We start from the raw sequence: 57671 nt of genomic DNA, 5'->3' as shown, positions 1-57671 counted from the left end.
AAAGCTGTAACAGAAAAACTTATTAAAAGTAAAATAAAGGTAAATAAGCGCATAGGGTAAATAGCCACACTGATAATGATATCGATAAATTAAATCAAACAGCTTATCTGAATGATAAATTCCGATAGTTAAAATAAGGCATAAATTAAATATCTACTACTGCTATTTTTCCATAGCGGGCGATCTATTATTCATTAACGGATCACAACACAGCAAAATAATTATCTGATAGACTGGCGGAAATATATTTTTAACTCTGAGTAAATAAATCTGTATGTCGTTGACTCACCGTTTGTGGTTGGCTTTTGTTCTTATGGCTATCTTATCGTTGACCAGTGCATTGATCGGCTGGGCCGGGTTTCGCCATATTAAACAGATTGAACAACAGAGTACGCTTAATCTGTTGCCAACCATGAAGACCGCACTTCAGTTAAATGAAGCCGGGGCCTATATTCTTTTCTCCGGTCAGGCACTGAATGAAGTGACTTCTGAGGATGAGCGACAGGCTCAGGGAAAAATTCTGACAACCCAGAGTATCCGCATTCGTAGTTTATTATCTCAGCTTCAGGATTCCGGTTTTGATACCTCAAAGATTCAACAGCAGGAGCAATTGCTGTCTCAGCATTTGAGTGAGCAAGGCCAGTTGGTTGAACAGCGCCTAACGGTGAGCCGTGAGTTTAGCCAGATTCACGACCGTATCGCGTCTGCGGCTAATCAGATGACCGTATTAACCAAAAGTCAGGTAAATAACGCCAGTACCGCGGTGAGTGCCAATATCGCCACCATGTATGATGATATTGAAAAGAATAACCGCCAGGCAGTTGAGACGTCTTTGGACCGTTTAGTCGAAGTTGATTTAGACCATCAGAGCCGAATGACCGAACTGCATGAACAGTCGTTGAATGTGGCAAATTTACTGGCGCAGATTGTGAGTACCTCATCTGACGATATGCTGGCTGACATCGAAAAACAGTTCGGTCAGTTGGTTATTATTGTTAAACGGCGGGTTGAGTTTGTTGAAGATCCTCACCGTCGTTCACTACTCTTACCGCTGGTTAGCGAGTTAGAGGCTTATCGTGCACTGTTCCAGCATAAAAGGGACAGTATTGAACTTCAGCAGCGTTTGAGCTTTTCCGGCCAGTATAGTTTGCTGCTGTTTTCTCAGTTTAACAGCGAACTGGATGCGCTGGTCCGGCAGGTTAATGCCCGTAGCCAACAGGATCTGGAAAAAATCAGTATTGCCCGTAATACCAGTCAGAATTTACTGATTATCATGAGCATTATCTCACTGGTTGCTCTGCTGTTTATTCTTTGGCGGATTGTATGGCGCTCCGTTGCCAGACCGCTGACAATGCAGATTGAAGCACTACAGCGGATACTCGACGGCGATCTGCAAACCCCGCTGCCCCAGACCATTTCAGCCAGCGAATTAAAAACCATTGGTTATCTGGTTGAGCGTTTTCGGACCAATACGCTTTCACTTCACCATCAGCAGCGTTATTTAGAAATGCTGGTGGCTCAGCGGACAGAAGAGCTGAACGATCTGGTGCGGCAACATACATTGGCCCGACAGGATGCCGAGCTGGCCAATAAAGCCAAGTCGACCTTTTTAGCCACTATGAGCCATGAAATTCGCACTCCCCTTAACGGTATTTTAGGAACGGCGGAACTGCTGTTACTGAAGCCGTTGCCGGATGAAGATCGTATGGCGATTGAGGTTATTAATGACAGCGGTGAAAGCCTGCTGTCGATTCTGAACGATATTTTAGATTACTCCTCAATTGAAGCCGGTAGGATTGCGATTTTGCCTACCTCGGTAGCTCCGGATGAGCTTATTCAGCAGGCTTATCAACTGATGAGCAGCGCCGCCCATAAAAAAGGCTTAACGCTGAACGTTGAACAGGATGCGGCACTGCCGGAATATCTGCAGGTTGACCGGCAGAGGGTGTGGCAGATTGTTTGTAATCTGGTTGGCAATGCGATCAAATTTACTGACACAGGCAGCGTGACGTTGAGCAGCCTTAAGGTGGCGGAGAGCTGGCAAATTTCAGTGTCTGATACCGGTATTGGTATACCGACCGATCGGCAAAAAACGCTGTTTCAGCCGTTTACTCAACTCACTCATCGTCGCGGCGGAACCGGCCTGGGACTGACCATTTGCCAACGTCTGTCTCAGGCAATGAATGCCCGTTTATCTTTTGAAAGCCAGGCCGGTAAGGGGAGCCGTTTTACGGTGAGCATTCCTCTCAAATCGGCAGGGCTGGCCTGTCTTCCTGACGCTGCTCCTCAGCCGGTTGAGCAGTTTAGCGGTTATCATCTGCTGTTGATTGAAGATAATTTGATTAATCAAAAGGTAACTACTGCACTATTAAATCAGCTTAAGGTGCAGGTGACGGTAGTCAGTACCGGCCGCGAGGCGTTAGAGCGGCTATCAGCCTCTGACCATGGTTTTGATATGGCTTTGGTTGATCTGGACTTACCGGACATTGATGGTTGTGAACTGGCTAACCGGCTGAAAATCCAGGTGCCTGATTTACCTTTGACCGCCTTTAGCGCTCATATCTTGGGGAATATTCCGGAGCATTGTTATCAGTCCGGGTTTGTCGGATTCCTGAGTAAGCCTTTGCGCCTTAAAGCGTTAACGGAATATTTATCAACCCACCTGGGCAGGTCTCGGGTTATTCAACCGGTAGATTTATTAGATCGAAAACAGATCAATGATGATATTCGGCTATTTGGCCAATCTCAGATTAGCCAATGGCTCGTACTGTTTCGTGAGAATAATCTTCCGCTAATTGAGCGTTTAAAATCGGCGTATCAGGCCGGTGAGGTAGAAACAATACGCTCTGTGTCCCATCAGCTTAAAAGCAGTAGCGGAAGCTTATCGATGAGTACGTTATCGCATTATTTCGGTGATATTGAAAAAACATATCAGCTTGATGTTTTGAAGCTGGATGCGCTGGTATCTGACAGCTTATATTCGCTCGAGCAGGCGTTAAACCCAGAATAATGGCTTAATAACAAGGCGTTTAGACACACGTTGTCTTGTCTACCCCGCTTTTGGCGCGTTGTTTTTAACCAAAGCGTGAGCGTCATCATATCTACCACTTCTTTATTCCTTCCGCGATTTAACCAATATAAAACCAATAAATTACAACTAATTACCATGAATTAATGTTTTTACTGTTCAATGGATAATCACTCCTTTGTGCGTATGCACAATATTCATCAATTTCTTTCTGTTATTTTTGTATTTTACACCAAGACATTATCGGGTCTATCCGATAATAAACAGGGGTATTTCGGCCTGAGTGTATCACTGCTTCCTCGCCGAATTTAGCCCCATTCTGAGATATTAAAATGAACATTATCCGATCCAACTACCTTAAAGACACTACCGCGCGTCAGATTGTTCAACGCACGATGAGTATTATCCAATACTCAGTCAATGTGATGGATGAACACGGGATAATCATTGCATCCGGGGAACCTTCCCGTATCCATCAACGTCATGAGGGCGCTGTACTGGCGCTAACTGAAAATCGTATTGTCGAAATTGATAGTGCCACTGCCAGCCAGCTAAAAGGGGTAAAGCCGGGCATCAATTTACCTATCAGCTTTCAGGAGCAGCTTATTGGTGTTTTAGGTATATCCGGTGAACCTTCAGAGGTTCGTGCCTATGCCGAACTGGTCAAAATGGCCGCTGAATTGATTATTGAGCAGATGTCCTTATTGGAACAAAAGCAGTGGGATAAACGCTATCGCGAAGAGTTAGTTAATCAGCTTATTTTGCAGGATATCCATTCAACCTCGCTAAATTCAATGGCTTCCTATTTGGGCGTTAATTTACAGCAGCCCAGAGTGGTCATGATCATCGAACTGCATCAGCCGGATAGTGAAGTTTTACGCAGTCTGATTGATTATTTTGAATATAGCGTCAGAGATCATTTAGTGACCTTTACCCACTTTAATGAACTGGTGGTGCTTAAACCTATTACGCTTAAACAGGCCAGCTGGGATCCGCAACAAGAGCTGGCAGAATTACAACGTTTTAAAGGACAGATTGAGTCGGCCGGTTTTTTACGCATGATCGTTGGTGGTTATTTTGCTGACGAAGGCGGAATTCATCGCTCTTACCAGACCGCAAAGGCAACGCAGGCAATGGCGCATCGACTAAAGCTTAAAAATAAATATGTGTTTTATACTGACTACCAGTTGCCTGCGCTGCTGGGAGGGCTGGCTGATAGCTGGCAGGCTCAGGAATTATCAAAGGTATGGCTTAAGCTGCTGGCTGAAGATAACAAAGGTATTTTGCAAACCACGCTGCGCCAATATTTTGAACAGAACTGTGATCTTTCTCAAACCGCCGCCAGTCTGTATATCCATATCAATACGTTACGCTACCGCCTGCAACGCATTGAAGAGATAACCTCTTTAAAAATTAGTGACTTACAGCAAGCTGTTTGGCTGTATATTGGTATGCAATTACAACGTTAGTTTGTAGGATTCTACAGTTTTTCTCCTTAAATCGTCCGGCGATTTGGCCGGATGTCTCAAGATTAAATCAGCGCCTTAAGACAATACTGACCGCGAATATCATTCACGGAGAAATAATAATGACAACGGTCTCTGCATTAGGTGCGATAGTCGCCTTGGTGGTTGCTATCGTATTGATTTTAAGAAAAATATCACCAGCCTACGGTATGATGATTGGTGCGTTGGTTGGCGGCTTGGTCGGCGGAGCCGATCTGATTCAGACGGTTACTCTTATGGTTACTGGCGCACAGGGTATCACCAATGCCGTGCTGCGTATTCTTGCTGCCGGTGTGTTAGCCGGCGTATTGATTGAGTCCGGGGCGGCAAATACCATTGCTGAAACGGTCGTTCGCAAAGTGGGTGAAACCCGAGCTTTATTGGCTTTGGCGATTGCGACGATGTTGCTGACCGCCGTTGGCGTATTTATTGATGTCGCAGTCATTACCGTTGCGCCGATAGCTCTGTCGATAGCTCAGCGTGCCGATCTGTCTAAGATGGCGATTTTGCTGGCGATGATTGGTGGTGGTAAAGCGGGTAATGTAATGTCACCCAACCCTAACTCAATTGCTGCCGCGGACGCATTTAACGTGCCGCTGACCTCAGTCATGATGGCCGGTGTTGTACCGGGGATTTTTGGCTTAATAGTGGCTTACTTTTTGGCTAAGCGCTTAGTTAACAAAGACAGCAAAGTTGATCCTGCCGAAGTTATTTCCCATCAGTCAGGTACTCAGCCAGGTTTTTTAGCTGCGATAAGTGCACCGCTCGTTGCCATCGCACTGTTATCACTACGCCCGATTGCAGGTATTTCCGTTGATCCTTTAATCGCTCTGCCGGTAGGTGGTTTAGTCGGCGCTATCTGTATGGGACGGGTCAAACAAAGTAATGCCTTTATGACTGCGGGTTTAGCTCGTATGGCTCCGGTCGCCATTATGTTATTGGGTACCGGAACGCTGGCGGGCATTATTGCCAATTCAGGCCTTAAAGAAGTGCTGATTGATGGCCTGGCCGCATCAGGTCTGCCTCCTTATCTGTTGGCCCCGATTTCCGGTGCCATTATGTCAATGGCAACTGCGTCGACGACGGCCGGTACGGCAATTGCTTCCAGCGTATTTAGTCACACCTTGCTTGAACTTGGTGTTACTGCCTTAGCCGGTGCGGCAATGATTCATGCCGGTGCAACCGTTATGGACCACCTGCCACACGGTAGCTTCTTCCACGCCACCGGCGGCAGTGTGAACATGCAAATTAAAGAACGCCTTAAGTTATTACCTTACGAAACCATTATTGGTTTAACCATTGCAACTGTTTCGACGTTGATGTTTGGTGTATTCGGGCTAGCAGGGTAGGTTTGATATGAGAATTGTAATTGCGCCCGACTCTTTTAAAGAAAGCCTTTCTGCTATGCAGGTTGCTACGGCTATCCAGCAGGGGTTTAGTGAAATTTATCCCGATGCTGAATATGTCAAATTACCGATGGCTGACGGTGGTGAAGGGACGGTGATCTCTATGATTGAAGCGACCAACGGTCACTATTTCAACGAGATTATCACCGGTCCGTTAGGTTTACCGGTAGAAGGGTTTTGGGGACTGATGGGCGACGGAAAAACCGCGGTGATCGAAATGGCCGCCGCATCCGGACTTCATCATGTTCCACCCGCTCAGCGTAATCCGTTATACACCACTAGCCACGGAACCGGGGAACTGCTTCTGGCCGCTCTGGATCATGGGGTAGAACGTATCATTCTGGGTATTGGCGGCAGTGCCACCAACGATGGCGGTGCCGGTATGATGCAGGCGCTGGGGGCTTCATTACGAGATGCTCAGGGGCAAGAGCTTGAAGTCGGTGGCGAGGCCATTGGAGGCCTTGCAACGATTGATTTAAGCGGACTGGATCCCCGGCTGGCTAACGTTAGCGTTACCGTTGCGTGCGATGTGAATAATCCACTGTGCGGCCCGACCGGCGCATCAGCGATTTTCGGACCGCAGAAAGGGGCTACGCCGGAGATGGTTAAAACTCTGGATAGTGCACTGTTCTGCTATGGTTCATTGATTGAACAGGTCACGGGCAACGCAGTATTACACGCTGCCGGAGCCGGTGCAGCCGGCGGTATGGGCGCAGCCCTGCTGGGTATGTTGAACGCTGAGCTTAGGCCGGGAATTGATATCGTGATTAAGGCGTTACAGCTGGATAGCCTGATAGAAAATGCCGATCTAGTGATTACCGGAGAAGGGCGGATTGATAGTCAAAGTATCCATGGTAAAACGCCGATTGGCGTTGCTCGTTCTGCTAAACGTTTTAATAAGCCCGTGATTGCTCTGGCAGGAGGATTAACGCCTGACCATCCGGTTGTTCATGACCATGGGTTAGATGCGGTATTCTCAGTGCTGACCCAAGTGGCTACACTTCCGGAGGCTTTGCAGAATGCAGAACGCAATCTGAGAATTACGGCGAGAAATATTGCCAGCGTTTGGAAGATGGCTCGCGAAGCATAATCTTATATAGCCATGCTGCCGGATAGTCACCACCCCCGTTGAGAGCAGGTTTCAACGGGGGTTTTATTATCTAAATCCGTATTGGTTTTTTTAGGTTTATCCTCTATTCCGGTGGACTATTTTTCACGTTGTTTAGCGTTACAGCAATCTGATTATTTGTAGTGAATTATTTTGATGATTGGTCTTTGTTGGTCATTTATTGAACCATTGGCAGAACAATCTGCTAAAAAATTGATAAAGGTGAATTGCGTGTAAAACGTGATTTATAAAGACGTATCTATAAGCAGTGAGCCCCTGTAACAACTTATTATAATTCGGTTAGATACCTGTCTAGTTTATTGCTTCAAAACCCCGCCAGCTCTAGTGTTAATGCTTCACCGTCTATCCGTTTACAACCACATAAATTTGCTGCTATAACGTCTGAATGTCACGACACACTACTCGCTAAGCACTGCTAACCACGTATCAATGGACTGAATGTTTTCGACGACAGATTACATCTGAACGAGTTTCCATTTCTAGCCTTAGTATCTCGTTGGCCTCTGAGCGATCGCCCAAGGGTTAGACTTTGCGATCCTTAGATTTAGTTTTTGAGCTACATTTTGTTGTGCAGCAGTTAATAACAGCAGTTAATAACAATAGTTAAAAGCAGGATTCACACATGACATCGTCTTCATCCATGACAACCGGTCAGCCAAAGGCCCGACCGTTAAATAAGAATGATTACAAAACCCTGGGGCTGTCGTCACTGGGCGGAACTTTAGAGTTCTATGATTTTGTAATCTTTGTGTTCTTTACCGGAACGCTGACTCACCTGTTTTTCCCGGGTGATAACGAATTTATTGCCCAGATGAAAACGCTGGGTATTTTTGCTGCTGGCTATTTAGCGCGTCCGCTCGGCGGAATTATTATGGCGCACTACGGCGATAAAATTGGCCGTAAGCGCATGTTCACCCTCAGCATCTTCTTAATGGCTGTGCCGACGTTGGTTATTGGCCTGCTGCCAACCTATGCCTCTATCGGCGTGATGGCTCCGATTCTGCTGCTGCTGATGCGTATTATGCAGGGTGCTGCGATCGGTGGTGAAATGCCGGGTGCATGGGTATTTATCGCAGAACATACGCCAGAACAACGTTACGGTCTGGGCGTGGGTACGCTAACTTCAGGTATTACCGGCGGTATTTTATTAGGCTCTATCGTGGCAATCATTATTCAACGCGTTTACAGCGGTGATGAAATCAATGATTTCGCCTGGCGTATCCCGTTTATTTTAGGTGGCGTGTTTGGTCTGATTTCGGTTTATCTGCGTAAATTCTTACAGGAAACCCCAATCTTTAAAGAGATGGCGGCTAAGAAAGCGCTGGCCAATGAAATGCCGGTGATTACCGTGGTGAAGAACCATAAAGTAGCCTGTTTTATTACCGCTGTACTGACGTGGTCTCTGTCTACTGCCATCGTGGTAACCATTCTGATGACTCCGGCTATTGTGGTTGAGAAGATGTATCAGATTGACCGTACGATTTCGCTGGAAGCGAACTGTGTGGCAACGCTGATGCTGACTATCGGCTGTATCTTCTGGGGTTGGATGTGCGACAAAGTGGGCACTCGCATTACCATGACGCTGGCATGGGGTGGTTTAGCTATTACGGCCTTCTACTTCTATAGCTCTCTGCATACGGGTATTGCGGCCGGTGAACTGATGTTTAACTATGGTCTGATGGGGCTGTTTGTTGGCGCTATCGCGACCACGCCGATTGTGGCAACCCGCGCATTCCCGGCTCATATTCGTTTCTCCGGTCTGTCATTTGCCTATAACCTGTCGTATGCCGTGTTCGGTGGCTTAACGCCGATGATTACCGGCGCATGGCTGAAAGAGAGCCATATGGCTCCGGCATACTATGTTGGTTTTGTTTCGCTGTTAGCGGTAGCAGTGGCCTTTATGCCGCTGGCATATCGCGGCTGGACCGCCAGAGCTAAAGCTGGGGATGTGAATGCTGAAGCTGTGCCTGTGAAATAAGTTATTAGTGTTAGATAAAAAATCCGGCAATTGCCGGATTTTTTTATGGTTGAAAACGCGGGTGAAATTAAGAATCAGTGATTTCACTACTAATCGGTTTAGTCATCAAAATTGCCATCGCGCCGATAATTGCCACAATGCCGGCAATAATAAAGGTCAATGGAAATGAGTGACTCTTATCCAGAATTATTCCGGTTAAGGTTGGTCCGATAATGCCTGCAAGGTTGGCGATAAAGTGGATAAATCCGCCTACGCTGCCAATGCTTTTAGCCGGGATAGTATCTAACACCGTTGACCAAATACAGGTGCCTGCGTTGTACAGCGCATATACGGTTAACGTCATTAAGATCACTGCGGGATAGAGCGTTGAGATAGTGCTGGCATAAATAATACTGCATGCGGAAATCACCATGCCGGTTACCACCACGGTTTTGCTGGAGGTAAGTGCTTTTCCGCTACGGCGGTATAGCCAGTCGCAAATTAATCCGCCGGTAATGAGCCCTATGGCACCGAAAAGCCAGGGAATGGCATTAACAAATCCCATGGTTTTAATATTCAGTCCATGGCTCTGAACTAAATAGGTAGGAAACCAAGTCAGAAAGAATGACAGGACGTAGCTATAGGCGAAATAGCCTGCAGCAATAGCCCATACGGTACGTTGTTTTAGGTAGTAGCTCAGTTTGGGACCCGATGATTTAAGCTCTTCAGCCACTGCTTGAGTATCCTGACGGATATGAGCGAGTTCCTGCGGAGTCATCTTAGGGTGCTGCTCTGGCATGTCACGGGCAGTTCGCAGCCAAAATATGATCCACACTAGCCCCATCATCATGATAATAACGAATGCTGTTCTCCAGCCTAATGCCAGCGCGAACATGCCGACAATCGGGCCACACAAAGCACCGCCAAGCGGTTGGCCTGAGTTGATAAAACCGGTCGCAAAAGCGGCTTCTTTACGCGGAAACCAGCTTTTAATGGTTTTATTGTTGGTGGTACCCATCGGGCCTTCGCCCATACCGAACAGCACGCGTACTGCAACCATGGAGAAAAAACCGGTCACTAAGGAGGTTAGTCCGCAGAAGACAGACCACAGTCCCATCGCGCTGGCCATGGTTTTTCGTGGGCCAAATTTATCGGCGCAGATCCCGCCGATAAAGCAGAACAATGCATATCCCAGAAAGAAGCTGCTGAATACAATTCCCATCTGAGTGGCACTCAGCTCAAGATCTTTTTCTATAAACGGCGCCATAACAGACAGGGATGCCCGATCCATATAGTTAATTATTCCGCCAAAGAACATCACTATAGCTAATGACCACCTTATATTATTTTTAAACATAGCAAGCCATCCCATGAATTAAAATGAGTATAAAATTTAATTGGTTAGTTGTGTTTTTTATGGCCCAATAATATGAATTGGGCCCCATATTTACTCTATGGTGTATTTTACTAATGTTTCTTTATGAATAACGTCCCAGTCCCAGTTAATGCCCAACCCGGGTTTTTGTGACGGATAGGCAAAGCCATTCTCTATTTTCACTTTATCCAGCGTAACGGTATCTAACTGCGGGATGTACTCCAACCAGCGGCTATTCTGAATGGCGCAGCAGAGTGAAACATGAAGTTCCATCAGGAAGTGCGGGCAGACAATTTTATTAAAGCATTCAGCCATATGAGCGACTTTAAGCCATGGGGTGATACCGCCGATGCGTGCGACATCAACCTGAATAATATCTGCGGCATTACCTTGTAAATATTCCTTAAAGTGTTGCATTGAATATATTGATTCACCGACGGCAACCGGAATGGTGGTGGACTCACACAGTTTCTTATGGGCTTCAACGTCGTGAGCTAAGAAGGGTTCTTCAATCCACGACAGCACAATGTGCTCCAGAAGTGCCGCTCTCTGCTTGGCATCAGACAGTTTAAGGGCCTGATTGCAGTCAGTCATAATGACATAGTCATCACCAACCGCCTGTCGTACTGCTTCAAGCCGTTGAATATCTCGATTAGGGTTAGGGGAGCCAATCTTAATTTTTGAACCACAAAATCCATTTTCTTTCACAGCCAGTGCGTCTTTAACCAAATCTTCGGTGCTGAGATGTAGCCATCCGCCTTCGGTAGTATAAAGCTGTAGTTTTGATTTTGCTCCGCCAGCCACTTTATACAACGGTTGGTTCATTCGTTTGCACTTAAGATCCCATAGGGCAGTATCAATGGCTGCAAGTGATAGTGAAGTAATAGCGCCGACTGATGTTGCATGAGTTGAAAAGAGTAATTTATTCCAGATTTCCTCAATCATCGAAGAATCATGGCCGATAAGCTTAGGTAAAAGGTGATCTTTTAGCAGGGCAACAATCGATGAGCCTCCGGTACCAATAGTGTAAGTATATCCTTCTCCAACCTCACCGCTTTCTGTTGTCAGACGGACAATCGGCGTTTCTTGTGACTCAAATGATTGAATAGCATCGGTACGCTTTACCTTTGGTTTTAGATCAACCATGAACAGTTCTGCTTTGACGATCTTCATCTTTGTTTCCTCATCTTATTGGTGAATATTTATGAATACATATTGTATACAATATAAATACAATAATATTGAATGATGAAAAAACAATCGATTTAGCGTCAGGATGCTATTGAGGTCACATTTTATCGTTATCAGGCCTGTGCCAGAATTTACTTATATTGCGATGGAAAGCCCGGACAAGATGGGGAGAATACTTTGAATTTACGGTGAAAATTTTATTAAGCAGTGAGTCTGATATAACGTAATATGCTGTCTGGTGTTGAGATAATGAGTACACTACAGGTATTGGATGATCACTTACTCGTTGACTGATTTTACTATTTTGAAGATAACAATATGAATGCAAGCGAAAAAACATATCAGCAGCTAAAAGCAAAAATAATTTCTAACGAGCTGGTTGGGGCTGTCTCTGAAAGTGAACTCTGTGCAACGTTTAACGTTAGCCGAACGCCACTTCGTGAGGCCATATTTCGGCTTATTACTGAAGGTTGGATCGACTATTCGAAGAACAAAACTAAAACTATCCGGCCAATTACGTTAAAAGAGCTAAAAAATATCTTTCAAATCCGAGTTGATATTGAAATCATGCTGCTTAATTTATCTTGGAAGTATCATGATACCTCTATTTATCAGTCAATTAAGAAAAATATCGAAAAGGGTATTGCCCAGCAAGATATTGATTTATTACTGGCATCAGATAATCAGCTTCATCAGCAACTGTTGGATGATTGCAACAATGAGCTGGTGTATAAAATGCTGTCGTTTATCTATGACCGGCTACGAATGCTGCGCTCAGATAAAGTAAAAACGGATTCGATTTTTGAGTCATCGACAGAACATCTTAATATCTGTGATGCAATCATCATCCGCGATCAGGATGCGGCTAGAAAAGCAATTTCCACCCATGTATCAAACTCACGGCTAAGAATATTGACAACATTTGATGAGTGTTAGGGCGCGGGAGTCCTGATACAACCGGGCGTAGCGGCCTTTCTGTTGCTAAATAGCAACGCTTTGGTGTTATAACTGTGATCAACCTTTCTGTTTATTGAGACCCCATTCACATTAGTGACTTTACCGCAGTCAGTTGTCCCATTTGTTTAAATCAATTTGTCCTTAGCCTAGGGTTAACGGTTATAATGTAGCCCGATACAGTTACTCCTCAGGTACCTCCATGAAATTTGATACCGTGTCTGATAGCGAAATAATCTCTGAGCTTTGTCGGCGGATTAAAGAGACTCGCATTACTATGCGCCTGTCTCAGATCGAACTGGCTGAGCGGGCGCAGGTCGGTATAGCGACCATTAAGCGGGTTGAGATGGGCGAGTCAGTGACCTTAAGTACGCTGATTGGCATTTTGCGTGGTTTGGGGCGCTTGCACCAGTTGGAATCAGTGCTGTTTGATTCTGAAATGAGAACCTTTAATGCTCAGATCACGCCTGACGCTGAGAAGGCGCCGGTGCGGATTCGTAAAAAGGCCGATGGCAGTGATTCTGATAATAATCCGGTGGTGCCGACTAAACGCAGCCATTTGTTAGACAGCGATAGCTGGTATACCTCTGCGGCACGCAGCAATGTGGTGTGGTCGAGTTTTGAATCAGATAAGAAATAACTAACCGGTTTTTTTAGGATGGGCGTTCCGTTTGGCCGCCAGTGCAGCGGCCAAACGGAACTGGTCTATCAGGATTCACACAGCGCAACTTTAATCGCTAATCCCCCCTGTGACGTTTCACGATATTTTGCGTTCATGTCTTTGCCGGTTTCATACATGGTGTCGATGACTTTATCCAGCGACACTCGAGGCTCACTGGTGCGCAACATCGCCATACTGGCCGAGTTGATCGCTTTAACTGCCGCAATAGCATTACGTTCGATGCAAGGAACCTGTACCTGACCGGCGACCGGATCGCAGGTTAAGCCCAGATTATGTTCCATACCAATTTCTGCGGCGTTACAGACTTTCTCCGGGCTACCGCCCAGCAATTCGGCCAATCCGGCGGAGGCCATTGAGCAGGCTACGCCAATTTCACCCTGACAACCGACTTCCGCGCCCGAAATCGAAGCATTCATCTTATACAGCAGGCCTACAGCACCGGCAGCAAGAAAGTAGCGGGTATAAGATTCGGGCGTAACAGGTTGAATAAAGTGGTTATAGTAAGCCAGAACTGCCGGAATAATGCCGCATGCACCGTTGGTTGGCGCCGTGACCACTCGGCCACCGGAGGCATTCTCTTCACTCACGGCCATAGCAAACATATTGACCCAGTCCATGGCCGCCATTGGGTTAGTCGACATACGGTCATGGGTAAACAGCACCCGGTGCAAAGCCGAAGCCCGGCGCGGTACCTTTAATGGTCCCGGCAGAACACCTTCGGTATTCATGCCACGATGAATAGCTCCGTTCATGGTTTCCCACACCAGCGCCATATAGCGCTCAACTTCTTCTCTGCCGTGCAGTGCGATTTCGTTCTTCATCATGACTGCGGAAAGCGACAGGCAGTTATCTTTGCAGTGACGTAGCAGGTTCTTAGCCGAATAAAAAGGATAAGGCACTTCAACTTCTGACGTTTGCTCTTTACCAAAGTTTTCTTCATCAACCACGAAACCACCGCCTACTGAATAGTAGGTTTTAGAGTGGATGAGCAGATGACCATCATAGGCTTCGAAGGTCAGCCCGTTTTCATGCAGTGGCAATGCGTTATCACAGAAGTTAAGCGTCAGGCCAACCTGCCGTTCAACGTTATCTGAACACTGAACCGGCAGGGTGCCATTCTGGTGAACGTGTTGAATAAAGGTCGGTATTGTCTCGACGTTAACCGTGTCGGGCTTATTACCGGCCAGTCCCATGATTATCGCAATGTCCGTATGGTGGCCTTTGCCCGTCAGTGAGAGCGAACCGTAAATATTGGTCACAATACTTTTGGTCAGGGTGTCCAGCTGTTTACTTTTTAGATCTTCAATAAACATTGTGCCGGCTAACATCGGACCAACGGTATGGGAGCTTGAAGGACCTATACCGATTTTAAAAATCTCAAATACGCTAATCATGGGATTTCCTTACACGCTATGTTGAGTAACAGTTAACCCAGAAGGCTATAGATAATGGCTGACATTGAGATTAAGCCCATAATCACTACAAATACGTTACTGATATGTCCGCTGTATTTGCGCATCGCCGGGACTTTTTGAATGGCATACATCGGCATCAGGAACAGCAGCATAGCGATGATCGGGCCACCAAGGGTTTCAATCATACCGAGAATGCTTGGGTTCAATGTTGCAACAATCCAGGTCGTTATCAGCATAAACAGGGCAGTGATGCGGTTTAGCTTATTAATCTCGATGCTCTTACCTTTACCGCGTAAAGATTTAATCACCATGCCGTTAAAACCTTCACGAGCGCCCAGATAGTGGCCTAAGAAAGATTTAGTGATGGCAATGAAAGCAATAATTGGTGCGATATAAGCAATAACCGGAGTATTAAAGTGGTTAGCCAGATAGGACAGAATTGAAATATTCTGCGCTTTTGCCGCTGCCAAATCTGCAGGAGACAGGCTAAGTACACAGCTGAAAACGAAGAACATCACGGTGAGAACCATCATGATATGGCTACGTGCCAGAATCTTAGAGCATTTAGCTTCGGCTTTATCGCCGTACTCTTCTCTCTTCGCTACTGCAAAAGCCGAGATAATCGGAGAGTGGTTAAATGAGAACACCATTACCGGAATAGCCAGCCATAAGGTCATCCACAGGCCTTTTCCAGTCTCAGTCGCCGCCGATGAGAAACTGGCAGTTTCAAAAATTGCCGAGCTCCAGTTAGGAATTAAATACAGGGCTAACAGCATCAGTACCGCGACAAATGGGAATACTAAGATACTCATTGCCTTAACAATGATTTTTTCACCAAAGCGTACGATGGTCATTAAGCCAAGGATCAGTATCAGGGACAATATAGCCCGCGGCGGAGAAGGTAAGTGCATCTGGTGAGTGATAAAGCTATCAACGGTATTGGTAATCGCGACGCTATAAACCAAGAGTATCGGGTAGATAGCGAAGAAGTAGAGCAGGGTAATGAGTTTACCTGCGCCAACGCCAAAGTGCTCTTCTACCACTTCGGTGATATCTTCGCCGGGATTCTTACCGGACAGAACAAAACGGCAAAGTCCACGGTGTGAATAATAGGTCATTGGGAAGGCGATAATTGCCATAATAATCAGCGGGATTAGCCCGCCGATGCCGGCGTTAATCGGTAAGAATAAAACGCCTGCACCAATAGCTGTACCGTAAAGGCCCAGCATCCACATAGTGTCGGTTTTGCGCCAATCGCTGGCTGCCACCGGTATTGTTGTGTCTGATTGTATTGTGCTCATAGGGGATCCCCGGGATATATAATTTATAATAATAATCGGCGGCATTTATAAAAATGCCGGGACGAATTCAACTGTTTTAGCTATTTAATTAACGACAGAATAAAAAATAAAATATATTTCGGTCTGTGCGCATTTTAAAGGCTTTGATTAAATTAATAGCCAATGAGGATCACAGAAAGCGTGATTGATAAAATATTTTAAAGCATCAGTCCTGATTCTTTATATATCATCTTGCCTAAAGGCTCGTTACTGATACTTTATCTGGATTTTTGCGAGGGAGGTAAAATGCGGACTTATTAAATAAAGAATCAAAAATGAGCCGTTATCTTTATTTGTTTACTAAGGTATCAAAATTAATCTGTTGAAGTAAATATATTTACTCGGCCTGTTAATTATAGATTCAAATAAGAAAAAATTACAAATTGTTCATATATTAAATATCGAGAATTTAATCTGACAGGAAGCGAAAGATGAATGTTATGCGGCAGGGCTGGAAAGATTGCCGGGCTTTGTACTGACAATGACTACCGGTTGTCGGTGAAAAAAGCGAGTGTCGCGATGTTCTGTTGGCGCATAAAGATCATGCTGGACCTTAATTAAACCATTTTAATCAGTAGTAAAACGGCCGTTCTATCAAACAGCCGCTTCATGAGATCGATAGAAATTAGTGCGCTGGCGCCGTTACCGGTTGGTCAGCGGGTTGTGGCAGCAGGCTTTGTGCAATACTTTCATCAATACGTTCCTGAACATAAGGGAAGAAAGGGTTTGATGAAGCTCTTAATAAGGCATCTAAATCAACCACCAAGACTAAACGTTCACCGCGAACCGCTAAGCGGCCAAGGTTGATACCATATTGCTCCGGATCATCCGGCTTACTGCCATACAGCGGGTCGCTGTCAGGGAACGGAATCGAAACGTGGGACATGGAGAATCGGTCCTGAGAATATTCCATATTCAACGGTGTTATCGTCTCGGTTGTCTCTCCGGCGTTTGTGATTTTTACCACGGCTTTATTGGTGGCCGGTGATTCATTGGTAATAAAGTTAACCTGATAGTTGCGCGGTGTTTGAGGCAACAGGTTGTCAATAGTAGAAACCACAGACGGCCTGACCAGCACTTGGAAGTTAGTTAAACGGTTAATATCAAATAGCACTAACTTACTGCCGTTCATCGGCAGGTAGTTATACAGATCGTTAATCACGGCGCGGGTACTGACGGTAAAATCAACCACCGACTGGAAGGTGAGTATCCGCGGCAGGTTGTCCAGTTTACCCTCTCTGGATAAGCGAACGATTTTAGTTTGTAACTCGTCAGTGAGCAGATAGGACTGACGGGCTCCATTCACTGGAAATGAATTATATTTAAACGGATTAAACTCAGGAACAACGCTGAGCCAGGCTGCTTTGGAGAATGGCGGGAAAACCGCGGGCAGTCCGGCTAACCCGGCAAATCGGGCAAAGCTGGTAATACCAATCATAGGTGAAACAAGCGTTAACTGCTGGGGTTTGGCAAGGGTAGGATCCTCTTTTGAATCCAACGCATAGTTTAGAGCCAGCGTGCCCCCGGTCGAAAACCCAACCATGTGCAATGGTAAGTCCGGTCCGCTAAGCTGTTTAGCTTCACGTACCGCTAAACGGGTTGCCGCAACCCAATCCTGCCAGCGAACGCTGGTTAAGCCTGCCGGTACCGTACCGTGTCCCGGCAGGCGAATACCGACAGCAACAAAACCTTCTTTTGTATACTCTTCGGCAATATGCCGCAGGCTGTATGGCGTGTCAGTTAAACCGTGCAGCAAGACAACGGCGCCCTTCGGTTTGCCCTCCGGCATCATAATATAGCTACGGTTCCAGTTTTGGTTAAAGTGTTCCGGATAAACGACGCTGCCTTCATAGTAGCGATTGAGCTGTACTTGCTGATCGCGGTCAATACGTTGGACGACGTTTTTATATACGCCTTCCATAGTAATGTTTTCTGACAGCAGATAACCATTCCAATCAACATGATCAATTTCATCTGCATCTAACTCATCCGGCACATAGGTATGCCAGAGCTGAAGCGGTGCTCCGCGTTGAGTATCATATATACGCACCCCGGCTAGCGTCAGGGCAATAATGAAAAGCATGATTAAAATGCGTTTAATCCAGCGCTTAATAAAATTTATAGGCATATATGAGTATCTGCTGTCTGTAAAAAGGTGACTCGGAACGATACGTTGACCTGTACCGAATAGCGGGTAGCCTTTCACCAGAGTGTTGGTAATCGGCTACCTACCCGCGGACATTACATATTGGTTGGAGAAACCGTTACTGTTGAACCGCTGTTAGCAATCATGACGCGCTGCCCGGTAAAGAACTGGGTAGAACCGACAGCTTGAACAACGGCGATAACATTGCCGTCATCACGACGAATTTCCAGCTGTACGCCGTTAGCTCTGTTCATTGAACTTTGAACGCCTTGTCCGGCCATTCCGCCTGCGATAGCACCGCCGGCTGTGGCGATATTACGACCACTTCCTCCGCCTACGGCATTACCAACGAAGCCGCCGAGAACAGCGCCACCAATTGCACCAAGAGCATTATTATCATCTCCGCCTTGAATAGTGACCGGCTGGGTGGAGAGTATGGTTCCATAAGTGACAGTTTGCATTCTCTGGGCTTGTGATGCACTGACGGTATTCCCGGACAATGCACTGTTATTAGTACAACCCACTAAAGCCGTTACGATAAATAAAGATAGAATGATATTTTGTTTCATAGAATTACTCTCAATAGAAATAGATAAAAGATACGATAATTGAGTAGGGTGGAAAACACTTTATAGTAAAAACATCTGTTGGTAATTAGAGCATGAAAATTTAAGAATAAATATCGATTATCATTTGAAACACATTATAAATTAATTATAAATTTATTAACTACTTATTAAAGCATTATTAATCAAGAATTTATTATTACTTTGAACATTTTTGTTTATACTTTAATTAGAGTATAAATCATCTTTTTTGAGTTGCATGATTTTTTCAGTGGAGATTGTTAACGTAATGATTTTTAACAAAAACAAATTTTCAAAATCTATCGAAAATCGCGTTTTAAAAGGGTGTGCTCCTTACGCTACCCATGCGTCGCAACAATTTATCCATACTTTCTGTGGTGATTATTAGGAAACTATTGTTTATTCACCATATTCATCGGTAGAATTTATATCGCGGGTTTATACAGTCTATTCATCGCCAATACCTATTATTTCACTTATTTCATGGTGGCAGGTTTGTCTGGTTTTTTATTTTTTAACGTGTTTATCAGGCTGTAAAAGAGAGTTGGCAACAGGTTATGTTTTAAAATAAGGGAGTGGCAGTGGCGTTGTGAGTTATTTTTAAATATTTCAATACGTTCAGGGATGGATGCGTTTGTTTCTGGCATTTTTGTTAAAACAGACTGAGTTATCACTTTGGCTATTATGTCTTAATATATAAAGACACGCTTATGTAAACGATAGCTATTTAAATTTTTTGTGTCGTTCTCGCTGAATGCACAGAAGTATCAGCATATCATTCTAAGGGCAAAATTTACCTTATGCTTAATCGAAACTCTGTGATTCTATCCTGCTATTTGTTGGTTTTGGGTTTATTCGGGCTATCTGTGATTGGCCTGTCTGCGGCACCCGCTGCACCGCTGGTCTCTGTGAATGTGGCACTGACCCGATTAGCAACGCCAGAAAATGCACGACAATACTTAGGTCGCATCGAAGCGATGCAGATGATTGATGTTACCACCCGAACTGAAGGGTTTATTACCGAACGGCTATTTACCGATGGTCAGATGGTAAAGGAAGGGGATGTACTGTTCGAAATCGATCCTGCATTGCATCAAACGGCGGTAGCGCTGGCAGAGGCTCAGCTAGAAAGCGCTAAAGCTAATGCTCAGCATGCCCAGGTGAATCTAAATCGTTTACAGCAACTGGGTGCCAGCCGGTCGGCAAGTCAGGCCGCGGTAGATGAGGCCAGAGCACAGCGGGATATGACCCGAGCTGCCGTCGCTCAAAGTGAAGCAAACCTGCGATTGCAGCAAATTCAACTGAGCTATACTCGGATTACCTCTCCGATAACCGGGCAGGTTGGCCAAAGTCGTTTCCACGTCGGGAGTTTGATTAACCCCGCCAGCGGTTCATTAGTTAATATTGTTCAGCTTGATCCCATTCGTATCGCCATTGCCATTAATGAAAAAGACTATATTTCAGCCAGATATAAAGGCACTAAGGGTAATGACTCTTTGTCTTATATTCCACAGATCAGACTTTCAAACGGCAAACTCTATTCTGAAAGCGGCACCTTTGACTCTATCGATAACCAAATCGACACTCAGACCGGCTCCGTGGTGATCCGTACCCGGTTTAATAATCCACAGCATCTGTTATTGCCGGGCGGAGTCGTCAGCGTTTCATTATTACCTGAAGAGCCGGAAACCGTGACCATGGTGCCTATTGCTGCACTACAGCAAAATAAACAGGGCCACTTTGTTTTAGTTGTTGATAAAGAAAATAAAGTTGAAGTTCGACCAGTACAGCTAGGCAGACAGTTCCAGCAAGAATATGAAGTCGTTGAAGGACTCAAGGCTGATGAGCAAGTGATTGTTTCGGGGATTCAACATGTCAGAGCCGGCATGACGGTGAATGCGCACCCGGTTGCATCACAAACAGTTAATTAAGGGAAAGCAGATGCTGCATTTTTTTATTCATCGTCCTAAATTCGCCATTGTTATTTCCTTGGTTATCGCACTGATTGGCGCCGTGTCGGTCTATATTCTTCCGGTTGAACAATATCCTGATATTGCACCTCCGGTGGTTTCTGTTAGCGCTGTATATCCCGGTGCCAGCGCCCGGGACGTTGTTCAGGCCGTTGCCTCGCCGCTTGAGGCGCAGGTCAATGGCGTAAGTAACATGATGTATATGGAGTCAAGCAGTGCGAATAACGGCGGTTATCAGCTAAACATTACCTTTGCCAGCGGTACTGACCCGGACATGGCGGCGGTAGAAGTACAAAACCGGATATCACAAGTTAGCGCTCGCTTACCGGCAGAGGTAAATAACCAAGGTATTTCAGTACGCAAACGCGCATCGAATCTGTTGCTCGGTATCAGTGTCTATTCGCCAAATAAGACTCACGATAATCTGTTCGTTAGTAACTACACCACCATCCAACTTAGAGATGCCTTAGCCAGGGTAAACGGAGTGGGTGACGTGCAGGTGTTCGGTGCCCGTGATTACAGCATGCGCGTCTGGCTTGACCCGCAGAAAATGGAATCACTGAACGTCAGCGTTCAGGACATCGTTACGGCATTACAACAGCAAAACGTACAGGCGGCGGCAGGGCAAATTGGCGTAACGCCAATATCCGATCGGCAGCAGCAATCACTGACCATCAGCGGACAAGGGGGAATGACCACGCCGGCGGAATTCAGCAATGTGATTATCCGCACTAACTCCAGCGGTGGCTCAGTCAGAGTTCGCGACGTTGCGCGGGTTGAATTAGGGGCTGAAAACTATCAGATTAATGCGTCATTAAACCAGATGGATTCCGCCTTCTTGGGAGTCTACCCGGCACCGGGTGCTAATGCGCTTAACGTTGCTCATGATATTCAGCAGGAAATGAAGCGCCTTTCTGCCCGTTTTCCTGACGATCTGGCGTATGGCATCAAATATGACTCAACGGTTCCGGTAACGGCGACGCTGAATGAAATTATTATTTCTCTAACGCTGACGCTGATTATTGTGCTGGCGGTGGTTTATCTGTTCTTACAGAGCCTGCGGGCAACCTTTATTGTGGCTTTGACCATGCCGGTGGCATTGTTGGGTACGTTTGCCGCACTGTATGTTTTTGGCTATTCGGCCAATACGCTAAGCCTGTTTGCCATTATATTGGCTCTGACTATTGTGGTAGATGATGCCATTGTGGTGGTGGAAAACGTTGAGCGCATATTATTGTTAGACGACTCACTGACGCCAACTGATGCCACTCGCAAAGCCATCAGTCAGATCGCCGGCCCTATTATTGCCACAACCTTAGTGCTGATGGCGGTATTTGTACCTATCGCGGTTCTTCCCGGCATTGTGGGAGAGCTTTATCGCCAGTTTGCCGTAACGCTGTCTGCGGCGGTGATTTTCTCCAGTATTAACGCACTAACCCTGACTCCGGCTCTGTGCAGTATTTTATTAAAACGCCGTACTTTGTCGGAAAGCGGATTTTTTGGCCACTTCAACCGCAACTTTGATCGCCTGCGGGATGGCTATGTCACTCTGACCGGGCATATCAGCTATAAAGCCTATATCAGTGTGATTGCGGTGATCCTGGTCTGTTTCGCCTCTTGGTGGGGATACAGCAAACTGCCAGCGTCCTTTTTGCCGGAAGAGGATCAGGGCTACTTTTTTGTTAACGTTCAGCTACCCGATGGCGCGTCGCTTAATCGTACCCAAGCCGTGATGGATCAAATGCACGAGGTGATCAACAACGATGCTGCTATAGAGGACGTGATTAAAATTACCGGTTTTAGCCTGTTGACCGGGACTAACTCATCCAACGTTGGTTTTGCCATTGTGATGCTAAAACCGTGGGAAGATCGTCGGCATATCGATGGGATTGTTGCTGACCTTCAGGCCCAGCTGTCAGCCGTTCCTTCGGCGATGATTATGGTGATTCAGCCTCCGTCGATTGCCGGGTTAGGCAATGCTTCCGGTTTTGACCTACGGATTCAGGCATTAGATGGCCAGTCGCCTCAAGAGCTGGCGCAGGTTAGTCAGGGGATTATTTTTGCCGCCAACCAACATCCGCAGCTTAACCGGGTATTTACGACTTTCAGTGCTTCGGTACCTGAAATTGAGCTGAGTATCGATCGCGAACGGGCGGCACTGCTACAGGTACCGGTTAGCCGGATATTTAATACGTTACAGACGTCATTTGGCGGGATGTCGATTGGTGATTTTGCTCATAGTAACCGCATGTTCCGGGTTCAGGTGCAAAAAGATATGGATTTCCGCCAGCAGATGGAACAAATCAACCACGTTACCGTGCGCAGCGACACCGGTGCGTTGGTGAACTTAGCTAATATCATTACGCTCAGGCCTTCTTTAGGGGCGCCGTTTATCAGTAACTTTAACCAGTTCCCGGCCATTTCTGTCAGTGGCTTAGCCGCGGACGGTTTTAGCTCAGGTCAGGCCATGACAGCAATGGAGAGCGTACTGGACGCGAACTTACCTGCCGGATATAGCTATGCGTGGAGCGGAATGTCATTTCAGGAACAGCAAAGTCAGGGGCAGGCGGTGTATATCTATGCGGCAGCATTGATATTCGCTTACCTGTTCTTAGTGGCTCAATATGAAAGCTGGACTATTCCTCTGGTGGTAAAACTGTCGGTTATTTTTGCCATTGCGGGGGCGATATTCGGGCTATCCATTGCCGGCTTTGCCAATGATGTTTATGTACAAATCGGCCTGATACTGTTGATCGGTCTGGCGGCGAAGAATGCGATTTTAATCGTAGAGTTTTCTAAAGCCAGAAGAGAGGAGGGGGCCAGCATTGTCGAAGCCGCACAGGATGGTGCTAAACAGCGTTTTCGGGCGGTAATGATGACGGCGATTTCCTTTATTCTCGGGGTGTTACCATTAGTCTTTGCCAGCGGTGCAGGTGCCATGAGCCGACAAATTATTGGTATTACCGTGTTCTGGGGAATGTTAATGGCAACCGCGGTGGGAATTCTGTTTATTCCGGCGTTCTATCTGCATCTACAGCGTTTACGTGAGTGGGTTAAATCACGGGGTAAGCCAAGCTAATCAGATGATGTTGCCGATCGCTAAATTTCACCCTTAAGGATAAGCGGCTTAGCGAAATCAAAAATAACGGGGCCGGATAATTCATTCCGGCCCGTCAGATATTAAAAATAAACTATCGGCTGCAAGTGAGACTAATCGACTAAAATCCGTTGATTAGTGGCCCCCCAAAGTATCGACATCTCGGTAAATAGCGCGCCGCTAATGTCTTCAACTTCTGTCGCCGTTACTTCGGCATTACCCTGTTTGCCAAAGAAAACAACCTCATCGCCGGGGCTGACATTTTTCAGGTCGGTTACATCGACCATCACGGTGTTCATCGACGTTTTACCCACCACCGGAACGCGCTGTCCTTGGATCAAAACATGGCCCGCATTACTGAATACACGACGGTAACCGTCGGCATATCCGACCGGAATATTAGCCAGTAACGAGTCACGCTTTAGGGTATAAGTGCGATCGTAGCCAACGGTGTTGCCTTTTGGATAGTGGTTCAGAGCAGCGATAGACGACTTGAACGTCATAACGCGTAAGTATTCAGTACTGGCAATGGTATCACCATAGAAAATCCCACCGACGCGCACCATATCCAGCCAAGATTCCGGTACGGTCAGGGTTGCGAAGGTATTGGCAACGTGTAATGTCACGTCATCACGCTTAATGCCGGTAACCTCAAGCACCTGCTGTGATTGCTTTTTAAATCGGGCAAGATCCTTGCGAACGGCATTTGCGTCTTCTTCCGGATAGTGGGACATAATGCCGACAATTTTCAGGTGACCCAGCTCAGAAATAGCCTTAGCTTGATCCAGACCCGCACGGTTATTCACTTCCAGACCATTACGTGACATGCCGCCGGAGTTCAGTGCTAAGTGGACGCGCAGCGTTTTGCCCTGCTGTGCAGCAATGTTATTCAGGCGCTTTGCCATATCCAGATTACCGATCAGCTCTTCTACATCATAATCCGCAGCCTGACGCATCTCTTCTTCTGTGGCATTTCGAACGCGCATCAACCGGCCGGTGAAGCCCTGATCCCGAACGGTTTTCAATTCCTGGTTACTGGCGACCCCGATGCACTGAACGTTGTTTTTTACCATCACCGGTGCTACCAGTGACAGATCGTGGCCGTAGGCATCACCCTTTAAAATTGCGCACAGAGAGGATTTATCTCCCAGTAACGTTTGAACTTTTTTAATGTTGTATTCCAGAGCGCTTTTAGAAATCTCGATTTTGGCATTATTCACTACGGCCGATCGGCTGTGAGAAGTTCCAGACAGAGAGTTTGTTGACGTGTCATTGGCGGGCTGCTGACAGGCTGTCAATGCAAGCAGAGGGATAAAAACTAAATGGCGTAACTGCAGCGGCATGCTAACTCCTAGCAAAAATAAAAAATGGTTTTGTTGACCCTATATCAGCTGTTTTTTTTAGGTCTCACTGACGGTAGGTTTTTACTCTGACAGAGGACTATAAGGGGTTTTTCTGTCGGCCACATTAATAAATAGCAGAAGCGTTGGCCTGTCAATATGTTAGTGAGAATAGTGGACGCCAATATGAAATTTAACGGCGTTATTATCAGCGCCTTTTTTATTAGATTGAACCCGCCTGGACTCACCATAAATAGTGATATTGAAAACCATCGATCAGAACATATATCGAAGATCGACCTTTTATAGCCGTTATTATAGGAGGTATGAAGATGAAAGGTTATGTGTTTGCCTGTCCTCATTGCCATGAGTGGCGCAGTGTACGCAAGCATGGTAAAACCCGATCAGGATTACAGCGATATTATTGCTCTGAGTGTCGAAGAACTTTTCAGATAAAATATATTTATCAGATTGATAAAGGCAAAAGCGAAACAATAAAACCATCGGCGGAGATGGCCGAAACCTGTTAGCAACGAAATAATCTTGCCCATTCATTAATTGGCTAAATCGCTGCCATATTAGCGACTGGGCAAGCAACGGCTATTTTGTTAATTGACCATTTCGCTTAGGGTGACGGTCTTTCTTGGCATCCGTTCTTTGCGCTTTCCCGTATGCGGGTCGTAATACCTGCTCGGCCATATTTCGCTCGGATGAACGTCTATTGCATCAGCAATTAACCATTCGCCTTTTGGCCACGGACGTAATAGTGCATTTGCCAACGTGGATGAGCTCAACCCTGCGGAGCGTGATACGGCGGCTAGCGTGGTGCCTTTTTTACGCAGTGCGGCAATGATATCTGCGGTATGACTGTCTGTTCTTATTTGCATTAGAGCGTTCTCCCGACCAAGTGATGGATTGATTCATGCCAGAACCTGAATGAACATAAACTACAGTATATATATACAGTAAAATATTCAATCGGAGGAACGGGCATCTAACGGAAGAATATTAAAGTTTCGGTAAAGATCGCAAAAAAATGCAACTGAAGATCATTGTTAATTAAAAGATTATATTTTATTTATATCAATATGTTGTATTAAAAATGGTTGTGTTAAAGAGAAAAACAGCGTGAGTAAAGTCATCATAGATATCAAATTAAATGTCATAAGTTCAGCGCTTGTTACCGTCAGAGATCGGTCATGCTCTCAGGGGAAACATAATAATTTAATCCTTTATATTGTTCGGTAAATAACTGACCGGGCGTGAGTCCCGTATAGAACCGGCAGGTTTTAATGAAGTGGGATTGGTCGCTGTATCCATTGGCTAGCGCACTGTCCAGCATGCCCTGGCCGGCTAATATTTGACGAATGGTATGCTGAAAACGCGCAGTGCGGCAAAAATAGCGGGCGTCGACGCCAATAAAGTGTCGAATGTGTCTTTCCATGGTGCGTGGAGTCAGGGCAAGTTGCTCGCGAACTGTGAGCAAATCTTCACCATAATAGAGCTGATTTGCTGCCCGGGCCATATAAGAAACCGCGGTAAGGTGCTTATCAAGCAGATGAATTAACCAGCGTTCTAATTGGCTTACCTGTATGTTAAAAGGAACTTCTGACAGATCGGGAAAGGGGTATTTTAATGCCATATCGTTCAGCGATACCGGCCTGTCACCCAATTCTTCAAGAGAGAGATTAAATAGGGGGAAGCTCGTTCCGCACCGTAAGCGAGCGGATATAAAGCGCACATCAGACTTAGGCGTTAGTGGCGAAAGTCGAATCCTTGCCCTGCGGGGAGTGAATAGGAAGGCATCTCCGGTTCTGATGGTTTGAGTATCGGTTATGATGCTACCGTTGAGAGGAATCAGCTCGACTAATAGGTCACCTCCCTGATTAAACATCAGCTCTCCGCCGGTACCCGGCAGCAGCTCCGGCAAGACAACACCGGCTGGCAAATGCCAACGCCAGTAATGTGCTATCCATGGGGACAGCACATTCGATGGCGCCGCGATATGTCGCAACATCATTTTGGATTACACTTAATCAGCATGAGCAGCGTTGATGCTGTCGCCGCTGCGAAAGCCGAGTAAAGGATGATTATCAAAGCGCACTACGCCAACCTGTATCCGGCCATTAGCCGCTTCAACCATCCGTGCTACGCCTTGATGACCAAAGCCTGCACATAGTTCAATGCCAGTAATACCCTCTTGATATAGCGCATCAATGAGATCACATCCTTGCTGATAGTGGCTAACCGCTAAGGTTTTAAGATGGATATGTTTGGTTTTTACCCATGAATTATGGATGGTCGGATCCGCTTCAGGAGCAATAAAAATAAAGGCCACTTTTAAAATATCTGTCATTGGTTTATCTCCGGTTTGTGATAATCCGTAAACCATATCGCTTATCTGACTCAATGAATTGTACCACGCCGACAGGCACCGATATTTCAACCTTTCTGTATGTTTCTCTATCTTAGGTTTTTTCGCCAGCATAACGGCTTTTCATATGCCCATCTCGAAAACCACAAAGTAGTACACAAGGAAAATAGTTTCATAATAAATGAAACTTTTGATCACTAATTGGCCTCTAATGCACCTATACCTTAAGCGGTGGTTTTTTCTATTTATATTATGACTGTATCGGTTGGGATTAATTTTAGATGGTGACGTTTTTTGAGTTTTTTATATTTTGTTATTCATTCAATTTTAGTTTTGACTTCATTTTTGCATAAAAAGCTAAACTGTGTTTTAACAATTCGATTATTCTTGGCCCTATTCTTTGGCTAATTTTGGATTTTGTGGGTAGCGGGCTTTGGTGCTATTGCATCTTTCTGAGCGTAGGCATGATACAACAACAAACTGTTAACGTTATCCTTCAATGGATCGAAGAGAACTTAGAGAAAGATATATATCTTGAAGATATTACAGTTCTCTCTGGATATAGCCGGCGTCATATTCAATCATTATTTAAGAATTATGTTGATATGACGATTGGTGCCTACATTCGGCAGAGAAAACTGTGTCGTGCCGCATTATTGTTACATCTTACTAACTTATCCATTATTGATATTGCTATTCGGTTAAATTTTGATTCTCAGCAGTCTTTTAGCCGCGAATTTAAAAAATTGTTTGGACGCTCACCTGGCCAATACCGTAATAGTCCTGAGTGGGATTTAACTTATTTACGTGCACCTCATCTGGTCAATAAGAGGGATATCCCTAAGTTCGAACTATGTCATCTGCAAGACCAGTTTTATCGGGGATATCAATTTGCCTATGAGGTTGGGTTGTTGAATGATATCTACCCAGATATGAGTACTTTTCGGTTAGATGGAATCAAAGAGAATTTAAATAAGCATCAGAATGATATCTATTTAGTCTCTGATTTTGTTGCTTCTCAAAGTAAGAGTGGTGCTATTTGTGTCACCACGAATATAGGTATAAAAACGGATAGCGAACAACTGATGCCCGATGCCAAATCATTTCATTCTGAAGCCGGTCTGTATGCCCATTTTCATTTTGAAGGTGAGTGGAACACTTACGCTGAGTTATCTAATCATATTTATCTTGAAGAGTTACCGGCGCGCGGTTTGAAAAGAAGAGCCGGAGGGGATATTGAACATATTCATTATGATGGAACGATAATTACCGATACAAAACATTGGATTACGTGTGATTATTTTATTCCTATCGAATAATAGCGCCCGTTTAATGGTATCTATTTAGCTAAGGTTGGTTGACTCTGATTATATTTCAGCACCTGTTTTAGCTGCTTCTCACCGTCTGTTTATATGATGTTATCTCGTCAGGTTTTGTATGGATAAATATTATTATTTTGATACTGGTCAAGCATAAATAATATACCGAAAATTAACTAAAATAATTATTAGAGGAGTTTATATGAAAGGATATATTTCTTCCTGTCCTTATTGTGGCGATAAGCATGGCGTTCGTAAACATGGTAAGGGTCGTACAGGCTGTCAGCGCTACTACTGTCGTGCATGTCAGAAAACCTTTCAGGGCAAATATATATACAATGTGAAGTTAAATTCGCTGCCGGTTGCAGGATAAAGCCAGCCTGGTGAACCTGCTATTTAGCTTTATATGTAAAACAATAAGTTAGCGGGTATTAATTTGAGATGTTCTGAAGCCTTAGCTCTGGGATTGAAAAGAGAGGCTTTAGACGCGATGTCGTTATAGATGGCAAATAAATATAAAAGGCCACCGCGATGATCGCCGGTGGCCTATAACTTATGGTGTGGTAATAATGTGTGTTTCTAGCCCATAACGGACTGTTGCGTGCTGATTGCCAACTTTCTTTCGATCATTTCCTGTTCTAGGTCCTGTTGCTGAAAACGTTCGGCTGCCGGAACAGAAATCTTAATGGCAATCAGTACAGCCAAGAAGCCACCGGCTAATTTACCCAATAAAATAGGCAGGACTAGCGTTGGTTGGAAGTTGGCGGTGAAAGCCAGATGATCACCAATGGTCGCCTGAGCACATACGCCAAAAGCGACGCACAGCACTTTGTCACGGGCTTTCATATTAATAAATAGGTGATAAGTGGCGATGATATTGGCTAATACCATAATAAACGCCAGTGCACCGGTATCGGTTAACTTTAACGCTTTACTCAGGGCACCTACCAGACGCTTACAGTATTTCTGGAACAGGTAACAGATAGGGAAGGTACCTGCCAGCATAATCCCGATATATCCGGCGATCTCAATCGCTCTGAATAGCTCTTTTTGATCGGCAAACAGAGGATCAAATCCCCACGAACCAAAGACTTTAGCAAACACGCCGGTAAAGTGTTCGATGATCGAACAGGCCAAAACCAGTTTGATAAAGGCATCCATGATTTTACCGAACACCAAAAACCCGGCCACCATCAGTTGGGGACGGTACTTCAAGCCAGCCGCCAGCAGAAAACAGAAGGCAAACAGCGGGGCCAGATACTGCAGCATAGTGATGAAATCGAGCGACAGGTGATATGTCGCCGGTGAGGTAGTTGAAATAATGTCGCGAACGGGGATGTTATTAAACGTAATCAGCAGTAATGAGGCTAATACGCCAAACGGAATACTGATTAACCCGGCCATTGCGCCTAATGCCAGATATTTATGGTCTTGACGATTTAGCATCGTCAGGCCAACCGGAATCAGATACACAATGGTGGCACCAGAAGTGTAGCCAATCAGCATGGCGGTAATCCACATATCGCGGTTAGTGGTCAGGGCATCAGCCAGCTGATAGCCACCCATATCTACCGCGATAATGGATAACGCCGCAATCGAGACATCAGAACCTACGGCGCTGAATACCGGCCCAAGTAAGTGTGAAATCGCTTTAGACAGCAGCGGGACTGCGGCCATAATGCCGGCCTGTGCCAGAAATACCGGGCCAATAGAGTGTATGCCGTTGACAAACTCTTTGCCCAGTCCGCTGTCTGGTTTAATGATAGAGGCCAGTGCACCCACCAGCGTCCCCACCATAATAAGATAAATAACGTAGTTACCGAACTCTGCCATGGGATATCCTTTTTTATTTTATCCCCTTGATACTTCAAGCTGCCTCTTTGTTGGCTGGGTTCTCTTGCCGCCTCAATGCAACTCGAATTATTTTGGGGGTATTATTTTATTAACTGCGCAAGCCTCGTGAACGGGCAATGATTTCTTGATATCTTTCCATTACGCCGGACATTGAGCTGTTATTTGGTTTTGTAATTTGGGCATTTTGTTTAAAGGTGATAGGACGTTCTATTCCCAGCCCTTTTCGGGCCAGCATGGCAGCACCGAGCGCCGTAACTTCACGGTTCTCAGGCGCAACAATGTTTTTTTGAATTAGATTGGCAAGAAACTGTTTGAAGTACTGATTAGAAGAAAGGCCGCCATCAACCGAGATACTGTCGCCCAGTGGAGATAGCTTATCCATGGCGATAATCACCTCAGCAGAACGTGCCGCGATGCCTTCCAGTACTGACTGTAGAAGATCTTTTCTCTCGGTATCTAATGACAGACCCGCCCATATGCCGGCGGCAGAACGATCCCAGTAGGGGCAACCCAAACCAGATAACGCAGGGACGAAAGCCAGCCCTCGGGATATAGCTGATTCTCTGTCGAAATCACTCAGTTCATCGAAATTTTCAAGCAGGCCGATTTTTTTCACCCAGTTAAGGGCCGATGCGGCGTTGTATACGCCGCCGTCCAGACCGAAGACCGGTTTTTGGCCGGGGAATTTCCAACATAATGTGGGTAACAGGCCGGAGTCCTTGGTATCGGCAATGGTCGTTCCGGTTAGCGATTGCAGGAAAGCACCGGTGCCGAATGTCACTTTAGCATCTCCCTGATTGCGACAGCCGTGGCCGTAGGTTCCGGCAAATTGGTCAACGATCACGGCGGTGACCTGCGTGATATGCCCGTCCAGATTAATACTGCCGAAATCACCAACCGTATCGTGAATTTCTGGCAGGCAGTGAATTGGAACGCCGAATATTTCACACAGTTCAGGGTCCCATGTCAGGGTGTGGATATTAAACAGCGACGTGCGCGATGCGGCATTATAGTCAGTGCAATAAACCCCGCATAAACGGTCGAGGAAAAAGGCATCCATGGTTCCGATGCGTAATTTTCCTTTGTCAGCCAGCTGCTTAACGCCAACAATATTCTCAATAATCCAGTTCATCTTACTGGCTGAAAAGTAGGGATCGAGCGGCAGACCGGATTTTTGCTGAACGATCGGTTCCATACCCCGATCTTTCATCTGCTGAATACGCTTTTCGGTTCGCATATCCTGCCAAATAATGGCGTTATATAACGGCTTCTTACTGTCGGCATGCCACGCAACAATACTTTCCCCCTGATGACAGATGCCAAGAGCATCCACCACTTCACAGGCTGATAAGCATTTCATCATGTTGGCCAGAATCTCTTCCGGATCGTGTTCAACCCAGCCGCTGTTTAGCGTGATTTGCTTATGGGGAATGCTCATTGGTGAGTGAGAGCGGCCACTTTCGTCGAAAACCACGATTCTGGTTCCGGTCGTTCCTTGATCGATTGCCGCATAGCGTTGGTTAAGCATTGTTCACTTCCTTCAATATTATTGTTGTTAATTGGAGTGTTTTTTTGATTATCTCGATCAAACGGAAATAAAATCCACATAAATATCACATTTTGTTTCTTATGTGTGACAAGTGTCACAAGAAATTAACATTGTGGCGTTGTTTTCGTTATGTGTGATTATTGATGTTGTTTTTAATGTTGATATTGTGGATTTGGTGTGGTTTTATGTGTTCAGGAAACAAAATTCATCGGGATTACCTGAATATGAAAAATCAAAATGACCAGATCTGGGACGTAATTGTAATCGGCGGTGGTGTGGTGGGCTGCGCCGTTGTGCGCAAGTTTGCCCTACTCGGGGCAAAAACGTTATTGCTGGAAAGGGGAGGGGATATTCTCTCTGGCGCCAGTAAAGCAAACAGTGCGTTGTTGCACACCGGTTTTGATGCACCGGCGCAAAGCCTTGAGTTGAGCTGTATTCAAAACGGCTACCGAGAATTCATGGAGATCAAAGATAAAATGAATTTGCCGTTGCTACAGACCGGGGCACTGGTTGTGGCGTGGAGTGAGGAGCAACTGGCTAAGCTCCCGGGTATTATCGAACAGGCGCACGCTAACGCGGTGTTAGACGTTGAGCTTATTGATAAAGACGAGCTTTATCGACGTGAGCCCAAGCTGGCTCCGGGCGCACTGGCGGCAGTGAGCGTGCCGGGGGAGGCCGTTATGGATCCTTGGAGTTCACCATTAGCTTACTTAACTCAGGCGGTTAAACATGGTGCAAGCTATCAGTTTCACTGTGAGGTAGAGGGCGGGGCACTAAATCAAGGCATCTGGACATTACAAACTAAGAAAGGTGAGTTTAATGCCCGTTTAGTCATCAACTGTGCGGGAATTAACGGTGATATTGTAGAAAGTATCTGTCATCCATCTCCGTTTCAGATTAAACCCAGAAAAGGGCAGTTCCTTATTTATGACAAGGTCGCGGCCGAAGATATTAACGCGATTATTTTGCCGGTGCCCACCGCCATTACAAAAGGCGTGTTGCTGACTAAAACCATTTTTGGCAATTTATTGCTGGGACCAACGGCAGAAGAACAAGACGACCGCTGGAAGGCGGAAGTGAAACAAGAGGTGCTGGAAGATCTTATCCGCCAAGGCAGCAAAATGTTGCCGAGCCTGCATAACTACAGTGTAACCGCCACTTACGCAGGCCTTCGCCCGGCAACAGAAGAAAAATATTACCGTATTGCTGACTATCCTGAAAAACAGTGGATTTGCGTCGGGGGCATTCGTTCTACCGGGCTAACCTCTGCTTTGGGCGTTGCACAGCATATTGCCGGCCTGTATCAGGATAACTTTGCACCCCTGTTTGAATTCAACCCGCCGCAAGAGATTATCTGGCCGAAAATGCCGGTGTTGTCTGAATACCATCAGCGTGATTACCAGCATGAAGACAATGGCGGCATAGTTTGCCACTGTGAACTGGTTACCCGGCGGGAAATTGAGTCGGTATTTGATTCCGATATTCCTCCCGAATGTCTCGGCGGTTTACGCCGAAGAACCAGGGCGATGATGGGGCGCTGTAACGGGTTTTTCTGCAGCAATAAAGTGGCTGAAATTATTAATCATCGTTTTGAAAATACGCTGGCCGTGGAGGTGCTGAAATGAAACTGAATTATGATGCGATCATTATTGGTTCAGGCCCCTCAGGAATTGCCGCTGCGACGGCCCTAAAGCAGCAAGGGATTAACGATATTGTCATTCTGGAGCGAGAATCACAGCCCGGCGGCGTTCCCCGACACTGTCAGCACCCGACTTTTGGCCTATTGGCTTTTAAACAGCCAATGAAAGGCTCGACGTTTGTGCAGAAAATTCTGGCGTTAAGCGCCGATGTACCGGTGATGACAAACACGACGGTAGTCGAAATTCGCCCTGAAGGTAAGTTGCTTATATCCAGCGATAAAGGAATAACGGAGATACAGGGCAAGCGGGTGTTGATAGCAACCGGTGCACGGGAAACGCCACGTCACCCTCGTTTAGTTTCAGGCCTGCGCCCTCAGGGGGTCTTGACCACCGGTGCGCTGCAACAGTTTGTCTACCTTAACCGTCAGAAACCCTGCCGTAATCCGGTAATTATTGGCAGCGAGATCGTTAGTTTTTCCGCTATCTGGACTCTGCGTAATGCGGGGGTTAAAGCTAAAGCGATGATTGAATCGCAGGCAAGAATAACCGCTAACCGGCCATTAAGTCTGGTCTCTAAACTAATGGGGGTACCTCTGCATTTAAATACCAAGCTGGTAGAAATTGGCGGGTTAGAGCGGGTTGAATACGTATTAGTTGAACGTAACGGCCAGACTGAACGTATCGACTGTGATGCCGTGATATTCACCGGTGAATTTACCGGGGAATACAGCTTAATCAGAAAAAGCCATCTTGATTTTATTGCTCATTCGGGGTGTCCGGTGGTTGATGCTGATGGCCGCTGTTCGGATGCGGCTTACTATGCGCTCGGTAATATGTTGCATCCGGCTGATATGGGCGACCAGTGTTATCAGGAAGGTAAAGTGATAGGGCTGGCGGTCGCCAGAGACCTGAATGATAACGCTGAATCTGTTTTGAATCGAATCCCTATTCAGCACGATAAACATATTCTGTTTACCGCGCCAACCTGTGTTAATACCTCGGCGGCAGCGGACCCGTTTAATCTGAATATTCGCGTAAAACATGCAGTTAGTGGTCAGGTTACGGTAAAAGTCGGCAACACCGTTTTATATCAGGGTAATCACCGCTGCTTACCGGGGCGAAGAATTATGCTGAAAAATGTGAAAGCGGAATTGATACCGCTAAATGCTACAGAAATCAGTGTGAGTATCGTATAGTTGAGTGAAATTGAGTGACTTAATAACAGGATACAAAGTATATGGCTGAAGGACGTTCATCTAATTTCCGGCATCAAACGATTCTGGAACAGTTATCCTCTAACGGTCAGGTATTTGTGCACGATTTAGCGGCGTATTTTAACGTTGCGCAGGAGACTATCCGTCGCGATCTGACCAAGCTGGAATCCCAAAAGCTGCTGAAGAAAGTCCATGGTGGTGCGGTAAACATCCAGTCTAAGTTTGAACGTAATTTTTCAGAGCGCGCTAAAGTCGCGCTTGATGAGAAAAAGGCCATAGCGGTAAAAGCGGCAGCAGTGATTAAGTCCGGCGACACGTTATTTATTGATTTTGGCTCAACCACGGTTGAGTTTAGTCAAAGTGTGAAAATGATAAATAACCTGACGGTGATAACAAACTCTCCCTTGATTGCCAGCATCATGCAGGAGAACCCAACGATTGACACCATCCTGATTGGTGGTCAGTTTATCGGTTCTCAGTATGCCTGTTTAGGGGCGATTGCCCTGCAAAATATCAGTGAGCTATTTGCTGACTATGCGGTTATCGGCGTCGGGGCTATCGATGTCAACCGGGGCATTATGGATCAGAATATTGATGAAGCCGCGGTTGCCCGCAAGATGTTGGAAAACAGCGATAAACTGATCGTTTTAGCGGACTCATCGAAAGTGAATAAGCACGCGATTAATCTGGTTACCGGCTGGGAGAATGTCGATATTCTGGTAACCACGGGTAAAGATATTAAGATATCGGGTAAAAATAAAACCAAGATTATACTGGCTAATGCGGGGGGCGATGTTTAACCCGTCATAATAATAGTCAGGCAATCTATTTTCTAAACAATAGGCTATTAAATTAATAGCCTATATATGCTTACGCTTTTATCTGAGCGTTGAGTCATTTCCATCCGTAACGATCAATATAATTTAAAGGAACAATAATGAAACTCTATTTTATTGCCTGCCCTTATTCAGATAAGAATAACGAGGTTGTTGAACAACGTTTTAATCAATGTACTGAGGTGGCAACAGCATTATCACTAGCCGGTCATGCGGTATATAGCCAAATTACCATGACTCACCCGATAAACCTGGTGGCTTCGGCACAGGGGAAAAAGATTAGCTGGACTCCGATCGATGAGGCTTATATGGCACGCTGTGATGAACTTATCGTACTGACTTTACCCGGCTGGGACAAGAGCAGCGGTGTTGCCGGAGAAATCGAGTATTTTAAATCCCGAGGCAGAAAAGTATGGACCTATGATGAATTCGCACAGGAGCACGGTATTTAATTTTCAGCCTGGATAATAGCACCTGAATATAAGAGTTAGGTGCTGTATGGTTATATTGAAAAATAATTTAAATCTATTTAAAAAGTGGATTTCTTAGTGATTAATATAGCGTTAACCTTCGTTTTTTCTAATTTAACTTGGGCTTTAAATAAACATAATATTTAATTAAAGTAAGTTTAAATAATTAATATCATCATCTCTGAAGATTTATAAATACGCCGATTCAGTACCCGACTCATTTGTTTCACTAATCACTTCACGAATACAGTTCATCAGCGCATCGGTTGCCGGAGAATGTAGCGCTCCCTGGCGGGTCATCAGCCCTATTTCTCTGCGAGTACCGGCAAGGCTTACGCTTAGCGGAATAAGAATGCCTTGAGTAACTTCGTAATCCAACTGATGGGAAGATACCGCAGCGACCATATCAGAGCCCAACAGCAGCGCGCGTACTACGGCAGGATCGCCACTTTCTACTACCGGTTTTGGTGATTCTAGCCCCATGTTATGAAAGGACTGCTCAAGCAGATGGCGTGATGGCGCATGATTTCGCGGCAGAACCCATTGAATGTTTCGAAGCTCTTCATTTTTTAGCGCCCGGCGTGACAACGGGTGATTGGGCCGCGTCAGCAAAATCAGCTCTTCTCCAAACAGTAATTCGCTGTGAATTTCTAACACCTTTTCTTCATGGCGCAGCGCACCGACGATGAAATCAATGTCTCCTGCACGTAGCTCGGCCAGCAGCGCGGTAAATCCACCTTCATTGGTGACTATTTTTATATCAGGGTGGCGGGATATCAGCTTAATTGCCGCCTGAGGCAGAATCCGGGCGCGGCTGAGCGGTAGGGCACCAACGCGTACCGCACCGGTCAAGGCTCCTTTGTGGGCAGCAATATCTTCCGGAATATGGCGAATTTCATTTAATGCCCGACTGATGCAGGGGGCGATTTCATGACCGGCCGGCGTGGGCATCATGCCTTTTGGCGTGCGGTGGAATAGCTTCATTCCTGCCCCTTTCTCCAGCACTTTTAACGCGGCACTCACCGCCGGTTGGGTAATGTCCAGCGCCTTAGCGACGCGCAGGGTGTGATGTTGGCGATAAAGCGAGAGGAAAATTTGTAACCGACGGTCGTTGAACAGCCATATCGGTTCGAGCGCTTCACTGTTGCGGTCATCACGCTGCTGCAGCCTGCTTAACAATGCCGGGATGCGGTTTAGCTCTCGAATAGCGGATTGGGCTCGAGGAAGAATAATTTTGCCCAAATCGGTTAACAGCATTCCTCTGGCATGACGTTCAAACAGGGATATGGCTAAAGTGTGTTCAAGATCACGAATCGAACGGGTAATTGCCGATTGAGTACGAAATAAATTGAGCGCCGCTAAGGATGCAGCCCCTTGTTCTGCTGTCATGCAAAAAGCTCTTATTTGCATAATTTTTATAAAGTTATCTTCACCCTTCTTCCGCATTTTTAGCCATATTTAATGTTGTTTGTTTTTTGAGCATAAATGAAATTCGTGGCTAGGGCAATAAAACTCACTGTTCCGAGTTAATTCGGCCATGCAAGAATCCAGAGGGTTAAAACAGCATAAAAAAGGAAATTATCATGGCAAATATTCCACAAAAAACGGCTTTGGTTGTTAGCGCCCATTCGGCGGATTTCGTTTGGCGAGCGGGCGGTGCAATTGCTCTGCACGTCGAGCAGGGTTATCAGGTTCATGTTGTTTGTCTGTCTTACGGCGAGCGCGGAGAGTCAGCCAAACTGTGGCGTAAGGGCAATATGACGGAACAGATTGTTAAAGCAAGCCGCCATACCGAGGCAGAAGCTGCGGCCAACGTACTGGGTGCCAGCATTGAATTTTTTGATATGGGGGATTATCCGCTGCGGGCAGACAAACAAGATCTGTTTCGTCTGGCTGATGTCTTCCGTCGCATCCAGCCTCACTTTGTACTTACGCATTCGTTGGCCGATCCCTACAACTATGACCACCCGCTGGCTGCCAGCTTCACTCAGGAAGCGCGCATTATTGCTCAGGCAGAAGGGTACCTGCCGGGTGAAACCATTATCGGTGCACCGCCGGTTTATTGCTTCGAACCGCATCAACCGGAGCAGTGTGGTTGGAAGCCTGATGTGTTGCTGAATATCACTTCCGTTTGGGAGAAGAAATACGCGGCTATTCAGTGTATGGCCGGTCAAGAACACCTTTGGGAATACTACACGCGGGTGGCGTTACAGCGCGGGGTACAGGCAAAACGCAACGTAGGCATTGCCAGCGCTCAGGTCATTACCTATGGCGAAGGCTATCAAAGCATCTTCCCTCGGGTAACGGAGAATCTGTCATGAGCATCGTGAATATGAAAGGCGTGGTAGTTACGCAGATAGAACGTGCTGAATCCTCTTTGCTAGCGCGCTTTGCCCAATATGGCGTCGCGACAGTGCATGAAGCCCAGCAGCGACAAGGGTTACTGGATGTACGGATTAAACCTATCCAGCAAGGGCGCTGTATTGCCGGTAATGCGGTAACCGTACTGGTCACTCCGGGTGATAACTGGATGTTTCATGTCGCGGTAGAACAGTGCCAGCCCGGTGATGTACTGCTTGTGACGCCGACTTCTGAATGCTACGACGGATTTTTTGGCGACCTGTTGGCAACATCGGTACAGGCTCGCGGAGTGGTGGCACTGGTCGGCGATATTGGTATTCGAGACAGCCAGACTCTGCGCGAAATGAATTTTCCGGTGTGGTCACGTGCGGTGTGGGCTCAGGGAACGGTAAAAGCAACGCTTGGCTCGGTCAATGTGCCGGTGATTTGTGCCGGGCAGTTAGTGAACCCCGGCGATATCGTTGTGGCAGACGACGATGGCGTAGTGATCGTGCCACGGGAGCAGGCTTCAGCCGTGGCCGATGCATCACAGGCTCGCCTCGATCTCGAAATCAGCAAACGCCAGCGTTTGGCAGACGGTGAGCTCGGGTTGGATATCTACCAAATGCGGGAATCATTAGCCAAAAAAGGGTTGCGCTATGTCAGTCGCCTTAGCGACTTAGCGCCACGGACATAAGTCAATGTACGTATTGATCAGCGCCCAATAACGGCGCTCCGGTAGGAGTGCCTATCAGGACGATCTGCAACACCGTACCGACGGGGAACGCGAAAAGGAAGACGGGCGAATTAAATCAACAACGGATGAGATTGATGTTTATCGATTGCCAGTAAGTTTTCACCATTACAACACATTAAAAAAGAGAAACTACAGCATGAAAAATAAATTATGGAAGTTGTGTATCTTAGTCATGATACCGCTTGTTATCTGGTTTATTCCGCCACCGGCCGGATTAACCGAAGCCTCTTGGCGCCTGTCCGGATTCTACTTAGCGGCTATCTGTGGCCTTATTTTAAAACCCTATTCCGAAGCGGTCGTTTTGTTAGGCGTGGTCGGTTTTGCGGGCTTTTTCCTTAATAATACCGGCCAAATTCTTGTCGGATACGCGACCTCAACGGTTTGGTTAGTATTTGCGGCGTTCGGCATCAGTATCGCTTTTGTTAAAACAGGGCTAGGGCGTCGAATTGCCTTTCATATGATCCGTTCTTTTGGCGGTACTACGCTAAGGCTGGGCTATGTGACGGCGTTTTTAGAGTTTGTTATTTCTCCGGTGACGCCGTCCAATACGGCACGCAGCGGCGGAATAGTATTTCCGATTATTCTTTCAGTGGTAAAAGCGCTGGGTTCAGAGCCCGGTGATACGGCAAAGAAAGCGGGCTCTTATTTGATGTCCAATATCTACTTTGTCATGAAAGTCAGCAGCTTTATGTTTATTACGGCGATGGCTCCGAATCTGTTAGCCGCTGATTTTGCCGCCAAGATTTTAGGGGTAAATCTTGACTGGGGCGTTTGGGCTCTGGCAATGCTGGTACCCGGCTTAGCCTTATTATTGATTGTTCCGGCGGTTGGTTATTACTTGGATAAGCCTGAACTGACTAAGGTAGATAATAAAAAGATTGCGGCAGAAGGCCTGGCGGAACTGGGCCCTATCACACGTAATGAAAAGCTGTTAATTGGCATCTTTATTTCTGCTTTGCTTGGTTGGGCATTGCCTTCAATTCTGGGGCAGGTATTCGGCATTGGGTTAAAAATTGATGCAACGGCCGTAGCGATTATGGCGATGGCGCTGTGTATTTTGTTGGGCGTTATCAAGTGGGATGACGTGCTGCAAAACAAAGGTGCCTGGAATACCTTACTTTGGTTTGGCGGCATCATTGGCTTAGCGAGTGCGCTCAGTAAAGCCAAGGTCTTTGACTGGCTGGCTGATTTGATTCAGAACAATATCGATTTTGGCCATAATCCGTTTATTGCCTTAACCGTCATTGGCTTTCTGAGCATTGTTATTCGCTACTTCTTTGCTTCGGCCAGTTCATATGCCATTGCCATGCTGCCGGTATTTCTGACGGTGGGTAAGGTCGCTGGTGCGGATCCGATGGCGCTGGCTCTGGTATTAGCGGCGACGAACTCTTACGGTGGCGCACTGACCCACTATGGCGGTGGTTCCGCCCCGATTATTTTCGGTGCCGGTTATAGCAATGTGAAGCAGTGGTGGATTTCGGGTGCCGTGGTGGCGTTAGTCTGTTTTGTTGTCACCATGACGGTGGGTTATGTTTGGTGGGAACTATTGGGCATTGTTAAATAATAGTTTTTTATCAATTGGTTATATTGGTAGCTGATTGAAAGGTCATGGGTCTGCCTGAACGATAAATCAAGACAGATGCTACTTCTCGCGGCATGACCTTTTGACAAGCTAAGCGACCGGAGAAAAATGAATGAATTATTCTAACCTAATGATATCGGGGCTTTGTATGAGTATGGCGAGTTTAGTGGCTGCGGTACCCGGAGCTGTGGCCGCGGATAGCCCGGCAACGATTCGAATTATTTCTTCTATGGCAACCCGTCAGGTTTTAGCCGAACTGATAGAACAATTTGAGAAACAGTCAGGCTATAAGGTTGAGATAGAATCGGTAGGCGGCGTAGATGCCGCCAAGCGCGTCGAAGCCGGAGAGGCTTTTGACGTTGTCATTCTGGCCTCTAATGCTATCGATAAGCTGATTGATTCAGGAAAAGTTGCATCGGGCAGCCGGGTCGATTTGGTGAAGTCCGGTATTGCTATTGCGGTCAGAGAAGGTAGTGAAGCCGTTGACGTTAGCAGCGAACAGGCGGTGAAACAGGCGGTTTTAGCGGCTAAAACCCTGAGTTATTCGACCGGCCCCAGCGGTGTGTACCTTACCGGGCTATTTGAACGCTGGGGTATTACCGATCAAATTAGCCATCGCATTGTTAAAGCCCCGCCTGGGGTACCGGTCGGTTCGCTGATCGCCAAGGGAGAGGTTGAACTTGGATTCCAACAGCTGAGTGAACTACTTCATTTAAACGGCATTGTTATTCTCGGGCCTTTACCGGCAGAGATTCAGATGATGACCGTCTTTTCCGCCGGCGTGACGGTAAATACAGCGCACAAAGATGCGGTTGAAGCACTGTTAAACTTTCTTGCCTCACCGGCGGCTACACAGGTGAAAGTTAACCAGGGTATGGAACCGATTTAGCCTGTTATCTGAGCCGGCGATCGCCAGATCAAGATATTAGAGTAAGCCTATCAAGCCACAGAAAAGTCATTTTCTGTGGCTTTAGCGTTCTGCACTTTCCCTACAGCTTATCAACCCTATCTGTTAATAAACTGTCGAAATATTATTCAAAGTAATTCATTAGGTTAACTATTCGACTCCGATCGACTTCACATAATTTAAACAAATGAATTGTTTTTGTATCTCGGTTTAAATACTTTGCTAACTCGACGCAGCATTGAATTGGAGCCTGTATGAAACAGCAGTTTTTTATCGGAGTTGATGTTGGCTCGGCCAGCGTGAGGGCCGGCATTTTTGATCGGAAAGGGCAGCGGTTAGCTTTTTCTGTCCGGCCGATTAAACAGTTCCACCCAAGAGCAGACGTGGTTGAACAGTCATCGGCTGATATCTGGTCTCAGGTATGTGAAACGATAAAAGAAGCGGTTGGTTTATCGCAGGTTGATCGCCGTGATATTTGCTCCATCGGGTTTGATGCGACCTGCTCTCTGGTTGCCGTCGGGCACAACGGCGGGCCGATTTCCGTTGCTGAAGATAACGATCCACAGCGGGATATCATCATGTGGATGGATCACCGGGCGGTAGAGCAAGCGACTGAAATTAACTTAACGAATGACCCTGCTTTGCATTATGTCGGTGGTGAAGTCAGCGTCGAGATGGAATTACCCAAAGTTTTATGGCTGAAAAACCACTTCCCTCAACGTTATCAGCAGATATGGCGCCTGTTTGATCTGGCTGACTATCTAGTCTGGCGGGCCTCATCGGCTGACGTTGCCAGTATTTGTACGCTGAGCTGTAAATGGAACTACCTGTCACACGAACAGCGGTTTAGCCACCAACTGTTGAACGCCGTCGGGCTAGACGATTTAGTGGAGAAAGTGCCCGCTACCGTGCTGAATTTAGGCGAGAAAGCCGGAACTCTCAGCCCGGAAAGTGCCGCCCAGTTCGGCCTTCATACTGATGTCACTATTGCCAGCGGAATTATTGATGCCCATGCGGGGGGGCTGGCTTTGGTTGCCGCTAACCCTGCCGGCAGTTTGGCGATCATCAGCGGAACCTCTAACTGCCATATGATTGTCAGCCCAGAACCGGTCATGGTTCCGGGCGTTTGGGGCCCTTACCTTGGTGCCATGATCCCTGAACAGTGGCTGAATGAAGGCGGGCAAAGTGCGGCAGGTTCTTTGGTTGAATGGACTATTCGCCAGAGTGAGTACTGGCCTGCGCTTGAGGCCGAGTCGAACCAGCGCCGGTGCAGTTACTACCAATTACTTAATCAGTGGGTTTTCGAGCTGGAGCAGCGGGAGCCCTTTGCTACCTACAATTTTCACATACTGGCCGATCATCACGGCAACCGCTCACCGAGGGCCAATCCTGAAGCCAGAGGCATGGAGTCCGGGCTCTCACTGGAAACCGGTAAGGATGCATTAGCCCGCCGCTATCTGGCGACGTTACAGGCTATTGCCTACGGTACCCGACATATTATCGAAAGCCTGCATCAAGCCGGGCACCAAATCGAGCGCCTGATTATATGCGGTGGCGCAACAAAAAATCCTCTCTGGCTCAGGGAATATTCCAATGCTACCGGCCGTGAGATCCATTTAGCACAGGAAGATGACGCGGTTACTTTGGGGGCCGCACTTTTGGGCAGTGTCGCCTGCGGTGCATTTTCCAGCTTTGCTGAGGCCGCCGGAGAAATGGTGCGCTACGGCGATGTGATTGTGCCACAGGGCGATACCAAAGCCTTCCATGATGCGAAATATCAGGTCTATTTGCAGATGTATCAGGACCAGCAGCGTTATAACGAAATTATGCACAACGGGCTGTAATAATTTTATTTCAAAACAGGAATATCAACGTGTTAAAACTAAACTTGCCCCCGTCACCGGCTAAAATTGGTACGGATAACAAACAAATACTGATGGTAACCAATGCCGATTTACGTGAGCCGGCTAACGTAACCTGCTGGCCAGTGCAGAAAAAATTTGAAGATAAGCTACAGTTAGCCCTTCAGCAGCAAGGCTATGAAATGAAACGGGCTCATCCGATCAATCAAACTCGCGGACATGGTTTTATCAGCAGCCAGCGTGAAGGCAGCGACCTGTTTGCTGCCATCGATCCGGATGCTCCGGTGATTGTGCTGTTGACAGCATGGCAGTACTCCCATCACGTTGCACCGTCATTGGCTAATCATCGTGGCCCGGTTTTATTACTGGCTAACTTTGACGGAACCTGGCCGGGGCTGGTCGGTATGCTATGTCTGGCCGGTACCTTAACCAGCTTAGGCAAACCCTATTCACGTTTATGGTCTGCTGAATTTGATGATGAGTTTTTCCTGCAGGGGCTGCAAACCTGGCTGCGCTATGGCTCATTACAGCATCAAAATAGCTACCTGCATGATGTGCCACCAACTCACCCGGTTATGGCAACCGAAGCGGGGGCCATTGGTCGTAAGGTCGGAGAGTATGTCTTACAGCATAAAGAGATCCTTGGCCTGTTTGATACCTTCTGCATGGGGATGATTAACGGTGTCTTCCCACAGCAGGCGCTGGTGAAAATTGGCATGCCGCTGGAATCGTTATCTCAGTCAGCGCTGCTGGTGGAAATGGCCAAAGTACCGAAATCTCTGCGCCAAGAGTGCGTAAGTTGGTATGAGCAACGGGGAATGACCTTCAAGTTCGGCACCGACGGCACTAAAGAGCTGACCCGGGAGCAGGTAGAAGAGCAGTGTGCCATGATGATTGCCATGGGGCGTTTTGTTAAGCGCTTTGGTTTATCTGCGGTCGGCGTTCAATACCAGCAAGGGCTGAAAGATAGCTGTGCCGCTTCGGACTTCGCCGAAGGCGCTATCGGTTCGACGGAACGCTTCCCGATCCCGGATGAGAACGGTGAAATTATCTGCCCCGGCCAGCCAATTCCCTGCATAAATGAAGTGGATATGGGAACCGCGATTCCACAGACCATGCTATGGCGTTTACTCAGTTCGTTAGGGCTACCGGCAGAAACAACCTTGCATGATATTCGCTGGGGCAGTGACTATCAGGGAACGTTCTATTGGGATATGGAGATTTCCGGCGCGGTGCCTTTTGAACATCTTAAAGGTGGCATTGCCGGTGCTACCGGTTATCGTCAGCCGGCGATGTTCTTCCCTTACGGCGGTTCGACTATCGCCGGTCAAGGTAAAGCGGGGCGGTTTATCTGGTCGCGAGCTCATTATGAAGGCACTGATGTGATTATGCATATCGGTACCGGTCATGCGGTAGAACTGCCGGAAGCAGAGTTTGAGCGCCGCCGTCGGGCAACCAACTATGAGTGGCCTTTGCTTAACTGTGTACTGGACGGCGTCACCAGAGACGATCTGATGGCCGGCCACCAGAGTAACCACGTTACCATCGCCTATGTTGACCAGGCTAAATTGCAGAGCGTATTACAGGCTTTTGTGGCCCAGTGTCTGACTCAGGGTATTCAGGTTAAAGTTGCCGGCGACGCGGCCAGTGTACTTTAAGGAGAAACAGAACGTGAGTGAACAAAAATATGTAGGTGTCTGGCCGGTTATGCTGACGCCTTTTGATGAAAACCGCAATATCGACTGGCAGTCGCTGGAAAAATTGATTGAGTGGTATCTGGCCGCCGGTGTTCATGGACTCTTTGCCGACTGCCAGTCCAGCGAAATGTTTTTCCTGAGTGATAACGAAGCCAGAAAGCTGGTGCGCTTTATCATTGAGAAAGTTGATGGTCGCGTTCCGGTGGTCGCCTCAGGCCATACTGCCAGCGCCTTAAGCCACCAAAGTGAGCAACTGATCGGCATGGCTGAAACCGGCGTTGACGGCGTGATTATGATCAGTAATCGCTTGGCACTGGCCGGGGAAAGTGACGAGAAATCGTTGGAAACCCTGCAACTGCTTACGTCTCAACTGCCAGAATCGGTAGATCTGGGGATTTACGAATGCCCTTATCCTTATAAGCGCTTACTGTCGGATGAAACCGTGGCATGGTGCGCTCAAAGTGACAGATTCACCTTTATTAAGGATACCTGCTGCGACTTAGCAACGATTAAACGGCGGGTCGAGCTTTCTGCCGGCAGTCGCTTGCATCTGGCGAATGCCAATAGCCAAACGTTGCTCGCCTCTTTTGAGGCCGGATGCAAAGCCTTTAGCGGTGTGATGGCAAATTTCCACCCTGAACTGTACGTTTGGCTGTATGAGAACTGGCAGTCTGAGCCGGAGAAGGCACAGAGGCTGTCTGATTACTTATCGACCGCTGCGCTGGTAGAGAATCTGGATTACCCGATTTGCGGCAAGTATTTTCAGCAATCGTTAGGAAATTTTCGTACTATCTTGTGCCGCGTCAGGGATAGCCAAGGATTTAATAACACGTTTTATCCGGGTGCCATTGATGCCATGGCTCGTTTAGGTGATGAGATACGCAAGTCTCTGAGTCTTTAAGGAATCTGTACATGCAATTAAGTCAGCAACCATCGCAATTTTTACTTGATGCACAACATCAGTTATTTAATAACTGCCATGCATCAACTCTGGTGGTACTGCCAGAAAGCGGCGATCTGTTGGTTGCCTACTTTGCCGGTCAAAAAGAGGCCAGTGGTGATACCGCTATTTGGCTGTCGCGCTGTGTTGATGGCCAATGGCAAACGGCACAGCGAACCATTGCCGAAGACGGACTGGCGCACTGGAACCCGGTTTTGCATTATCAGTTTGGCACCTTATGGCTATTCTACAAAGTTGGACCCGACGTTCATCACTGGGCTACTCGTTACGTCACTTCCGGTGACGGCGGGCGGAACTGGAGTAAACCGATGGAACTGGTGGAGGGCGATAACAGTCCTCGAGGACCGGTTAAGAACAAGCTGTTGGAAATGTCTAACGGCGAGTGGCTAGCCCCGGGCTCAGTAGAAGACGATCGCTACTGGGACTGTTTTGTCGATATATCGGCCGATCTGGGCGAAAGCTGGCAGAGGGTGGATATCCCTATTCGGCATATTCAATCCGGGCCGGTAAATGGCAATGATGTCTGGCAGGGTCTAAAAGATGACGCATTATGGGAAACGGATGTGAATCGGGTATTCCAATGGGACGGTGTTATCCAGCCGACCCTATGGGAGTCTGAACCGGGCCATGTTCATGCCTTAATGCGTAGTACCCGCGGGCGCATTTATCGTAGTGATTCAGTGGATTATGGCCGGACCTGGTGCCCGGCTTACCCAACGGATTTACCTAATAATAATAGTGGCATTGACGTTGTTTCGATGGATAACGGGCTGTTAGTTTTGGCCTATAACCCGATTGAAGGTAACTGGAACCGACGTTATCCGATTTCGATTAGTTATTCTTTAGACAACGGTAAGAACTGGTCGGTACCTCTGGATTTTGAAAGCAAGGAAGGTGAGTTCTCTTATCCGGCAATTATTGCGGACGGGCAGAACCTGCATATGACGTATACATGGAATAGAAAGAACATCATATATCAACCCATTACTGCTGATGATTATAAAAACGGAGAGTTCTCATGAAAAAAAGTCTACTCACAATACTGACGCTGATGCTATTACCCTTTGGCATCACTCAGGCAGCTCAGACCTTGACCTACCCTACAAAAAATATTGAAGTTGTTATTCCTAAAAACCCGGGTGGTGGTACTGATACCTCTGCCAGAACGATTACCGAGTTTGCTCGCGATAGCATGCCAAAAGGGTTGATCTTTATTCCGGTGAATAAGCCGGCAGGTAATGGTTTAACCGGCCTGATCGAAGTGGCTAAGGCTAAGCCTGATGGCTATAAGCTGGTAATGACTACCGTTGAGCTGGCGATGTTCCCGCATCAGGGAAAATCGCCGGTAACTTATAAAGACTTTACCCCTATCGCCACGACTATCGCCGATCCGGTTGCTGTGGTGGTCAATGCTAAATCCCCTTATAACACTCTACAGGAGTTTATTGACGGCGCTAAAGCTAACCCCGGAAAAATCAAAGTAGGTAACTCAGGCATTGGCGCAATCTACCATTTAGCCGCGATTAATATTGAAAAAACAACCGGTGTGAAGTTCAACCATATTCCTTATAACGAGGGTACTGGGCCTTCTATTGCTGCCTTAGTGGGTGGTCACCTTGATGCGGTATTAACCACGCCGGGATCGGTAAAGTCACAGGTTGATGCCGGCATTCTGAAAGTGCTGGGTGTGATGGATGACAAACGTTTTGAGCTGTTCCCGGATGTCCCGACGTTCAAAGAAGCATTAGGACTTGAAGGCAATGTGAAAATGCGTGCCTGGGCCGTGTTAGCGACAACCGCCGATGTGCCGGATAACGTTAAAAAAGAGTTGATTGATACCTTTACTCAAGTTGTCAAAGATCCGGCTTACCAAGAAGCGTTGAAAAAGCAGGGTATTATGCCGGTTGTTATTACCGGTGATGATGCTTACACCATGATGAAAGAAGATGATGAAATGTATAAAGCATTAATTGCCGAGACCATGAAAAAGTAAATAACCGGTAATCTCCTGCCGGCTATGTCGGCAGGAGGGAGAACAATGCGATGCGGAAACTCAATATTGTTGTTGGCGCTTTATCTGTTTTATTAGGTTTGGTTATTCTCTACCTGTCCCGTGATATGAGTCTGTTTGATGAGTCCGGCGTTCCCGGTGAACGTTTCTGGCCTTATGGATTGGCGTGGTTATTTATTGGGTTAGGCATTTTGCAGTGGATCGAAGTGTTTATTGCTCGGTTAAAAACCACCGATGAAGAGGTTGATCTCACCTCCCCGGCGGTCAGGACCTCTTATCTGGTTGCCGTGATCATGGTGGTGTACGGCGTTATTCTGAATTATACCGGTTTTATTGTTTCTACATTGTTACTGATCCCGGTGATCATGTGGATGATGGGTGAACGTCGGGCTTGGTTTTTGGCATCTATTTCCGTCGTTATGGTGGCCAGCATCTATATCTTCTTCACCATGATATTTAATTCCCCTCTACCTATATCTGAGCTTTTAGAATAAAAGGATTAAGGAATTACTATGAATGAAATATTAGAAGCCTTTTTCGTGGTATTCAGCTTAGAGACGGTATCCATGATTTTGTTGGGCGTTCTGGCTGGGATTATTATTGGTGCTCTGCCCGGCTTAACGGTCAATATGGGGATAGCTCTGCTGCTACCGCTGACTTACTCTTTTCAGGGAATGACCGGTATTTTACTGTTGCTTGGTGTTTATTGCGGTGCCGTTTATGGCGGTTCTATCACGGCAATATTAATAAGTACACCCGGGACACCGGCTTCGGCAGCCACGGTGCTCGATGGCTATCCGATGGCCAAAAAAGGCGAGGCGGGAAGAGCGCTGGGGCTGTCGACCATGGGGTCAATGTTTGGTGGCTTATTCAGTACCGTGGCGCTGGTGTTAATTGCCCCGATGCTGGCTCAAGTGGCAACCGGATTTTCGGCCGCGGAGTATTTTGCCCTCGCTATTTTTGGTATCAGTATTATTACCAGCGTTTCATCCCAGTCTATTATCAAAGGGTTGATGGGCGGTGGTATTGGTCTGGCGATTGCCACCGTTGGCTTAGATCCTATGACCAGCGGTATGCGCTTTACCTTTGATTCGGTCTATTTGATGGGTGGCATTTCGTTTATTCCGGTATTGGTCGGATTATTTGCGTTTTCCCAAGGCTTACTCAGTTTTGAAGAGAACTTCCGTGAAAAGCAGACCGGACAGGTGCAGATTATTAAAGCGGCAATCAGTCGGATCTTGCCAACGTGGTTAGACTTTAAACGGGTTTTACCGACCTATTTACGTTCATCAGCCATCGGAACAACGATTGGTGCCATTCCCGGTACCGGCGGAGATATTGCCTCTTTTATTGCCTATAACGAAGCTAAACGTTGGTCAAAGCACCCGGAAGAGTTCGGACACGGTTCCCCTGAAGGGGTGTCTGCACCGGAAGCCGGTGCCAATGCGGTTTCTGGTGGTGCAATGGTTCCTCTGATGACGCTAGGTATTCCTGGTGATGGCGCTACGGCGATCATTATGGGGGCCTTTATGGTTCAGGGGCTGGCATTAGGTCCACAGCTATTTACCGACCATCCGGTTGAGGTGAATACTATCTTTATCGGCCTGTTTGCTGCCAACATCTTTATGGGTATTATGGGCTTTGCTTTTATGCGGTTATTTGCCAAAGTAATGGATGTACCGCGTAGCGTATTGGTTCCGGTAATCTTAGTGCTGTGTTCCGTTGGCGCATATTCAGTTAACCATAGTATGACCGACGTGTTTGTTATGATGGGCTCAGGATTTTTGGCCTATATCATGATTAAGCTGAATTTCTCCATGTCGCCGATTGTGATTGGCATTATTCTCGGGCCTATGGCTGAATCTAACTTACGCAGAGCTTTAATGATGTCAGAAGGGGATCCGAGCGTTTTCTTAACTCGGCCGATATGCGCAACGTTTCTGGCCATTGCCATACTAACGCTTCTGTTACCGATATTCGGACCGGGCATCAAAGCCTATTGGAAAAAGCGCAAGGCTAAGTAAGTCATGTATGTCAGTTAAGCATTTCTATATTATGTGGCTCCACTCAATCATCACCCCGTTTTTCAACGGGGTGACGAGGGTGATAGTTCCGTGATAACGGGGCAAATCATGGTCTTAAATTTATTTATTGCCCTTTACTGACAGGCATTAAAGGCTAAGTAAGCGTCTTTTATTTTGGTATTGAGAGTACAGCACAGCCTTAAAATTACAGATAAGGCCGTGCTGGGTATACCTTTGTCATGATCGATTTTTTTAAGGCTTTATGAAATCGGTGATACCATTATTCGTGTGTGACCTGACGGAATAGATAAGTCATTATGGCAAAAACCATCGAGCAGATTGCTAACGATCTCGGCCTCTCAATTACTACCGTTCGCTTGGTATTAAACGGTAAGGCAGAACAATATCGCATCAGCGTTAAGACTCAGGAGAAGATATCCGCTTACGTTGAGGAGTACGGCTACATTGTTAACCATACTGCGCGCAGTCTTAAATTAAATAAGACCGAAACCTTTGGCTTAGTCATTCCTCGTTTATCAAACCCTTTCTTTTCTGCACTGGCTGAACTGATGGAGATTCGCTGCCGGGAGGCGGGTTATCAATTGATGATCTGCTGTACCTACGGAGATCCAAAGTATGAAAACAAGCTGGTGAAATCACTGGAAGAGCGCAACGTTGACGGCATTTTTGTCGTCTCGGTTGATGCAAAGAGCCAGGCTCACCATATTAAACACCGTAATAAACCCCTGGTATTTCTCGATCGGGATTTCGGGGTGAAAGGCGCCTCCTGTGTGATTACAGATAACTGTGAAAGCGGCTACCAGCTCACCAGTGCCATGTTAAATAAGGTACAGCAGCCGATTCACTTCTTTGTGGGTGACGGCGGTTTGCCTACGATTGCCGACCGGTTAAGTGGCTATGTGAGAGCCATGACAACCATCGGGCTTCAGGAAGATTCAGCCCATACCTCTTATGCCGACCATAACCGGACTCAGGACGGTGAACTGATGATGGAACGGTTTATCGCTCAACATCAGCAATATCCGCTTAACTTTATTGCCTCTTCACTACCGATTTTAGAAGGCGGGTTGAGCGTGCTGCGCGAACGCTACGGTCATATACCAGCCCAAATTAATATCGGGACCTTCGATGAACACGTGATGCTGAGCTTTCTCGGCAACAATATCTGGTCGATGCGACAGGATGAAAAGACGCTGGTAGAACAGGCGTTTTTATTAATGAGTCGCAAGGTGACCGGACATAAAGCAACGGAACGTTTTGTCGCCAAAGCTGAGTTAATCTGTCGCCTCGGATTTGATATCTGATTTAAGATCTCTAAACGCCTCCATTACTCTTTCTCCCGAATGATAAAAGCGTCAGGTATATGTGTTATTCAGGAAAATTGACTGCTGATATTCAGCGTAATTTAAGCTGAATATCAATTACTGCATGCAGATAATTAGTAGTTAATTGATAATCACTCTTGAAGTAGTAATGCTAAGTAACTATGTTGTTTGGTGATGTTTAATTGAAAATTTATATACTTAATATTGCTGTATGAATTAAAATTATACATTAATATTGAATTACTCTTTTAATATAGATTAAATTCAATAATCTAACGCATTGGTAATATTTGATTTTATTTTTTATATTATTCAGAACAGAAGCTTAGCTTTACTACCTCTTTAGTTGTAATTTTTCCATTATAAAGTTATTTATTGTATAAAAACATGCAATTACACTTGGTTTTGTGTTTTTTGCTTAATTTCCCATGCGTGATAGAATACTTTTAAATTGCATCTAACGATCGATAGCACTTGTTTGATAGTTAATGATTATCAAATGATGTAAATCGATCGTTATTAACAATTTATTAAAAAATCGATAGTGATCTACTATTGCCGCCGTATATAGGACGATTTTGTTTATGGATGATAATTCCCTTTGTCTGGTTATTAAATAATCCATAAGTAGATTTTTATCGATTTATTGGATATCGACATAGGGAATTGTATTTATGAATAAGGTTTATAAAACTATTTGGAACAACTCGTTAGGTGCGTGGGTTGTTACTTCTGAGTTAGGGCGTGGAAAAATAAAAAGCGCCACATCTAAAGCGTTGGCAGGAATTGCGCTAACCACATTACTCTCTACGCAAGCTATTGCGACACCCTGTGACCCCGGTACGCTGACCTGCGATCTAGGTTCAACATGGGGAGCTGCTGCTAATAATAATCAAAATGGAACGGCAGTTATCTCTGATGGTAATAGCTATGCTATCAGTGGGGTATCATCCTGGGGAGCAGGGCAAAGCACCTATTTGGCCCTTCGGGATATTCAGACCATCATAGACAGAGGCTATGCTGTTTACCAAGGCGGTGTTGCTGTTACCACCGTGCCTAAAGCCGATAGAATGATTGTTTCACCGGGGCTGACTGAGTCCATTCTTGTTTTTGACCCGATTACCAGCAGTAATACTTCCGTTCTGGTTTATCATTCAGCATCTTTCACCGATAAAGATACTTACGACCTCGGTGCCAGCGGTGCATTTATGAGGCAGGGTGCCACGCCGTACGTTGATACCCGCCTGGCCAATATTAGTCACGGGGTGGCAAACATCTCTTTAGATAATGATTCATATGCTATCGGTGAGATGAGGGAAAGCTCTTTCGTGTATGTGGATGGCACCACTGCCAATCATGCGCAAGCCAACTGGGACTCTCAGCAACTGCTTTCCGTCATGTCACCGGCAGACTGGTCAAAATCTAGTTCATTAACTAATTTTAACGCTGTAAAAGATACCTTTGTCGGTTCCTTAGCTGCATTTGATGGTAGCCAGCATACGATTACTTCGTTAGACAGCTATAAGGCCTATAATGACTGGTTAATCAGTCAGTTGAAAACGGGCGATCTCCGTTATAGCCAATACCAAACGGAATTGAATAAAGCCTATAATCGGGTGACTACCGTTTATCAATACAGCAACCTGCCGGAAGGCAGCAGCCCGTCATCCTACGGTGAAAATTATGCATACTGGCTTCACGCTAAAGGAGAAAATGCCACCGTTACCGTGGCCTCCGGCGGTAAACTTAATGTCAGTGTGGGCAGTTCCACAACCTTTAATACCGTTCGTCTTGAAGATAAAGCGATCGGTATTAACAATGGTGAAATACTGTCGACGGCTAATCTGGCCTATATCCTCAGCGGAGGGCGCTTTACCAATAATGGACTGATGTCATTAGGCGGTGGCGTTGTTATCGGTGCATATGGTGCAGCCCCAGTTATTGTCAGTGGTACAGGCAGCTCATTTATCAATAATACCGGGGGTGTTTATAACGTTTCCCCTCGTCATTACTATACGAATAAAGGCTCAAATGGCGCAGTTTTTGGGGTGTCTGTCTATGCCGGCGGATCGGCTGAAAATAAAGGTACGATAAATGCCGGCTACTGGCAGGATAATATCCCCGAGCAGGTAACGGGTCTGGTGTACGTTGCCCGGGCTTATACTAATTCTTCTTTTGTTAACGCTGAGAGCGGTCAGATCAATCTTGGTTATGCTCAGGACGGTATTAACCTTGCCTATCTTTCCTCTGGCAGCGCGGGCATTGTGTCAGATATCGGAGCGCGCGGTGAGAATCAGGGCACCATTACGCTGAGTTCAATTGCCGACGGTGTGTATGGCATGTATGGCCTTAACGGTACAACATCCCTGCTAAATAACGGCACAATTAATGTTAACAGCAATGGCGATGATGGCCGTTTTGTTCCTTCCCAGAGTATCGGTATTTATTCAATTTCCCAGACCTTAGGCTCGGTTAACAATACCAATACGATTAATTTGAACGGGTTAAATAATATCGGCATAAAGGCGTTTGCCGGTGGTAAAGCGACGTCGTCCGGCACCATCAACGTCGCCGGAGGGATAGATGCTACAACCGGATTAAGGAACTATGGCGTCTGGTCTGAAACTATTAACTCTCTGGTTGATATTTCCGGCAGCGTTAACCTAAAAGGTGACGGCGCCATTGGTGTTCATGCCCGCAGCGGCGGCACCATCAGCCTGTCGGGTAACGGTCAGGTCAACTTCTCCGACGGTGAGAACCAGATCGGCTACTTCGTTTACGGTGCCGGCTCTAAAATCAATAACACCAGTAGCGGTACCCAAGACGTTACCACTAAAAATTCTACCTTAATGCGTCTTGACGGCGGGGCGACCTTTGCCGGTTCGTCAGGTGCAACTTCAACCATGTCGGCCTCCGGCGATAATGCCAATGTGATTGTGGCGACCGGTACCGATACCCGCGTCGATTCGGGCGGTATGACGGTCAATGTGAACGGCAAAAACGCTACCGGCTTCCTGATTGAAGGCGGGGCGACCGGTAATATTGGCAGCACTGCTACCATAAAACTCTCCGGCGAAGGGGCGATTGCCGGCATTGCCGACGGGCAGGGCCATGACCTGACCGGTGCCGAAAAGATAATGACCGAGGCGGAGAAAAAAGCCACCTCGCTGACCGCCGGGGCTAATCTTAACTCATCGCTTAACGGCGTTGTCGGCTATATTGCCCGCAATTTAGCNACNTTAACGAACTCCGGTAATATTGTTTTTAGCGGCGATAACACCACCGGTATTCAGGTNGAAGAAGGGGCGGTTGGCGTAAACAGCGGCAATATCACCTTAGACGGNCAAGGCTCNGTGGGGCTCAAAGCCTCGGCCAGCACCCTTGAAACCCAATTGAGTTCTACCGGCAACCTGACCTTAAACGGTAACTGGAACGGGGCGGATGATGCCACCCGGACCACTGGCGTATTAGCCGACGGCAGTCAGGTCGCTGTCACTATCGGTGATGGCGTCAGTGCCGCAGCGGTAAATCTGAACGGCGCAGGAACGGTGGGCGTTCATGCTACCGCAGGCAGCACCGTGACGCTCAATGATAAAGTTGCGGTGAACTTTGACAGCAATAACTCCGACCAGATTGCCTTCTGGGTTGATGGAAACGGCTCTCAGATTATTACTGATGCCGGTACTACCGAGACGCAGGTCAACGGTGACGGGGCTACTTTATTCTATGTCACTGACACCGCAACGCTGGGCGGCGCACTGAACCTGAAGCTGTCAGGTAAAGCGGGCAGCGATAAAATTACCTCCGGTATTCGGGTGAGCGGTGCGGGTTCACTGGCAACGCTGGCCACCGGCAGTCAGCTGACTATCGGCACCAATGCCACCGGCGTACTGGCAGAGAACGCCGGTAAAGCGGTGATTGAAAACGGCGCGGCCTTTAACATCAGCGGCGATAAGGCGATTGTCGGTAAAGCCAGCGGTGAGCATAGCCTGGTGGAAAATAAAGCCACGGTAACCTCCGGCNANGGCAGCAGCGGCTCCACGGCCTTTTTGGCCGAGAACGGCGGCGAGATTGATAACCAAGGCACCATCAACTTATCTTTAGGCGCTGACCATACGGCCATCAGCCTGAACAACGGCCACCTGGTGAATAGCGGAAATATTCAGGCTAACGGTACCGCCATTCATATTAAAGGCAGCGACAGTACCATTACCAACGCCAAAACCATTGAAGCGGTTAACGGTAAAGCGGCGATTCATGTGGATGCGGGCGCAGGGCTGAACTTAAGTGCAGCATCCGGCACCGGCACCATTAAAGCCGGCGGTACCGCAGACGGTATTTTACTCAGCCAAGGTGCGCTTAGCCTGAACGTGGCCAATACCGTTATTGAAATGAGCGATGCTGGTGCCAGCGGTATCGGTATTCATAACGTGGCCGGTATTGAAGGCATTAAGCTGGATAACACTAAGATTCAACTGGGCGGCACCGGTATTGGTATTAAAACCGGGGCGTCGTTAGCCAAAACGAATAGCGGTAATATCAATGTCACTGACGGTATCGGTATTCTATATCTGAATGAAGATGGCTCTGCGGTGGCCTCTGATATCGACTTCTCTGACTCAAAAAAATTGGTCATTGATGTGTCAGGTCAGGGCGTGGGGGTTAAAGCCACGCTGGACGGGAATAACCGAACGGTGAATACCGGCGTCAGTGTTAACGTAGAAAGCCTTAGCGGTGGCTCAGCCATTGATGTGAGCGGTGCCAAAACCGTGGCGAACACGGGAGAATTGGTCTCAAAATCTACCGTGGCTAACGGCAGTGTACTGAATGTCCACGATGCTGAGACCATCAGTAACAGCGGCACCATTACTGCATCCTCAGCAGATATCGCCGCCATCGCCATGTCCAATGCCGGCAATAAAACCTTTACTAATACCGGCGATATTACCGGGCTGTTGGATTTTGCTACCGGGGATAATCTGATTAATCTGACCGGCGGCACCCTGAGCGGCAATATCAAGGCCAGTGGCGGGGCCAATACCCTGACGGCATCGGGTGGTTCGGTTCACACCGGTGATGTTATTCTGGCCGGAACTCAAGCTCAGACCGTCACGGTCAACGATGCGTCAACACTGGGTCATCTGGTGATGACCGGAGCTGGCAATCATCAAATCACAGTGACAGGGGCCTCTACGCTCGGCAATGTGGCACTGGGTGACGGAAACAGTCAAATCACCGTCGACGGTTCAACCGCAGGCAATATCACGCTGGGCACCGGCAATAATAATCTGACCCTGTCCGGCTCGGCGCAAATTGCTAACTTGGTGGCGGGTATCGGTGGGAATAACACCGTGCTGGTTAAAGATACGGCCACTTTTGGTACGCTGGATGCGGGCACCGGCGGTGCCAACGATAGCCTGACCTTTGACGGGGTGGATTATCAGTTGGCTAACACCTCAGATATTCAACATTTCGACCTGCTGAACCTGACCCACGGTGCGGACTTTACCACTGCACAGCAGATTCAGATGGGGGATACGGCAACATCATCAGGCCGAGTTGCCATTGATGGCGCTTCATCGCTGGTGCTTAATGCTACCGGTGATTACCGCCTTAACCATGCGCTAAGCGGCAATGGCTTAGTCGATATCACTGCGACCGATAGCTTCGATTTTGGCCCGGCATCAGGCNGCCAGTTTGCCGGCAGCGTGCAGATGAACAGCAAGGCCTTTAACCTGTCGGATGACAATACTAAGGCTTTAACCAATGCCACATTGAAGGTGATGAGCGATAACACCACCACCGT

General features: G+C 46.9%; 43 protein-coding genes (1 of these 43 running past the window's edge). 29 read left to right on the top strand and 14 right to left on the bottom strand.

All coding sequences use genetic code 11. The features are described from left to right. Window positions 1-53 carry the start of a TMAO reductase system periplasmic protein TorT gene (gene torT, locus YWE_RS0112530; RefSeq protein ID WP_029094852.1) on the bottom strand. Its footprint begins 1000 nt before the window's first position, so the window shows 53 of its 1053 coding nt (coding positions 1-53); the start codon lies at window positions 51-53; the stop codon falls past the left edge of the window. 221 nt (window positions 54-274) lie between these two features. Between torT and torS the strand changes: the two genes are divergently transcribed. From torS to YWE_RS0112505, 5 genes are all read left to right on the top strand, one after another. Next, window positions 275-3010, top strand: a complete 2736-nt coding sequence (torS, locus tag YWE_RS0112525) for a TMAO reductase system sensor histidine kinase/response regulator TorS (protein WP_036015925.1) — start codon at window positions 275-277, stop codon at window positions 3008-3010. Between the two features lie 350 nt (window positions 3011-3360). Further along, window positions 3361-4497 carry a sugar diacid recognition domain-containing protein gene (locus YWE_RS0112520; protein WP_029094850.1) on the top strand — a complete coding sequence of 379 codons (1137 nt, stop codon included), beginning with the start codon at window positions 3361-3363 and terminating at the stop codon, window positions 4495-4497. Window positions 4498-4616: 119 nt separating this feature from the next. Next, window positions 4617-5882 (top strand): GntP family permease, encoded by a 1266-nt coding sequence (locus YWE_RS0112515; RefSeq protein WP_029094849.1) that lies wholly within the window; start codon window positions 4617-4619, stop codon window positions 5880-5882. A 7-nt stretch (window positions 5883-5889) separates the two neighbouring features. Further along, window positions 5890-7029: a glycerate kinase gene (locus tag YWE_RS0112510; RefSeq protein WP_029094848.1), complete on the top strand. Its 1140-nt coding sequence runs from the start codon at window positions 5890-5892 to the stop codon at window positions 7027-7029. A 661-nt stretch (window positions 7030-7690) separates the two neighbouring features. After that, complete coding sequence (locus YWE_RS0112505) at window positions 7691-9046, top strand: MFS transporter (RefSeq protein ID WP_029094847.1); 1356 nt, start codon at window positions 7691-7693, stop codon at window positions 9044-9046. Between the two features lie 67 nt (window positions 9047-9113). Here the strand turns inward: YWE_RS0112505 and YWE_RS0112500 are convergent, their stop codons facing one another. Further along, window positions 9114-10382: an MFS transporter gene (locus YWE_RS0112500; protein WP_029094846.1), complete on the bottom strand. Its 1269-nt coding sequence runs from the start codon at window positions 10380-10382 to the stop codon at window positions 9114-9116. A 90-nt stretch (window positions 10383-10472) separates the two neighbouring features. After that, a complete protein-coding gene (locus tag YWE_RS0112495) occupies window positions 10473-11573 on the bottom strand; it encodes a mandelate racemase/muconate lactonizing enzyme family protein (RefSeq protein WP_029094845.1) in 1101 nt (366 codons plus the stop codon). A gap of 336 nt (window positions 11574-11909) precedes the next feature. Between YWE_RS0112495 and YWE_RS0112490 the strand changes: the two genes are divergently transcribed. Continuing rightward, window positions 11910-12527 (top strand): GntR family transcriptional regulator, encoded by a 618-nt coding sequence (locus YWE_RS0112490; protein WP_029094844.1) that lies wholly within the window; start codon window positions 11910-11912, stop codon window positions 12525-12527. Window positions 12528-12747: 220 nt separating this feature from the next. Beyond that, complete coding sequence (locus YWE_RS0112485) at window positions 12748-13185, top strand: helix-turn-helix domain-containing protein (protein ID WP_029094843.1); 438 nt, start codon at window positions 12748-12750, stop codon at window positions 13183-13185. Between the two features lie 68 nt (window positions 13186-13253). Here the strand turns inward: YWE_RS0112485 and YWE_RS0112480 are convergent, their stop codons facing one another. The 4 genes from YWE_RS0112480 to YWE_RS0112465 form a co-directional block, all read right to left on the bottom strand. Next, entirely contained in the window at window positions 13254-14621 is a 1368-nt protein-coding gene (locus YWE_RS0112480; RefSeq protein ID WP_029094842.1) for an L-serine ammonia-lyase, read from the bottom strand. A 32-nt stretch (window positions 14622-14653) separates the two neighbouring features. After that, window positions 14654-15943: an HAAAP family serine/threonine permease gene (locus YWE_RS0112475; protein ID WP_029094841.1), complete on the bottom strand. Its 1290-nt coding sequence runs from the start codon at window positions 15941-15943 to the stop codon at window positions 14654-14656. Window positions 15944-16607: 664 nt separating this feature from the next. Next, the gene (locus YWE_RS27200; RefSeq protein WP_051323320.1) at window positions 16608-18110 is read right to left on the bottom strand and encodes an alpha/beta hydrolase; all 1503 of its coding nucleotides are present in this window, start codon (window positions 18108-18110) and stop codon (window positions 16608-16610) included. 113 nt (window positions 18111-18223) lie between these two features. After that, a complete protein-coding gene (locus YWE_RS0112465) occupies window positions 18224-18697 on the bottom strand; it encodes an outer membrane lipoprotein (protein WP_029094840.1) in 474 nt (157 codons plus the stop codon). A gap of 818 nt (window positions 18698-19515) precedes the next feature. Here YWE_RS0112465 and YWE_RS0112460 point away from each other — a divergent pair. Continuing rightward, the gene (locus YWE_RS0112460; RefSeq protein WP_029094839.1) at window positions 19516-20646 is read left to right on the top strand and encodes an efflux RND transporter periplasmic adaptor subunit; all 1131 of its coding nucleotides are present in this window, start codon (window positions 19516-19518) and stop codon (window positions 20644-20646) included. Window positions 20647-20656: 10 nt separating this feature from the next. Next, window positions 20657-23764 (top strand): efflux RND transporter permease subunit, encoded by a 3108-nt coding sequence (locus YWE_RS0112455; protein ID WP_029094838.1) that lies wholly within the window; start codon window positions 20657-20659, stop codon window positions 23762-23764. 131 nt (window positions 23765-23895) lie between these two features. Here YWE_RS0112455 and alr read toward each other — a convergent pair whose 3' ends face one another. Beyond that, complete coding sequence (alr, locus tag YWE_RS0112450; RefSeq protein WP_029094837.1) at window positions 23896-25125, bottom strand: alanine racemase; 1230 nt, start codon at window positions 25123-25125, stop codon at window positions 23896-23898. A 323-nt stretch (window positions 25126-25448) separates the two neighbouring features. Here alr and YWE_RS31915 point away from each other — a divergent pair, with 323 nt between their 5' ends. After that, a complete protein-coding gene (locus YWE_RS31915; RefSeq protein ID WP_428829267.1) occupies window positions 25449-25652 on the top strand; it encodes an IS1/IS1595 family N-terminal zinc-binding domain-containing protein in 204 nt (67 codons plus the stop codon). Between the two features lie 78 nt (window positions 25653-25730). Here YWE_RS31915 and YWE_RS0112440 read toward each other — a convergent pair whose 3' ends face one another. The 3 genes from YWE_RS0112440 to YWE_RS0112430 all read right to left on the bottom strand — a co-directional run bounded on the left by YWE_RS0112440 (window position 25731) and on the right by YWE_RS0112430 (window position 27478). Further along, entirely contained in the window at window positions 25731-26009 is a 279-nt protein-coding gene (locus YWE_RS0112440; protein WP_029094836.1) for a helix-turn-helix domain-containing protein, read from the bottom strand. Between the two features lie 299 nt (window positions 26010-26308). Continuing rightward, window positions 26309-27142, bottom strand: coding sequence for an AraC family transcriptional regulator (locus YWE_RS27190; protein WP_084167065.1), 834 nt, complete (start codon window positions 27140-27142; stop codon window positions 26309-26311). 12 nt (window positions 27143-27154) lie between these two features. Continuing rightward, window positions 27155-27478: a DUF6506 family protein gene (locus YWE_RS0112430; protein ID WP_029094835.1), complete on the bottom strand. Its 324-nt coding sequence runs from the start codon at window positions 27476-27478 to the stop codon at window positions 27155-27157. A gap of 482 nt (window positions 27479-27960) precedes the next feature. Between YWE_RS0112430 and YWE_RS0112425 the strand changes: the two genes are divergently transcribed. Together YWE_RS0112425 and YWE_RS31910 are read left to right on the top strand one after the other, a co-directional pair. After that, window positions 27961-28815, top strand: coding sequence for a helix-turn-helix domain-containing protein (locus YWE_RS0112425; protein ID WP_029094834.1), 855 nt, complete (start codon window positions 27961-27963; stop codon window positions 28813-28815). A 202-nt stretch (window positions 28816-29017) separates the two neighbouring features. Then, on the top strand, window positions 29018-29188 hold the full coding sequence (locus tag YWE_RS31910) for an IS1/IS1595 family N-terminal zinc-binding domain-containing protein (RefSeq protein WP_428829266.1): 171 nt from the start codon (window positions 29018-29020) through the stop codon (window positions 29186-29188). Between the two features lie 206 nt (window positions 29189-29394). Here the strand turns inward: YWE_RS31910 and eutH are convergent, their stop codons facing one another. Together eutH and YWE_RS0112410 are read right to left on the bottom strand one after the other, a co-directional pair. Beyond that, window positions 29395-30648, bottom strand: coding sequence for an ethanolamine utilization protein EutH (eutH, locus tag YWE_RS0112415; protein ID WP_029094833.1), 1254 nt, complete (start codon window positions 30646-30648; stop codon window positions 29395-29397). 109 nt (window positions 30649-30757) lie between these two features. After that, entirely contained in the window at window positions 30758-32197 is a 1440-nt protein-coding gene (locus tag YWE_RS0112410; RefSeq protein WP_029094832.1) for an FGGY family carbohydrate kinase, read from the bottom strand. Between the two features lie 245 nt (window positions 32198-32442). Between YWE_RS0112410 and YWE_RS0112405 the strand changes: the two genes are divergently transcribed. From YWE_RS0112405 to YWE_RS0112390, 4 genes are all read left to right on the top strand, one after another. Further along, window positions 32443-33843, top strand: coding sequence for an NAD(P)/FAD-dependent oxidoreductase (locus YWE_RS0112405; RefSeq protein ID WP_029094831.1), 1401 nt, complete (start codon window positions 32443-32445; stop codon window positions 33841-33843). After that, on the top strand, window positions 33840-35054 hold the full coding sequence (locus tag YWE_RS0112400; protein ID WP_029094830.1) for an NAD(P)/FAD-dependent oxidoreductase: 1215 nt from the start codon (window positions 33840-33842) through the stop codon (window positions 35052-35054). Before YWE_RS0112405 ends, YWE_RS0112400 begins: the two co-directional genes overlap by 4 nt. Before the next feature lie 41 nt (window positions 35055-35095). Then, window positions 35096-35872: a DeoR/GlpR family DNA-binding transcription regulator gene (locus tag YWE_RS0112395; RefSeq protein ID WP_029094829.1), complete on the top strand. Its 777-nt coding sequence runs from the start codon at window positions 35096-35098 to the stop codon at window positions 35870-35872. A 137-nt stretch (window positions 35873-36009) separates the two neighbouring features. Next, window positions 36010-36360, top strand: coding sequence for a DUF1937 family protein (locus YWE_RS0112390; protein WP_029094828.1), 351 nt, complete (start codon window positions 36010-36012; stop codon window positions 36358-36360). Window positions 36361-36567: 207 nt separating this feature from the next. Here YWE_RS0112390 and YWE_RS0112385 read toward each other — a convergent pair whose 3' ends face one another. Continuing rightward, window positions 36568-37824, bottom strand: coding sequence for a LysR family transcriptional regulator (locus YWE_RS0112385; protein WP_029094827.1), 1257 nt, complete (start codon window positions 37822-37824; stop codon window positions 36568-36570). Window positions 37825-37961: 137 nt separating this feature from the next. On the opposite strand from YWE_RS0112385, the gene galB reads away from it, so the two are divergent. The 13 genes from galB to YWE_RS0112320 all read left to right on the top strand — a co-directional run. Further along, the gene (galB, locus tag YWE_RS0112380) at window positions 37962-38699 is read left to right on the top strand and encodes a 4-oxalmesaconate hydratase (RefSeq protein WP_029094826.1); all 738 of its coding nucleotides are present in this window, start codon (window positions 37962-37964) and stop codon (window positions 38697-38699) included. Continuing rightward, the gene (locus YWE_RS0112375; RefSeq protein WP_029094825.1) at window positions 38696-39415 is read left to right on the top strand and encodes a 4-carboxy-4-hydroxy-2-oxoadipate aldolase/oxaloacetate decarboxylase; all 720 of its coding nucleotides are present in this window, start codon (window positions 38696-38698) and stop codon (window positions 39413-39415) included. The genes galB and YWE_RS0112375 overlap by 4 nt, the downstream gene beginning before the upstream one ends. 196 nt (window positions 39416-39611) lie before the next feature. Then, window positions 39612-41039, top strand: coding sequence for an anion permease (locus YWE_RS0112370; RefSeq protein ID WP_029094824.1), 1428 nt, complete (start codon window positions 39612-39614; stop codon window positions 41037-41039). Window positions 41040-41169: 130 nt separating this feature from the next. Then, window positions 41170-41946: a substrate-binding domain-containing protein gene (locus YWE_RS0112365; protein WP_029094823.1), complete on the top strand. Its 777-nt coding sequence runs from the start codon at window positions 41170-41172 to the stop codon at window positions 41944-41946. 272 nt (window positions 41947-42218) lie between these two features. After that, the gene (locus YWE_RS0112360; RefSeq protein ID WP_029094822.1) at window positions 42219-43808 is read left to right on the top strand and encodes an FGGY-family carbohydrate kinase; all 1590 of its coding nucleotides are present in this window, start codon (window positions 42219-42221) and stop codon (window positions 43806-43808) included. Between the two features lie 29 nt (window positions 43809-43837). Beyond that, a complete protein-coding gene (locus tag YWE_RS0112355; protein WP_029094821.1) occupies window positions 43838-45484 on the top strand; it encodes a signal transduction protein in 1647 nt (548 codons plus the stop codon). Between the two features lie 13 nt (window positions 45485-45497). After that, a complete protein-coding gene (locus YWE_RS0112350; RefSeq protein ID WP_029094820.1) occupies window positions 45498-46424 on the top strand; it encodes a dihydrodipicolinate synthase family protein in 927 nt (308 codons plus the stop codon). Window positions 46425-46435: 11 nt separating this feature from the next. Beyond that, a complete protein-coding gene (locus YWE_RS0112345; protein WP_029094819.1) occupies window positions 46436-47506 on the top strand; it encodes a sialidase family protein in 1071 nt (356 codons plus the stop codon). After that, complete coding sequence (locus YWE_RS0112340) at window positions 47503-48477, top strand: tripartite tricarboxylate transporter substrate binding protein (protein ID WP_029094818.1); 975 nt, start codon at window positions 47503-47505, stop codon at window positions 48475-48477. The genes YWE_RS0112345 and YWE_RS0112340 overlap by 4 nt, the downstream gene beginning before the upstream one ends. A 50-nt stretch (window positions 48478-48527) precedes the next feature. Next, the gene (locus tag YWE_RS0112335) at window positions 48528-48989 is read left to right on the top strand and encodes a tripartite tricarboxylate transporter TctB family protein (RefSeq protein ID WP_029094817.1); all 462 of its coding nucleotides are present in this window, start codon (window positions 48528-48530) and stop codon (window positions 48987-48989) included. 18 nt (window positions 48990-49007) lie between these two features. Beyond that, window positions 49008-50519 carry a tripartite tricarboxylate transporter permease gene (locus YWE_RS0112330; protein ID WP_029094816.1) on the top strand — a complete coding sequence of 504 codons (1512 nt, stop codon included), beginning with the start codon at window positions 49008-49010 and terminating at the stop codon, window positions 50517-50519. Between the two features lie 317 nt (window positions 50520-50836). Continuing rightward, entirely contained in the window at window positions 50837-51844 is a 1008-nt protein-coding gene (locus tag YWE_RS0112325; RefSeq protein ID WP_029094815.1) for a LacI family DNA-binding transcriptional regulator, read from the top strand. Between the two features lie 695 nt (window positions 51845-52539). Beyond that, window positions 52540-57671, top strand: a 5132-nt coding sequence (locus tag YWE_RS0112320; protein ID WP_029094814.1) for an ESPR-type extended signal peptide-containing protein, incomplete at its 3' end; no start/stop codon positions are given.

It is taken from the genome of Budvicia aquatica DSM 5075 = ATCC 35567, from assembly GCF_000427805.1.
GTDB lineage: Bacteria > Pseudomonadota > Gammaproteobacteria > Enterobacterales > Enterobacteriaceae > Budvicia > Budvicia aquatica.
Note: the sequence above shows the minus strand (reverse complement) of the source record. Positions and strands in the feature narration are given on the sequence as shown.

Bases quoted from the DNA above. Each gene is read 5' to 3' on its own strand.
- torS (WP_036015925.1), top strand. From the start codon at position 275: ATGTCGTTGACTCACCGTTTGTGGTTGGCTTTTGTTCTTATGGCTATC.
- YWE_RS0112520 (WP_029094850.1), top strand. From the start codon at position 3,361: ATGAACATTATCCGATCCAACTACCTTAAAGACACTACCGCGCGTCAG.
- YWE_RS0112515 (WP_029094849.1), top strand. From the start codon at position 4,617: ATGACAACGGTCTCTGCATTAGGTGCGATAGTCGCCTTGGTGGTTGCT.
- YWE_RS0112510 (WP_029094848.1), top strand. From the start codon at position 5,890: ATGAGAATTGTAATTGCGCCCGACTCTTTTAAAGAAAGCCTTTCTGCT.
- YWE_RS0112505 (WP_029094847.1), top strand. From the start codon at position 7,691: ATGACATCGTCTTCATCCATGACAACCGGTCAGCCAAAGGCCCGACCG.
- YWE_RS0112500 (WP_029094846.1), bottom strand. From the start codon at position 10,382: ATGTTTAAAAATAATATAAGGTGGTCATTAGCTATAGTGATGTTCTTT.
- YWE_RS0112495 (WP_029094845.1), bottom strand. From the start codon at position 11,573: ATGAAGATCGTCAAAGCAGAACTGTTCATGGTTGATCTAAAACCAAAG.
- YWE_RS0112490 (WP_029094844.1), top strand. From the start codon at position 11,910: ATGAATGCAAGCGAAAAAACATATCAGCAGCTAAAAGCAAAAATAATT.
- YWE_RS0112485 (WP_029094843.1), top strand. From the start codon at position 12,748: ATGAAATTTGATACCGTGTCTGATAGCGAAATAATCTCTGAGCTTTGT.
- YWE_RS0112480 (WP_029094842.1), bottom strand. From the start codon at position 14,621: ATGATTAGCGTATTTGAGATTTTTAAAATCGGTATAGGTCCTTCAAGC.
- YWE_RS0112475 (WP_029094841.1), bottom strand. From the start codon at position 15,943: ATGAGCACAATACAATCAGACACAACAATACCGGTGGCAGCCAGCGAT.
- YWE_RS27200 (WP_051323320.1), bottom strand. From the start codon at position 18,110: ATGCCTATAAATTTTATTAAGCGCTGGATTAAACGCATTTTAATCATG.
- YWE_RS0112465 (WP_029094840.1), bottom strand. From the start codon at position 18,697: ATGAAACAAAATATCATTCTATCTTTATTTATCGTAACGGCTTTAGTG.
- YWE_RS0112460 (WP_029094839.1), top strand. From the start codon at position 19,516: ATGCTTAATCGAAACTCTGTGATTCTATCCTGCTATTTGTTGGTTTTG.
- YWE_RS0112455 (WP_029094838.1), top strand. From the start codon at position 20,657: ATGCTGCATTTTTTTATTCATCGTCCTAAATTCGCCATTGTTATTTCC.
- alr (WP_029094837.1), bottom strand. From the start codon at position 25,125: ATGCCGCTGCAGTTACGCCATTTAGTTTTTATCCCTCTGCTTGCATTG.
- YWE_RS31915 (WP_428829267.1), top strand. From the start codon at position 25,449: ATGAAGATGAAAGGTTATGTGTTTGCCTGTCCTCATTGCCATGAGTGG.
- YWE_RS0112440 (WP_029094836.1), bottom strand. From the start codon at position 26,009: ATGCAAATAAGAACAGACAGTCATACCGCAGATATCATTGCCGCACTG.
- YWE_RS27190 (WP_084167065.1), bottom strand. From the start codon at position 27,142: ATGATGTTGCGACATATCGCGGCGCCATCGAATGTGCTGTCCCCATGG.
- YWE_RS0112430 (WP_029094835.1), bottom strand. From the start codon at position 27,478: ATGACAGATATTTTAAAAGTGGCCTTTATTTTTATTGCTCCTGAAGCG.
- YWE_RS0112425 (WP_029094834.1), top strand. From the start codon at position 27,961: ATGATACAACAACAAACTGTTAACGTTATCCTTCAATGGATCGAAGAG.
- YWE_RS31910 (WP_428829266.1), top strand. From the start codon at position 29,018: ATGAAAGGATATATTTCTTCCTGTCCTTATTGTGGCGATAAGCATGGC.
- eutH (WP_029094833.1), bottom strand. From the start codon at position 30,648: ATGGCAGAGTTCGGTAACTACGTTATTTATCTTATTATGGTGGGGACG.
- YWE_RS0112410 (WP_029094832.1), bottom strand. From the start codon at position 32,197: ATGCTTAACCAACGCTATGCGGCAATCGATCAAGGAACGACCGGAACC.
- YWE_RS0112405 (WP_029094831.1), top strand. From the start codon at position 32,443: ATGAAAAATCAAAATGACCAGATCTGGGACGTAATTGTAATCGGCGGT.
- YWE_RS0112400 (WP_029094830.1), top strand. From the start codon at position 33,840: ATGAAACTGAATTATGATGCGATCATTATTGGTTCAGGCCCCTCAGGA.
- YWE_RS0112395 (WP_029094829.1), top strand. From the start codon at position 35,096: ATGGCTGAAGGACGTTCATCTAATTTCCGGCATCAAACGATTCTGGAA.
- YWE_RS0112390 (WP_029094828.1), top strand. From the start codon at position 36,010: ATGAAACTCTATTTTATTGCCTGCCCTTATTCAGATAAGAATAACGAG.
- YWE_RS0112385 (WP_029094827.1), bottom strand. From the start codon at position 37,824: ATGCGGAAGAAGGGTGAAGATAACTTTATAAAAATTATGCAAATAAGA.
- galB (WP_029094826.1), top strand. From the start codon at position 37,962: ATGGCAAATATTCCACAAAAAACGGCTTTGGTTGTTAGCGCCCATTCG.
- YWE_RS0112375 (WP_029094825.1), top strand. From the start codon at position 38,696: ATGAGCATCGTGAATATGAAAGGCGTGGTAGTTACGCAGATAGAACGT.
- YWE_RS0112370 (WP_029094824.1), top strand. From the start codon at position 39,612: ATGAAAAATAAATTATGGAAGTTGTGTATCTTAGTCATGATACCGCTT.
- YWE_RS0112365 (WP_029094823.1), top strand. From the start codon at position 41,170: ATGAATTATTCTAACCTAATGATATCGGGGCTTTGTATGAGTATGGCG.
- YWE_RS0112360 (WP_029094822.1), top strand. From the start codon at position 42,219: ATGAAACAGCAGTTTTTTATCGGAGTTGATGTTGGCTCGGCCAGCGTG.
- YWE_RS0112345 (WP_029094819.1), top strand. From the start codon at position 46,436: ATGCAATTAAGTCAGCAACCATCGCAATTTTTACTTGATGCACAACAT.
- YWE_RS0112340 (WP_029094818.1), top strand. From the start codon at position 47,503: ATGAAAAAAAGTCTACTCACAATACTGACGCTGATGCTATTACCCTTT.
- YWE_RS0112335 (WP_029094817.1), top strand. From the start codon at position 48,528: ATGCGGAAACTCAATATTGTTGTTGGCGCTTTATCTGTTTTATTAGGT.
- YWE_RS0112330 (WP_029094816.1), top strand. From the start codon at position 49,008: ATGAATGAAATATTAGAAGCCTTTTTCGTGGTATTCAGCTTAGAGACG.
- YWE_RS0112325 (WP_029094815.1), top strand. From the start codon at position 50,837: ATGGCAAAAACCATCGAGCAGATTGCTAACGATCTCGGCCTCTCAATT.